Annotated in this window: 53 protein-coding genes (1 of these 53 only partly in view); 30 read left to right on the forward strand and 23 right to left on the reverse strand. The window is 67.1% G+C overall.

Annotation, left to right across the window (positions count from 1 at the left end; translation table 11 throughout):
• Window positions 1-919, reverse strand: the 5' portion of a protein-coding gene (locus ABD188_RS01310; RefSeq protein WP_344057774.1) for an ATP-binding protein. It extends 359 nt beyond the left edge of the window; the window shows 919 of its 1278 coding nt (coding positions 1-919); the start codon lies at window positions 917-919; its stop codon lies off the left edge, out of view.
• 331 nt (window positions 920-1250) lie between these two features.
• A complete protein-coding gene (locus tag ABD188_RS01315; protein ID WP_344057776.1) occupies window positions 1251-1829 on the reverse strand; it encodes an NADPH-dependent F420 reductase in 579 nt (192 codons plus the stop codon).
• A gap of 124 nt (window positions 1830-1953) precedes the next feature.
• Here ABD188_RS01315 and ABD188_RS01320 point away from each other — a divergent pair, with 124 nt between their 5' ends.
• Window positions 1954-2370: a MarR family winged helix-turn-helix transcriptional regulator gene (locus tag ABD188_RS01320; protein ID WP_344057778.1), complete on the forward strand. Its 417-nt coding sequence runs from the start codon at window positions 1954-1956 to the stop codon at window positions 2368-2370.
• Window positions 2367-3023, forward strand: coding sequence for a hypothetical protein (locus ABD188_RS01325; protein WP_344057779.1), 657 nt, complete (start codon window positions 2367-2369; stop codon window positions 3021-3023). Before ABD188_RS01320 ends, ABD188_RS01325 begins: the two co-directional genes overlap by 4 nt.
• Window positions 3024-3061: 38 nt before the next feature.
• Here the strand turns inward: ABD188_RS01325 and ABD188_RS01330 are convergent, their stop codons facing one another.
• The 7 genes from ABD188_RS01330 to ABD188_RS01360 all read right to left on the reverse strand — a co-directional run bounded on the left by ABD188_RS01330 (window position 3062) and on the right by ABD188_RS01360 (window position 10110).
• Window positions 3062-4162, reverse strand: coding sequence for a Gfo/Idh/MocA family protein (locus tag ABD188_RS01330; protein WP_344057780.1), 1101 nt, complete (start codon window positions 4160-4162; stop codon window positions 3062-3064).
• Window positions 4159-4959, reverse strand: coding sequence for a sugar phosphate isomerase/epimerase family protein (locus ABD188_RS01335; protein ID WP_344057782.1), 801 nt, complete (start codon window positions 4957-4959; stop codon window positions 4159-4161). Before ABD188_RS01335 ends, ABD188_RS01330 begins: the two co-directional genes overlap by 4 nt.
• Window positions 4960-5017: 58 nt before the next feature.
• A complete protein-coding gene (locus ABD188_RS01340; protein WP_344057784.1) occupies window positions 5018-5857 on the reverse strand; it encodes a carbohydrate ABC transporter permease in 840 nt (279 codons plus the stop codon).
• Window positions 5850-6827 carry a carbohydrate ABC transporter permease gene (locus ABD188_RS01345; protein ID WP_344057786.1) on the reverse strand — a complete coding sequence of 326 codons (978 nt, stop codon included), beginning with the start codon at window positions 6825-6827 and terminating at the stop codon, window positions 5850-5852. Before ABD188_RS01345 ends, ABD188_RS01340 begins: the two co-directional genes overlap by 8 nt.
• A 63-nt stretch (window positions 6828-6890) precedes the next feature.
• On the reverse strand, window positions 6891-8222 hold the full coding sequence (locus ABD188_RS01350) for an extracellular solute-binding protein (RefSeq protein ID WP_344057789.1): 1332 nt from the start codon (window positions 8220-8222) through the stop codon (window positions 6891-6893).
• 29 nt (window positions 8223-8251) lie between these two features.
• Window positions 8252-9364 (reverse strand): Gfo/Idh/MocA family protein, encoded by a 1113-nt coding sequence (locus tag ABD188_RS01355; RefSeq protein ID WP_344057791.1) that lies wholly within the window; start codon window positions 9362-9364, stop codon window positions 8252-8254.
• Window positions 9361-10110, reverse strand: coding sequence for a sugar phosphate isomerase/epimerase family protein (locus ABD188_RS01360; RefSeq protein WP_344057793.1), 750 nt, complete (start codon window positions 10108-10110; stop codon window positions 9361-9363). Before ABD188_RS01360 ends, ABD188_RS01355 begins: the two co-directional genes overlap by 4 nt.
• Window positions 10111-10359: 249 nt before the next feature.
• On the opposite strand from ABD188_RS01360, the gene ABD188_RS01365 reads away from it, so the two are divergent.
• Together ABD188_RS01365 and ABD188_RS01370 are read left to right on the forward strand one after the other, a co-directional pair.
• On the forward strand, window positions 10360-11127 hold the full coding sequence (locus tag ABD188_RS01365) for an SDR family oxidoreductase (RefSeq protein WP_344057795.1): 768 nt from the start codon (window positions 10360-10362) through the stop codon (window positions 11125-11127).
• 55 nt (window positions 11128-11182) lie between these two features.
• Window positions 11183-12217: a zinc-dependent alcohol dehydrogenase family protein gene (locus ABD188_RS01370; protein WP_344057797.1), complete on the forward strand. Its 1035-nt coding sequence runs from the start codon at window positions 11183-11185 to the stop codon at window positions 12215-12217.
• Window positions 12218-12235: 18 nt separating this feature from the next.
• Here the strand turns inward: ABD188_RS01370 and ABD188_RS01375 are convergent, their stop codons facing one another.
• Entirely contained in the window at window positions 12236-13141 is a 906-nt protein-coding gene (locus ABD188_RS01375; RefSeq protein ID WP_344057799.1) for a TolB family protein, read from the reverse strand.
• Window positions 13142-13170: 29 nt separating this feature from the next.
• Window positions 13171-14022 (reverse strand): 3-keto-disaccharide hydrolase, encoded by an 852-nt coding sequence (locus ABD188_RS01380; RefSeq protein WP_344057801.1) that lies wholly within the window; start codon window positions 14020-14022, stop codon window positions 13171-13173.
• A 184-nt stretch (window positions 14023-14206) separates the two neighbouring features.
• Between ABD188_RS01380 and ABD188_RS01385 the strand changes: the two genes are divergently transcribed.
• Together ABD188_RS01385 and ABD188_RS01390 are read left to right on the forward strand one after the other, a co-directional pair.
• Window positions 14207-14587: a nuclear transport factor 2 family protein gene (locus ABD188_RS01385; RefSeq protein WP_344057803.1), complete on the forward strand. Its 381-nt coding sequence runs from the start codon at window positions 14207-14209 to the stop codon at window positions 14585-14587.
• 116 nt (window positions 14588-14703) lie between these two features.
• Window positions 14704-16005, forward strand: coding sequence for an ROK family protein (locus ABD188_RS01390; RefSeq protein ID WP_344057805.1), 1302 nt, complete (start codon window positions 14704-14706; stop codon window positions 16003-16005).
• Window positions 16006-16012: 7 nt separating this feature from the next.
• Here ABD188_RS01390 and ABD188_RS01395 read toward each other — a convergent pair whose 3' ends face one another.
• A complete protein-coding gene (locus ABD188_RS01395) occupies window positions 16013-16993 on the reverse strand; it encodes a LacI family DNA-binding transcriptional regulator (protein ID WP_344057807.1) in 981 nt (326 codons plus the stop codon).
• Between the two features lie 105 nt (window positions 16994-17098).
• Here ABD188_RS01395 and ABD188_RS01400 point away from each other — a divergent pair, with 105 nt between their 5' ends.
• The gene (locus tag ABD188_RS01400; RefSeq protein WP_344057809.1) at window positions 17099-18142 is read left to right on the forward strand and encodes a sugar phosphate isomerase/epimerase family protein; all 1044 of its coding nucleotides are present in this window, start codon (window positions 17099-17101) and stop codon (window positions 18140-18142) included.
• 56 nt (window positions 18143-18198) lie between these two features.
• Here the strand turns inward: ABD188_RS01400 and ABD188_RS01405 are convergent, their stop codons facing one another.
• Complete coding sequence (locus tag ABD188_RS01405; protein ID WP_344057811.1) at window positions 18199-18879, reverse strand: flavodoxin; 681 nt, start codon at window positions 18877-18879, stop codon at window positions 18199-18201.
• A 121-nt stretch (window positions 18880-19000) separates the two neighbouring features.
• Here ABD188_RS01405 and ABD188_RS01410 point away from each other — a divergent pair, with 121 nt between their 5' ends.
• The 5 genes from ABD188_RS01410 to ABD188_RS01430 all read left to right on the forward strand — a co-directional run bounded on the left by ABD188_RS01410 (window position 19001) and on the right by ABD188_RS01430 (window position 23652).
• Window positions 19001-19852, forward strand: coding sequence for an aldo/keto reductase (locus ABD188_RS01410; protein WP_344057813.1), 852 nt, complete (start codon window positions 19001-19003; stop codon window positions 19850-19852).
• 49 nt (window positions 19853-19901) lie between these two features.
• The gene (locus tag ABD188_RS01415) at window positions 19902-20735 is read left to right on the forward strand and encodes an oxidoreductase (RefSeq protein WP_344057815.1); all 834 of its coding nucleotides are present in this window, start codon (window positions 19902-19904) and stop codon (window positions 20733-20735) included.
• 78 nt (window positions 20736-20813) lie between these two features.
• Window positions 20814-21137, forward strand: a complete 324-nt coding sequence (locus ABD188_RS01420) for a carboxymuconolactone decarboxylase family protein (protein ID WP_344057817.1) — start codon at window positions 20814-20816, stop codon at window positions 21135-21137.
• Between the two features lie 146 nt (window positions 21138-21283).
• Window positions 21284-22759 carry an APC family permease gene (locus tag ABD188_RS01425; RefSeq protein WP_344057819.1) on the forward strand — a complete coding sequence of 492 codons (1476 nt, stop codon included), beginning with the start codon at window positions 21284-21286 and terminating at the stop codon, window positions 22757-22759.
• Entirely contained in the window at window positions 22756-23652 is an 897-nt protein-coding gene (locus ABD188_RS01430; protein ID WP_344057821.1) for a universal stress protein, read from the forward strand. Before ABD188_RS01425 ends, ABD188_RS01430 begins: the two co-directional genes overlap by 4 nt.
• A gap of 83 nt (window positions 23653-23735) precedes the next feature.
• On the opposite strand, the gene ddaH is transcribed toward ABD188_RS01430, so the two are convergent.
• From ddaH to ABD188_RS01445, 3 genes are all read right to left on the reverse strand, one after another.
• The gene (gene ddaH / locus ABD188_RS01435; RefSeq protein WP_344057823.1) at window positions 23736-24497 is read right to left on the reverse strand and encodes a dimethylargininase; all 762 of its coding nucleotides are present in this window, start codon (window positions 24495-24497) and stop codon (window positions 23736-23738) included.
• An 81-nt stretch (window positions 24498-24578) separates the two neighbouring features.
• A complete protein-coding gene (locus tag ABD188_RS01440; protein ID WP_344057825.1) occupies window positions 24579-25628 on the reverse strand; it encodes a DUF4185 domain-containing protein in 1050 nt (349 codons plus the stop codon).
• A 161-nt stretch (window positions 25629-25789) separates the two neighbouring features.
• Window positions 25790-26272 (reverse strand): hypothetical protein, encoded by a 483-nt coding sequence (locus ABD188_RS01445; RefSeq protein ID WP_344057826.1) that lies wholly within the window; start codon window positions 26270-26272, stop codon window positions 25790-25792.
• Between the two features lie 236 nt (window positions 26273-26508).
• Between ABD188_RS01445 and ABD188_RS01450 the strand changes: the two genes are divergently transcribed.
• From ABD188_RS01450 to ABD188_RS01460, 3 genes are all read left to right on the forward strand, one after another.
• On the forward strand, window positions 26509-27171 hold the full coding sequence (locus ABD188_RS01450; RefSeq protein ID WP_344057827.1) for a hypothetical protein: 663 nt from the start codon (window positions 26509-26511) through the stop codon (window positions 27169-27171).
• Between the two features lie 100 nt (window positions 27172-27271).
• Window positions 27272-29017, forward strand: a complete 1746-nt coding sequence (locus ABD188_RS01455; protein WP_344057829.1) for a GAF domain-containing sensor histidine kinase — start codon at window positions 27272-27274, stop codon at window positions 29015-29017.
• The gene (locus ABD188_RS01460) at window positions 29014-29685 is read left to right on the forward strand and encodes a response regulator (protein WP_344057831.1); all 672 of its coding nucleotides are present in this window, start codon (window positions 29014-29016) and stop codon (window positions 29683-29685) included. The genes ABD188_RS01455 and ABD188_RS01460 overlap by 4 nt, the downstream gene beginning before the upstream one ends.
• A gap of 3 nt (window positions 29686-29688) precedes the next feature.
• Here the strand turns inward: ABD188_RS01460 and ABD188_RS01465 are convergent, their stop codons facing one another.
• The gene (locus tag ABD188_RS01465) at window positions 29689-30570 is read right to left on the reverse strand and encodes a universal stress protein (protein WP_344057833.1); all 882 of its coding nucleotides are present in this window, start codon (window positions 30568-30570) and stop codon (window positions 29689-29691) included.
• Window positions 30571-30757: 187 nt separating this feature from the next.
• On the opposite strand from ABD188_RS01465, the gene ABD188_RS01470 reads away from it, so the two are divergent.
• Complete coding sequence (locus tag ABD188_RS01470; protein WP_344057835.1) at window positions 30758-31510, forward strand: SDR family NAD(P)-dependent oxidoreductase; 753 nt, start codon at window positions 30758-30760, stop codon at window positions 31508-31510.
• 75 nt (window positions 31511-31585) lie between these two features.
• Here ABD188_RS01470 and ppsA read toward each other — a convergent pair whose 3' ends face one another.
• Window positions 31586-33967, reverse strand: a complete 2382-nt coding sequence (ppsA, locus tag ABD188_RS01475; RefSeq protein WP_344057837.1) for a phosphoenolpyruvate synthase — start codon at window positions 33965-33967, stop codon at window positions 31586-31588.
• 237 nt (window positions 33968-34204) lie between these two features.
• Here ppsA and ABD188_RS01480 point away from each other — a divergent pair, with 237 nt between their 5' ends.
• From ABD188_RS01480 to ABD188_RS01505, 6 genes are all read left to right on the forward strand, one after another.
• Window positions 34205-35017: a universal stress protein gene (locus tag ABD188_RS01480; RefSeq protein WP_344057838.1), complete on the forward strand. Its 813-nt coding sequence runs from the start codon at window positions 34205-34207 to the stop codon at window positions 35015-35017.
• 101 nt (window positions 35018-35118) lie between these two features.
• On the forward strand, window positions 35119-35643 hold the full coding sequence (locus ABD188_RS01485; RefSeq protein ID WP_344057841.1) for a flavodoxin family protein: 525 nt from the start codon (window positions 35119-35121) through the stop codon (window positions 35641-35643).
• Window positions 35644-35658: 15 nt separating this feature from the next.
• Window positions 35659-36147: a hypothetical protein gene (locus ABD188_RS01490; protein ID WP_344057843.1), complete on the forward strand. Its 489-nt coding sequence runs from the start codon at window positions 35659-35661 to the stop codon at window positions 36145-36147.
• Window positions 36148-36255: 108 nt separating this feature from the next.
• A complete protein-coding gene (locus ABD188_RS01495; protein WP_344057845.1) occupies window positions 36256-38214 on the forward strand; it encodes a heavy metal translocating P-type ATPase in 1959 nt (652 codons plus the stop codon).
• 58 nt (window positions 38215-38272) lie between these two features.
• Window positions 38273-41122 carry a cation-translocating P-type ATPase gene (locus tag ABD188_RS01500; protein WP_344057846.1) on the forward strand — a complete coding sequence of 950 codons (2850 nt, stop codon included), beginning with the start codon at window positions 38273-38275 and terminating at the stop codon, window positions 41120-41122.
• Window positions 41123-41182: 60 nt separating this feature from the next.
• On the forward strand, window positions 41183-41677 hold the full coding sequence (locus ABD188_RS01505) for a universal stress protein (protein WP_344057848.1): 495 nt from the start codon (window positions 41183-41185) through the stop codon (window positions 41675-41677).
• A gap of 56 nt (window positions 41678-41733) precedes the next feature.
• Here ABD188_RS01505 and ABD188_RS01510 read toward each other — a convergent pair whose 3' ends face one another.
• Window positions 41734-42684, reverse strand: coding sequence for a CPBP family intramembrane glutamic endopeptidase (locus ABD188_RS01510; protein WP_344057850.1), 951 nt, complete (start codon window positions 42682-42684; stop codon window positions 41734-41736).
• A gap of 180 nt (window positions 42685-42864) precedes the next feature.
• Here ABD188_RS01510 and ABD188_RS01515 point away from each other — a divergent pair, with 180 nt between their 5' ends.
• Window positions 42865-43317 (forward strand): pyridoxamine 5'-phosphate oxidase family protein, encoded by a 453-nt coding sequence (locus ABD188_RS01515; RefSeq protein WP_344057852.1) that lies wholly within the window; start codon window positions 42865-42867, stop codon window positions 43315-43317.
• A 16-nt stretch (window positions 43318-43333) separates the two neighbouring features.
• Here ABD188_RS01515 and ABD188_RS01520 read toward each other — a convergent pair whose 3' ends face one another.
• The gene (locus ABD188_RS01520; protein ID WP_344057853.1) at window positions 43334-44332 is read right to left on the reverse strand and encodes a glycoside hydrolase family 43 protein; all 999 of its coding nucleotides are present in this window, start codon (window positions 44330-44332) and stop codon (window positions 43334-43336) included.
• A gap of 217 nt (window positions 44333-44549) precedes the next feature.
• Entirely contained in the window at window positions 44550-46226 is a 1677-nt protein-coding gene (gene phoA / locus ABD188_RS01525) for an alkaline phosphatase (protein ID WP_344057855.1), read from the reverse strand.
• A gap of 225 nt (window positions 46227-46451) precedes the next feature.
• On the opposite strand from phoA, the gene ABD188_RS01530 reads away from it, so the two are divergent.
• From ABD188_RS01530 to ABD188_RS01540, 3 genes are read left to right on the forward strand one after another with little or no spacing between them, the layout of a single operon-like run.
• Window positions 46452-47096 (forward strand): hypothetical protein, encoded by a 645-nt coding sequence (locus ABD188_RS01530; RefSeq protein ID WP_344057857.1) that lies wholly within the window; start codon window positions 46452-46454, stop codon window positions 47094-47096.
• 8 nt (window positions 47097-47104) lie between these two features.
• A complete protein-coding gene (locus ABD188_RS01535; RefSeq protein WP_344057859.1) occupies window positions 47105-51037 on the forward strand; it encodes a Pls/PosA family non-ribosomal peptide synthetase in 3933 nt (1310 codons plus the stop codon).
• Window positions 51034-52389: a M1 family metallopeptidase gene (locus ABD188_RS01540; RefSeq protein ID WP_344057861.1), complete on the forward strand. Its 1356-nt coding sequence runs from the start codon at window positions 51034-51036 to the stop codon at window positions 52387-52389. The genes ABD188_RS01535 and ABD188_RS01540 overlap by 4 nt, the downstream gene beginning before the upstream one ends.
• Here the strand turns inward: ABD188_RS01540 and ABD188_RS01545 are convergent.
• On the reverse strand, window positions 52322-53026 hold the full coding sequence (locus ABD188_RS01545) for a 4'-phosphopantetheinyl transferase family protein (RefSeq protein ID WP_344057863.1): 705 nt from the start codon (window positions 53024-53026) through the stop codon (window positions 52322-52324). The two genes, ABD188_RS01540 and ABD188_RS01545, sit on opposite strands and share 68 nt — an antisense overlap.
• A 122-nt stretch (window positions 53027-53148) precedes the next feature.
• Between ABD188_RS01545 and ABD188_RS01550 the strand changes: the two genes are divergently transcribed.
• The 4 genes from ABD188_RS01550 to ABD188_RS01565 all read left to right on the forward strand — a co-directional run bounded on the left by ABD188_RS01550 (window position 53149) and on the right by ABD188_RS01565 (window position 55582).
• Window positions 53149-53355 (forward strand): three-helix bundle dimerization domain-containing protein, encoded by a 207-nt coding sequence (locus tag ABD188_RS01550; protein ID WP_344057865.1) that lies wholly within the window; start codon window positions 53149-53151, stop codon window positions 53353-53355.
• A gap of 100 nt (window positions 53356-53455) precedes the next feature.
• Window positions 53456-54346, forward strand: coding sequence for a metalloregulator ArsR/SmtB family transcription factor (locus ABD188_RS01555; protein ID WP_344057867.1), 891 nt, complete (start codon window positions 53456-53458; stop codon window positions 54344-54346).
• Window positions 54347-54395: 49 nt separating this feature from the next.
• The gene (locus ABD188_RS01560) at window positions 54396-54830 is read left to right on the forward strand and encodes an arsenate reductase ArsC (protein ID WP_344057869.1); all 435 of its coding nucleotides are present in this window, start codon (window positions 54396-54398) and stop codon (window positions 54828-54830) included.
• Entirely contained in the window at window positions 54827-55582 is a 756-nt protein-coding gene (locus ABD188_RS01565) for an aquaporin (protein WP_344057871.1), read from the forward strand. The genes ABD188_RS01560 and ABD188_RS01565 overlap by 4 nt, the downstream gene beginning before the upstream one ends.
• Window positions 55583-55592: 10 nt before the next feature.
• Here the strand turns inward: ABD188_RS01565 and ABD188_RS01570 are convergent, their stop codons facing one another.
• A complete protein-coding gene (locus ABD188_RS01570) occupies window positions 55593-56195 on the reverse strand; it encodes a TetR/AcrR family transcriptional regulator (RefSeq protein WP_344057873.1) in 603 nt (200 codons plus the stop codon).
• Between the last annotated feature and the right edge of the window lie 26 nt (window positions 56196-56221).

Consider the following 56221-nt stretch of genomic DNA (forward strand, 5'->3'; position numbering starts at 1 on the left):
GAATGAAGTTCGTCGCGCAGATCAGCAGCCGACCCGGCTGCTCGCGGAACGCCGGGATGATCTTCAGCAGCTCGTTGGTCACGCCCTGGGTGGGCGACGGCGGCTCACCCTGCCGGTGCGATGCGATCTCTTCGACTTCGTCGATGAAAACCACCGCGTGCTCGAGCTCCGAGATGGCGGTGAACGTCTGCCGCAGGGCGCCCGCGAGGCCATCGGGACTCGCCGCGAGCCGGGAAGGGAAGACCTCGACGAACGACCACTCGAGCCGGGACGCGATCGCCTTGGCGAACGTCGTCTTGCCCGTCCCGGGCGGTCCGAACAGCACGATGGCGCGCGGCGGCACGACGCCGAAGCGGTCGGCGAGCTCGGACTGTGCGAGCGGCATGACGACACGTCGCTCGAGGAGGGCCTTCTCGGCGTTCATACCGCCGACGGCATCCCAGAGGCCTCGGGGAAGCACGCGGCCGCCCAGTTCGGCCAGGATCTTCAGCTCTTCACGCTGCACCGGGATGTGCCGCTCGAAGTAGTGCAGGTCCTGCTTGAGGACGAATCCCTGATGGAGGAATGCTCCGACCCGCGTCTCCTCGGCGGGCATGAGCGCCGACAGCTTCGAGATGCCCTGCGGCGCCATGCGTGCTTCGAGCGCCGCCAGCAGCGACGAGCCGATCCCCTGACCGCGCAGATCGGACGCGGTCGCGAGGAATACGACCCACCCCTGTGCGTGGGCCGTCCGTCCGATCGCGGCGCCGACGACGTGCTCGCCCACGACCGCGACCACCGCGTGGTCCTTCGCGCACGAGGCCAGCACCTCGGCGAGGTTGTAGACCGGCTCGGCGTCGGCCGTGTTGACCTGCTCCCAGAGGCGGAGGATGCCGTCGACATCCTCCGAGTGGTAGTCCCGTATGCGCCAGCCGGTCATCACGCCTCCCGGGCCCAGCCTATGAGGTCGCGGAGTCGCCCAAGCCGAATGCTCCGAACGCGACTATCTCACCCGCGGCCTCCAGCTGAGGCTGCTCGGTCTCCGACGGCGACGGCGTCGACGACGGTTGCGGATTCTGGAGCTAGGCGACCGCCCCCTCGAAGGTGGCGATGGTGGCGGCATCCACTGTGCCCGTCGGCTCGACGCCCAGGCGGTCTGGAACTCCTGTACCGCCGCGGTCAACTCGGGCGTCCAGACCCTGCGGGGCCTCGACCGCTGCGACGGTCGCCGGCCCATGCACCCCGTCGACGCAGCGGTGTAGCAGCCCGCGTCAGTTCGCGACGTTGAATCCACCGGTCCACGCGAGCTTCTCGCCGATCGCGAGCGTGAGCTGCAGGAACCCGAGTGCTTCGAGCTCGTGGGCGCGCGCGAGCGCCCCTGCATCGATGGCGGCAAGCCCACCGGCCGTGACGGCGTCGGCGAGGGTGCGCTTTGCGTCCGCGTCATCGCCAGCGATCAAGACCGTCGCGGGAAGTCCGCCGACCTGTTTGCTCGCGAGGGTCGCGACCAAGTTCGTGTTGAACGCCTTCAGCACCTTGCTTTCCGGAAGCTTCGCCTGGATCTGCGCAGCTGCGGAGCTTCCGTCCGGCACAACCAGCGAGTCGAGGGTCGAGAAGTCGAGCGGGTTGCTGATGTCCACGACCGTCTTGCCGGCCAGCTGATCATGGTATGCGGCGACGACGTCATCGATTGCGGGGTAAGGGACGGCGAGGATGACGACATCCCCGACGATCGGAGCGCTGCCGACGTCTGCGTGCGCGACGTGGGTCACACCGTTCCCGCCTGCCGCGAAGAGGGCGCCGATCGCGTCTCCCATCTTGCCGGTGCCAATGATCGTGAAGTTCGTCATGACGTGCTCCTGTTCGTTTGTCGTCGTCCGGTGGTGGACGCGCGATACTGAGATAAACTAAGTGTCTAGGAACTATATTCCTAAGAATCTAATTCCTTCGACTGTAACGAATGGATGGACTCGAGTGGACTTCTTCGACACGTTGGTGCGGTTCGAGACCGCGCTCTGGAATACCGTCGAGCGCGAACTCGTCGACGATCGGCAGGTGGGCCTTGGCACGCTCACCGCCCTGCGCGTCCTGCATCGGCATGACGGGCGCGGTCGAGTACAGGACCTCAGCCGTGAACTTTCCCTCACCATCGGGGCGGCGAGCAAACTCGCCGACCGTCTCGAGAGAGATGGCCTCGCCCTCCGTCGCCCTCACCCCACCGACCGCCGCTCCTCGTTGGTGTCGCTCACCGAATCGGGCGAAACCGCACGAACGGCAGGCGAGGGAGTGCTCGCGCACGCTCTGGACGAGGTCCTCGGAACTGACGAAGACGTCGCGGTCGCGGCATCCGCCCTCAAGCGGCTGCAGGCACGACTGGACGCACGATCGTGACCGCCGAAAACCACGACCTCGCCGGGATCCCCGACGGTGCCGTGCTGCGATCCGTCACCGCAGGGCTCAGCAGCTTCGACCATCGCCGGGCGGTGCGGGTCTCACTCACCGACAAGGTCTCGCACGACGGCGTCGCGGGCGTCGACTATGTCGACCAGCCCACATTCGTCCAGATACCGACGACCTTCACATCCGGGCACATCAGTGTCGATATCGCGAGCCGGCTTCGTCCCGATGCGCCGGAAGAGGCCCGCGGGTTCGTCGGCATCGCCTATCGGATCGGGCGGGGTCAGAAGCCCTCGTTCGAAGCGGTCTACCTTCGCCCCGCCAATGGATGGCATACGGCTCCGACTGACGGACCGCGAAAGCTCCGCGCCATCCAGTACTTCGCCTACCCTGACTGGCCGTACAACAGACTTCGCGACGAACGCCCTGACGGTGGGTACGAAGCTGCCGCCGACATCCGGCTCGACACCTGGATCCGGCTAGGCATCACCGTCCACGCCAGGAGTCTCTCGGCCGACGTCGACGGAACGACCGTGCTCGAGGTGCCACATACCTTGGTCGAACCCACCGCTGGAGCGGTGGGACTCTTCGTCGACATCGGAACCGACGCGCACTTCTCGAACCTGACGATCAGCCACGCGGACTGACGGGATGCCGGGTGCACCGGCATCCCGCATCGCCTGATCTACAGCGTCGCCGCCACCGGGTCCCAGCTCTCGGGGAGCGGTTCCGGCTTCGGGACGGATGAGGTGACATCCACCGGCTGGCCGGCTTCCGCGGCATCCGACACCGCGATGAGCACATCGAGCACATGGGCCGCGAGCGCACCCGTGGCCCGCTCGGCTGTGCCACCGCGGATCGCCCGGGCCAGATCGAGCACGCCCGAACCGCGACCGAAAGTCGATCCCACCGCCGGGAGGGTCGTGGGCTCGTCCTGCCCGAACGTCCACAGCATCGAGTCGCCGTCGAACATGTTCGGGTCGGGGAGCACGAGCGTCCCCTCGGTGCCGCTGATCTCGACGAAACCGTTGCGGGGCATCGCATTCTGGAAGCTGAACGTCGACTGCGATGACTGGCCGCCCTCGAAGCTGATCAGTGCGGCGTGGTGCGTGGGCACCTCGACCGCGAACTCGGCGCCCGCGCGCGGGCCGCTGCCGATCGTGCGCACCTCGCGAGACTTCGACGACACGGCGCTGACCCGGCTGGCCGCCCCGAACGCGTGGACCAGCGTCGTGACGTAATACGGGCCGATGTCGAACAGCGGCCCGGCACCCACGGCGAACAGGAACTCCGGGTTCGGGTGCCAGGACTCCGGGCCGGGCACGTGGAAGAGCGTCGTCGCCGTGAGCGGTTCGCCGATGTCGCCGCGGGCGATGGCGCGCATCGCAGTCTGAATGCCGGCGCCGAGGACGGTGTCAGGTGCGCACGCCACGCGCACACCGGCGGCATCCGCCGCGGCGAGCAGCGCGGCGGAGGACTCGTGGTCGAGGGCGAGAGGCTTCTCGCTCCACACGTGCTTTCCGGCCGCGACGATCTGGTGGCCGATCTCGGTGTGCAGGACCGGGATCGTCAGGTTCACGACGATCTCGATCTCGTCGACCGCGAGCAGCTCCTCGGTGCTGCCGTACCCGGGCACGCCGTACTTCTCAGCCTGCGCGCGGGCACGGTCGGCGTCGATGTCGGCGACGAACAGCACCTTCAGGTCGGCGAACTGGGTCATGTTCTCGAGGTAGGTGCCACTGATGACGCCCGCCCCGATGACGCCAACCCCAACCGGGCCGCTCACTTGTCGTTCTCCGCGAGCCAGGCGAACGACTCGGCGATCCCGTCGAAGACGTCCTTCGCGTAGTCGTCGAACTCGACTACGCGCAGCGCGTGGGGCGCGGCGGCCAGGACGGCCTTCACATCGACGTCGCCCTGACCGGCGGGCGTCTGGTTCTTGAACGCCTTGGCGAGCTCCTCAGGCACCACGAGGGCGCTCTCGCTGCTCGGCAGCGCCGTGGCGATGTCGCCCGCCACCTTGCCGTCCTTGATGTGCAGGAATTGGACGCGATCGCCGAGCGAGCGGAGCAGGGCTGGGGTGTCCGCGCCTCCGACCGTGGACCAGAACGTGTCGATCTCGAGCACCACATCGGGTGAGAGACGCTCCAGGAACAGCTCGTAGACCGGGCGGCCGTCGACCTTGTTCGAGAACTCCCAGTTGTGGTTGTGGTACCCGAAACCCAGTCCGGATGCCGCGGCCAGCACCTGCAGCTCATTCACGCGGTCGGCGATCCAGTAGGCATCGTCGGCGGTCAGCCACCGGTCGGCCGGAATGAACGGGTCGATGACCGTTCCGATCCCGAGCTGCGCCGCGGCGTCGAACGCGCGAGCGGGATCATCCGAATCGATCACCGGCGCGTGCCCCGACGGCGCGGTGAGCCCGTTCGCCGCGAACGCGCGGGCGAACTCCTCCGCCCGCTCCACGAAGGCGTACGGCTCGACCTTGGTGAAGCCGATCTCGGCGACCCGGGCGACCGCACCCTGCAGATCTTCCGAGATCGCATCCCGGACGGTGTACAGCTGAACTGACGGTGACGACATGTTCTTCTCTTTCGTTTCGAAGCGTTCGATGGGCTGGCCCGAACTCACTTGACCGAACTCACTTGACCGCGCCGGCGGCAAGTCCCTGGACGATGTGCCGCTGCACCAGCAGGAATGCCAGCAGCACGGGGATGGAGATGACGACGGATGCCGACATAGCCTCATTCCATCGCACATCGACGTTCGTCGTGAAGGCCTGCATCCCGATTGAGAGCGTTCGCGTGTCCGCTGTTGTGAGAACCGAGGCGAAAAGCACCTCTCCCCACGCGTTCATGAAGGCGAAGACGCCGACGGCGACGATTCCCGGTCGGGCGATCGGAAGGATGATGCGGATGAAGGCGCCGAAGCGTGTCAAACCGTCGATCATCCCGGCCTCTTCGAGCTCCTCGGGCATGGCGGCGAAGAAGCCCATGAGCATCCAGATCGCGAACGGAAGCGCGAACGTCGTGTAGGTGATGATCATGCCGCCGTAGTTGCCGATCAGCTGCACTCCGAACACCCGCTGGATCTGCACGAAGATCAGGTAGAGCGGCAGCAGGAACAGGATGCCGGGGAACATCTGCGTCGACAGGACGATGAGGCTGAATGCCCGCTGCCCCTTCCAGCGCAGCCGCGTGAGGGCGAATGCGGCGAGGATGCCGAACGTGAGGGCCAGCGCCGTCGCCGACACGGAGATGACGACGCTGTTCACGAAGTAGTTCGCGAGCGGCACGGTCTCCCACATCGTGATGTACGGAGCGATGGTGAAGTTCTCGGGCCACCAGGTCCACTGACCCGAGACGTCCTTCAGCGGTTTGAACGACGAGATCAGGATGACGTACAGCGGCACGGCTACGAAGATGATGAGCCCGCCGAGGACGGCAACGCGGCTTACCTTGAATGAAAGTGATTCACGCACGAGAACTCTTCTCCTTCGGCATGACGAGGCGAACGTAGATGGCGGTCACGATGACCAGGAATACGAGCAGCAGAGTGCTCACCGCCGAACCGAGTCCGAAGTTCCAGGTGCCGAACGAGAACTGGTAGATCAGCGGAGAGATCAGCTGCGCCTCCTTCGGCGATGAGACCCCGAACAGGACGAATGGCACGTTGAACTGGTTGAAGGTCGCGAGGAACATCAGCAGCAGCAGTACGACATTCGAGGCGCGGATCATGGGCAGTGTCACTCCCCAGAAGGTGCGCCAGCGGCCGGCTCCGTCGATCGACGCGGCCTCGTGCACCTCGTGCGGGACGGTCTGCAGCGCGGCCAGCTGCAGCAGGAATGCGAACGGCCAGATGCCCCAGACCGACACGATGACCAGCACGAAGAACGACAGCGGACCCACGAGCCAGAACGGACCCTCCTGGAGGAGGTGAAGCTGGTCGACGAGAACGGTGTTGATCAGGCCGTCCTGCTGGTTGAACATGAAGGCCCACGCGATGATGCCGACGAAGGCGGGCACGGCGTAGGGCACCAGGAAGAACATCCGGATGACCGCCTGGCCACGGAAACGAGAGGTCAGGAAGTAGGCCGCCGCGGTGCCGAGTGACCATGAGAATCCGATCACGAGGACCGTGTAGATGATCGTCCGCAGCAGTGTCTCGAAGAACTCCGCGCCGATCGCGCCGGCCGGGTTGAGACCGTTGATGTAGTTGGCGAAGCCGACGAAGGGCGCCGCGAGCCAGTTGCGGATCGAGATCTGGTTCAGCTGTACGAAGCTGACGTAGACGCCCAGGGACATCGGGATGATGTGGATCAGGAGCTCGGCAATGGCTGCCGGCAGGATCAGGAGGTACGGAAGGAAGTTCCGTTTCGGCTTGCGTTGGGGGAAGAAGTCCTCCGGATCCTCGAGGGGGTTCAGCGGAGGCTGCACGGTCAATGTGGCCATTTCGACACCATCCAGTTCGGGGCCGGGGCGGCGCTGTCGTCGCCGCCCCGGCGGGTCGGATTGTTACTGCGAGGCTTCGAGCTGGCTGTTCGCCTCGTCGAGTGCGGCCTGGATGTCCGCCCGGCTCACCGTGCCCTGCGTGGCAGCCTGAGCGGCGAGACCCTTCAGTGCATCACCGATGAGGGTCTCCGCCTGCCCGGTGAGCAGGTTGTCGGGGAAGCCTGCGGCGGTGTTCGCGAGGATCTCGGTGTTGACCTTGAAGACCGGGTTGCTGGTGACCTCCGGGTCCGCGGCCGCGGCGGAGTTGGTCGGAATGATCCCGTTGATGTTCTTGGCCATGTCGAGCTGAGTGTCCTCGTTGACGAGGAACTTCATGAACTCCAGCGCCTGCTCCGGGTGATCCGTCTCGGCGAAGACCGCCATGTCGACGCCCGCGATGTGGGTGGTGACGGCCTCGCCCGGAAGCGGATCGTTCAGCACGATCTGTGCGGCTCCGTAGTCGGTGAACCCGGCGTCATCGAAGGAGATGTTGCTGCCAGAACCGAAGAGGATCGCGATCTCGCCGTTGATGAACTGCTGCTGCACATCGCTCATCTGCTGGAGCTCAGCGCTCGCCGGGTTCAGCACCTTCTCGGTTGTCATGAGCTGCAGGAACTGATCCGCCGCGTCCACCATCCCCTCGCCGTTGAGCGTGGGGTTGCCGTCCTCATCGAAGAAGGCTGTGCCGTTCTGCTCTCCGAAGGCGAACATGGTGTGCGACCACTCCTGCGCAAATCCTGCGGGATAGCCGAAGCCCCATTGGTCGATCTCGCCGTCGCCGTCCGTGTCGATGGTGAGCTTCTTGGCGTCTTCGACGAATTCCGGCCAAGTGGTCGGGGGGTCGGTGATGCCCGCCGCCTCGAACATCTTGGTGTTGTAGAACATCGTGGTCACGCCGGCGACCCAGGGGATCATCGACGTGCCGCCCTCGTTCTGTCCGCCGGCGGCGTCCCACGCAGTCTGGGTGAACTGCTCCGGGCCGCCGATCGCCTCGAGGTTCGCGTCGTCGAACTGCAGGAATCCGCCAGAGGGGGTCAAGGTGCTCACCCAGGTGGTACCCGAGGCCAGCACGTCGGGGCCTTCGCCGCTGCTGATCGCGCCGAGGATCTTGTTGTAGTAGTCGGACCACGCGTTCACCTGGGTCTCGACCTTGATCCCCGTCTCCTCGGTGAACTTGTCTGTCAGCGTCTTGTAGTAGGCCTCGTCCTGCGCGATCGTCGGCATCAGGTTGGGCGCCCACCACTGGAGGGTGACGTCCTCGTCCGATCCGCCTCCGCCGCCGCTGCAGCCGGCCAGCACTGTCGTGCCGGCGACGCCGATGGCGAGAAGCGCCACGAGCCGTGATTTGGTGTTCATTGCTGTCTCCTTTGAGAGTATTCCGTGATTCAGGTACGTGATCGAAGTGTTGATTGCGTGGGGTCCCACGAATCGGGCAGCACCGGAGTGGATGCGAAGGAGCTCTGAATTGCGACGGTCTGGCCGCTGTTCGACGACTCCTCGATGGCGCACATCACGTCGAGTACGTGAAGTGCCCGTTCCCCGCTGACGACCAGGGGCTCGTTGCCCCTGATGTGCCTGGCGAAGTTTGCGATGCCCGGCCCGATAGCGGGCGTGGTCTCGGAGTGCCCCAGGTCTTCCCATGAGTCCGAGCGAGCGGGCAGGAACAAGGCCGTGGTGTCGGCACCGTTCGGATCAGGTGTGCGCAGTGTGCCGTTGACACCGAAGACCTCGAGCCGGCCACCACGGTGCGATGCCGAGTCGAAGGTCAGCAGCATCTGGGCGGCGATCCCCGTCGCGAACTGCAGATTGGCCACGGTCAGCGAGGGAACCTCGACGGGGAACTGAGTTCCCTCATCCGGACCGCTCCCGATCGTCCGCGACTCCGACTTCTTCGTCCCGATCGCCGAGACCGACTCGATGACTCCGAGGGCGGCGACGAGGGCGGTGAGGTAATACGGCCCGATGTCGAAGAGCGGCCCGCCCCCCTGCGCATACAGGAACTGCGGACGCGGGTGCCAGCTCTCGGGTCCCGCAAGCACGGCCTCGCATCGCGCGAAGACGGCAGCCCCGATGAGACCGTCGGCGAGCAGGCGGAGGGCGTTCCGGAATGACCGTCCCATCGTGATGTCGGGTGCTGCTCCGACCGTCAGCGACTGCGCTGCGGCAGCCGCGAGGATCGCCTCGCCCTGCGACTTCGTCATGGCGAGAGGCTTCTCGTTGTAGAGGTGCTTTCCTGCCGCCAGAACGGCGGTCGAGACCTCGAAATGAGACCCGGGGGGCGTGAGGTTCACGATCGCCTCGACACCACTCGACGCGAGAAGCGCTTCAACGGATGACGCCCGGATCCCGAGCTGGGTGGCTCGCGCTTCTGCGCGATCGGGATGGCGATCGGCGATCGCACAGACCTCGACATCGGGGTAGGCGCTCATGCTGCTCATGTACAGGTCGACGACGGAGCCGGCACCGATGATGCCGAGCCGCAGTGGGCCCGCGCTCACCGCACACCTCGCTCATCGAGCCACGCACGACTGGTGGTGACCGCTCTGCCGACATCATCGCTCGATCCCGTGAACTGGTCGAGCGACAGGACGAGCAGTGTGTCTTCGGGCAGGACGGCGACCAGATGGTCGAGGTCGAGTTCACCCTCACCCAGCGCTCGCTGGTCGGTGTTGGCGCCCTTGAGAGGTCCGTCCTTGATGTGGACCGCGTTCAGACGACCCTCCAGTCGCGTCAGCACCGACAGCGGTTCCACCCTGGCTACCGCGGCCCAGTTCATGTCGTACTCGATCTGGACGTCATCGGTGAGCAGGGCGACAAGGCGGTCGATCGACGACTCTCCGTCCACCAGATGGCGCAGCTCGTAGTCGTGATGGTGGAAGCCGACCTCGATGGCGTAGTCCTCAGCCACTTGGGCTGCCGAGTTGAGCATCTCGGCGGTGGCCTCGATCGCGGCGCGGGTGCCCCAATGCGATTCATCGAAGTGCGGGTGGAAGACAGTGCGAACCCCGAGCGCCGCCGCGTTCGCCAATGTCAGCTCGATCGTTTCGTCATCGAGGAAGCCGTGCGCAGTCGGCACCGAGAGTTCGTTGGCCTCGACCGCCGGACGCAGGAGGTCGAATGTGCGATCGATGGCGAACGGCTCGACGTTCCGGAAGCCGGCTTCGGCGACCTTCTCGATCGCGCGGTCCCAGCCGTGCTCATCGATCGAGAGCCGCAAGCTCCAGAGCTGAATCGAGGACTGCATCGCCACTCCATCTGTGATCCGCGGCCGTTGCCGGGTGGTCTGAAGCTATGTCGACGACTGCGGCTCTTCAACGCACGAATTTCGTCGTTTCACTGCAGAAGATCGCCGCGCCTCTCGCGCAGCGGACGGCCATCCGAAACACTGGCCAATACGTCCGATCCGGGCCGTATTCGGGCATTGCGACTGCTGCTTCGCCCGGTGACACTCGATTCACGCAGGCGCGGAAGACGCAGCAGGGAAGGCCACGCAATGAACTCGATCACCTTCGGCTTCGATGGGCGGGTGGCGCTGGTCACCGGTGCAGGGAGCGGGATCGGACGAGCGATCGCGCTGGAGCTCGCGCGGTCGGGCGCCGCGGTCGGCTGCGTGGATCTCGCCGCCGGCGAGATCGGCGCGACCTCATCGATGATCGCGGCCGGCGGTGGCCGCGCGCTCGCCGTCGTCGCGGACGTCACTGATCCGGGCCAGCTCGACCAGGCGGTCGCCTCCATCGAGCGCGAGCTCGGTCCCCTGACGCTCGCCGCGAATGCCGCGGGAATCGCCAATGCGGCTCCCGCCGAGGACATGCCACACGCGCAATGGCAGAAGGTGATCGACGTGGACCTGACGGGCGTCTTCCTCTCGTCGCAAGCCGAGGCCCGCGCCATGATCCGCAACGGCGGGGGCGCCATCGTCAACATCGCCTCGATGTCCGCGACCATCGCCAACCGTGGGCTCCACCAGGCGCACTACAACGCGGCGAAGGCGGGCGTCGTGCAGCTGGGCCGCAGTCTCGCGTGGGAGTGGGCGCCCCACGGCATCCGGGTCAACAGCCTCAGCCCCGGCTATACATATACGCCCCTCACGGAGCGGCCCGAGCAGGCGAGCGCGATGGCGGGGTACGCCGCCGACACCCCGCTCGGACGCAACGCCCAGCCCGAAGACATCGCACCGCCCGTCGCCTTCCTGCTGAGTGAAGCGGCCGGCTACATCACCGGAGTAGACCTGTTGGTGGACGGCGGCCACGTCATCTGGTGACGGACCGGGCCGACCTCGCCCACATCCGCCCGTAGACGCGATAACAAGGAGAACCATGCGCGCGCTCGTCTTCAGCTCGGAAGGGACCCTGTCGCTCGAGGAGCGTCCGACGCCCGTGCCCGGATACAAGGAGGTCCTCGTCGAGACCGCCGCGGTCGGGATCTGCGGCACCGACGTCCACGTGCTCGACGGCGAGTTCGAGGGTACGGAATTCCCGCTCGTGCCCGGTCACGAAGCCACCGGCACGATTCGCGCTGTCGGCGATGGCGTCAACGAGGGAGTGTTCGATTTCCACGTCGGCGATCGAGTCGCAATCAACCCCAGCAAGACCTGCGGCGAGTGCGAATTCTGCGTCAACGGGCACCAGAACCTGTGCCGTTTCTGGGACGGCCTCGGGGTCGTGTCGTCCGACGGAGCGGCCCAGCAGCTCTTCGTCGCCCCGGCGGGCAATGTGTACAAGCTGAAGCCCGAGACCGACCTCTTCGAGGCGGCCCTCATCGAACCGCTCGCCTGCGCCATCCGCGGGTGGGACATCCTGCCCCGTCGACTGGGTGACCACGTGCTCGTCTACGGATCGGGAACCATGGGCCTACTGATGGCGCAGCTCGGACGGCGGGCGGGTGCGGCCACGGTGACGATCGTCGATCTCAACGAGGACCGCCTTCAGACCGCGGCTGAGTGCGGAATCGATCTGCGCTACACCACGCCGGACGATGCGGCCCGAGACAAGTGGGATGTCGTCATCGACTGCACGGGCAACATCCGCGCGATCGAAGATGCGCTCACCCGGGTGAAGCCGGCGGGATACTTCCAGGACTTCGGGGTGGCCCCCTCGGATCGCACGGCGCAGTTCTCGCCGTTCCGGGTCTACCGCGACGAACTGACCATCGTCGGAAGCATGGCCGTGCACAACTCGTTCGGTCGTGCCGTCGAACTCTTCGAGGCCGGCGCCATCAACGCGCGCGCCATGATCAGCCACTCGTTCACGCTGGACGACTATGCCGATGCGCTGGCGATGTTCCGCGCGGGGCACGGGCGAAAGCTTCAGGTCCGGCCGAACGACACCGAGTCCCGGGTTCTGATCGGATGATCCCTCACCCGGGCCAGATCACTCGTCGAGACCGGCGACCGGGTAGCTGATGTAGGCGAACCGCTGACTCTCGGGAGCCCAGCTGTTCACGTTCACGGTGCCCTGGCCGCCGTGCAGTCGCTCCACTGTTCGAGGCTGCAACCACCTGCCATCGGTGACGAGCTTGACCTCGACCCACTTGTTCTCGGGATGCCCCTCGGTACCCGGCGGGAAGGCGATGTACACCGCGCTCCTGCCGTCTGGTGCGATGTGCGGGAACCAGTTGACCTGCCCGTCGAACGTCAGCTGCTCGACGTCGGCGCCGTCGGCCTTCATCCGTGCGATCTGTGCGTGACCGGGCGTCGTCTCGAATGCTTCGGTGTTGAAGTAGATGAACTCGCCGTCGGGCGAGTACTCCGAGCCATCGGCGGGCCGCGAGTCGAAGGTCAGCTGGACGTCCTGGCCGCCCGTCGCCGGGACGGTGTAGACGTTCCCGCTCGCCCAGACATCGTCGCCGCCGGCGTCCAACCCGATGTAGGCGAGCGTTCGGCCGTCGGGGCTCACCCCATGCAAGAAGTGGAGGCGTGCCGGATCATTGTCGCTCGTGATCCGGCGGACGGGGCCGCCCTGCAGACTCGCTTCATAGATGTGCCAGTCATTCGCCGACACGAAGATGTGTTCGCCGTCGGGCGCGAGCACATGATCGTTGTTCAGCGGAGGCACGCCCTCGAGGGGAATCAGCTGCAGCTCGCCTCCCGGTTCGGGGGTGATCGACCACAGCAGTCCGTCGCCGTTCACGATCAGCCGCGTGCCATCGAGGGTCCAATTGGGTGCTTCGATGAGGATTCGGTCGGTCTCGAAGACGACGGTCGGCTCACGGCCGTCGGCATAGCCGATGTGGATGCGGCTGACCTGCCCGGGCAGCAGCTTGCGTGTGTAGTCCATTCGTCTCCCTCAGCGTGTTTCGGCCGCGATCACAGTTCGCGAATGCGGATGTTGCGCCACCGACATGCCGACGTCGGCGCCCACCGCTTCTCGCCGACCAGCGGGTCGTTGTCGTGCACTTCGAGCGCGATGTGACCGCGGGTCCCCAGCAGCTCGAGAGCCGCATCCGCATCGTAGTGGGGATACTCGAGGGTCGCAGCGTCCAGCGTGGCCACCGGCACCCCGTTGACCCACGTCGAGATGCGGGGCTTGGCTCCCGTCATCCGCACGCGGAGCTCGTTCCAGTCATCCCACTTCCATGCCGCCAGAAACTCTGCGGCGGAACCCGCCTCGACCAGGAGGTCGCGCTTGTCCTCGGTGAAGGGCTCGACGCTGGTCGCCGGATCATCCTCGATCAGGCCGATCGGTTCGCCCGAGTCGTCTCTCTCGACGTTGAGCGCGAAGGGAACCGCGTGGAACGGTGCGATGCCGTGGCCGAAGAAGCCACCGATCGACCCCGACTCGCGGTGGTCGACCAGCACCTGGTACCCGGCCCAGCTGTCACTGCTGCGGCGCAGCATCACACCCGTGTCGGCCGGCCAGTCGGGTCTCATCTCGAGGATCAGCTCGAAGTCTCCGTAGGTCTGATCCGTGACCAGGTAGCCTCCGAATCCCCGCTTGCGCGGGTCCTGGCGTCCTTCGATCGCACCGTCGACGACCGCCCAGACCGCTTCGAACTCGACCGCATCGTCGAAGTATCCGTCAGCGAGAGGCAGCACCTCGCCCACTTCGGGACCGCCCGGCCAGAGAGTGCCATACGTCCGCGGAGCAGTGTGCCACCCGGCCAGGCTCTCGCCGTCGAAGAGCGACACGAGGCCCTCGTCGAGCCGCCCAGCATCCATCGATCTCCCTCTCGCTTCGTTCCGCCGAGTGTACGAATCGCTCGGCCCGGGCCAATAGGCCGGATTTGCGCCGCGTGAACGCCCAATTGCGACGTTTTACACGCTCCGCGCGCGGGCGACAATCGCTGACACGTCGCTCGGCGGACACGCCCGGTCGAGCTCAGGGCGCGACTCGGAGGCAGAGATGGATCTCGAACAGGTGGGTACGGCGAATGCGCGGACAGTTGAGCGCTTCTACCAGAGCGAGCGAGATCGCGACCTCTCGCTCTGGGTCACCTTCTGGCATCCGGATGGCCGGCAGACCTTTCCGACGCTCGGCCCGCACGCGACCGTAGCCGGCATCGCGAACCTGGAGGCGATCACGAGGGAGAAGTTCGAGGTGCGGCCGCCCTACGGCATCGACGCCGTCGTCGATCCGCTCGCGGACCCCCTCAAGGTCCTCGCGCGACTCGCCCTCGACTTCCCGGAGCAGCCGCCGATCCACCTGTGGTGCCTCTTCCATTTCGACACCGAAGGTCTCGTCGTCGAGGTCGAGGAGATCTTCGACCGTGGCACAGCCGGCTGATCGAGCGTCGATATCGATCCGTTGCCCATCCGGGGCTTGCGTGTGAAGGGCAGTGCGTGGCACACTTTTAGCACGTGCTAATTAGCTCGTGCTAAGACCTGAACGACGGAGTTCCGATGTTGCCGCACCTTCGACTCGAAGTACCCCCGCTGTCCGCGCGCGTGAGTCCCGCGACGATCGCCTCGACGCTCGCCCGTCTCATCGCCAGCGGAAGCGCGACAACCAAGGCGGATCTCGTCCGCACCACCGGTCTCGCACGCACGACCGTCGACACCGGGCTGCGCGCCCTGTTCGAACTGGGTGCCGTCAGACTGCAGGGCTTCAGAGCGTCGATCGGTCGCGGCCGGCCCGCCGAAGTCATCGAGATCGACCCGAGCTTCGGCGTGATCGTCGTGCTGGACTTCACCGCTCACAACGTCCGCATCTCGATCGCCGACCTGGGCCAGCAGATCCACGCGCAGAGTGACGTGCCGGTGAGCTTCTGCGACGGACCGGCCGCGGTGCTCGATGGGATCCTGGCCCAGACCGATCAGATGCTCGAGGCCGCGGGACTCGAAGAGCGCTACCGCATGACTGTGGTGGGGATGCCTGGGCCCGTCGCCTCGCGAGAAGGCAGCGTCGTGCGACCGCCCATCATGCCGGGCTGGGACGGGTTCCCGATCGCCGAGCGCGTGAGAGAGGTACTGGGCGGCGGCGTTCTGCTCGTCAACGATGTCAATCTTCGAGCGCTCGGCGAAGCCCGCGCCATCGCGGCCGCCGGCTCGATGATCTACGTCAAGGTCGGCACCGGGATCGGCGCGGGAATCATCGACGCTGATGGCCGCCTGGTCAACGGCGCGGACGGAGCCGCCGGTGACATCGGGCACATCCGCAAGCAGGGGTCGACCGAGATCTGCGGATGCGGCAGCGAAGGATGTCTCGAGGCCGCGGCATCCGTGACCGCGCTCGTTGCGCGCGCGAAGCCGTTCGTGGGCGACGGACCCGACGCGACAGCCCGGTTCCTGATGCTTCTTCATGACCGCGACCCGCGCTGCGTCGAACTCGTCGGCGAGAGCGCCGCCGGAATCGGCGAGGTGCTGTCGATGCTGGTCCATGTGGTGAATCCGGCTCGCATCGTGGTCGGCGGTGCACTCGACGAAGTCAGTGACGACCTCTTGGCGGGCATCCGCCAGGTGGTCTATTCGCGAGCACTCCCCCTCGCCACGAGGAATCTGACCATCTCGCATGCGGCCCTCGGCCGCGAGGCGGGTACCGCCGGCGGCCTGGTGCTGGGTATCGAGCACGCCTTCGACGCAGATCGGCTTGACGAGCTGCTCGAGCGTCGCGCACGCGCACTCCGACTCGCATCCCACCACCCGACGGCGATCCGCGACGTCCGTCCGATCATGGCGCAGCGCGACCTCGTCGCAAGTCGATAGGACCCGATCAGGCGGCGGAGCGCACCGGCCCCGTCGAACTGCGCTCGATGAGACGCGCAGGAGTCAGGATGAGCACTCGTGGGCTGGAGGGATCAGCCATCCGGTGCAGGACGGCATCCAGCGCCGCATCGGCAGTCGCATCCAGATCCTGCCGCACGGACGTGAACCGGTGGTACGACAGCCGTGCGACATAGCTGTCGTCCCAGCCCACGACCGAGACATCGCCCGGGATGGCGACTCCTTCGGCTGTGAACACCGCGACCAGCCCAGCGGCGGATTGATCGCCACCGCAGATCACAGCGGTGGGCAGCGCCGGGCGCGCCAGAAACCCCCGCGCGGCGGCGGCGCCGTCCTCTTCGCCCCACCCGGCACCCACCACATCGATCCCATCGGCGAGTCCGCTCAGGCGCATCGCCAGCCGGTACCCCTCGGCGCGCGCTTCGCCCGCCGAGCCCTCACCGCGCACGTGGGCGATGTGCTCATGACCGAGTGAGCGCAGGTGCGCGACCGCCACCCTCATCCCTTCGTCATCGTCGATGTGGACGTTGTCGTGGGGTTCCGGTGCCGGACCGCCGAGCCACACCGTCGGAACCGTCGCACCGATCCGCTCGACGTAGGCGTTCCACTCCGGGGGTCCGAATCCGACCACCGCTTCAACGCGCTGCTCCATGAGCTCATCGATGACCTGCTCCACGGTGCGACCTGCGGTCACCGGACCCAGCACCACCCCGAAGTCGCGGCCCGCCGCCCTCGCGAAGAGCTGCTCCACGAGCTGCGATTCGAACGGGTTCCGCATCGCGTACACGGCGCCGATCAGCCGGGTGCGCTTCTGACGCAGCAGCCGAGCGGATGCGTTCGCGCGATAACCCAGCTGGGCCGCAGCTGCGAGTATCCTCTCCCGGGCGGCCGGACTCGGACCCGGGACGTCTCGCAGCACGAGCGAGACCAACTGGCGTGAGACGCCGACGTGATCGGCGACATCTTGCATCGTTGGATGCTTCAGGGTCTGGGGAGCGTCCACTCGGTGATTTTGTCACGCCGATGCAGCGGTGACCCGATCCGATTTGCGCCCGATCCGGGCCGAAGTGGAGCGATGAAGGCCACCCCGGGCGGTGTCAGGCTGGGAGCGACGAGAGAAGCGGGGACCACGACGATGCCGAACCAGCAGCGCTACGGCGCCGGAATCTGGCACTTCGCGACGTACGTCGACAGGTATGCGACGGACGGCTACGGCGACCCCCGGTCGATCCTCGACGCCATCGATCTCGCCGGCCAGGTCCGCGATCTCTCCGTCGTCGACCTCAACTATCCGTTCTTCGGCGGGGAGTTCAGCAATGAGCAGGTCGGCGAGGCGCTCGAGCGCAACGGCTTGAGCGTGATCGGAATCACGCCTGAGATCTACACGCGCACATTCGCGAAGGGCTCCTTCACGAATCCGGATGCGGGTGTGCGCCGCCTCGCACACGAACTCATCACCGAAGCGGCCGGTGTCGTACGGCACTTCGGCGCAGACTATGTGAAGCTCTGGCCCGGTCAGGACGGCTGGGATTACCCATTTCAGGTCGATCACCACTCGCTGTGGAAGGCGTCGCTCGATGGAGTCGCGGAGCTGGCGTCCGACAACCCCGACCTCAAATTCGTGATCGAGTACAAGCCACGCGAGCCGCGCGTGCACATGAGCTTCGACTCGGTCTCGCGCACGCTGCTCGGCATCGAGAGGATCGGTCTTCCGAATGTGGGCATCCTGCTCGACTTCGGGCACTCGCTCTTCGGCGGAGAGTCTCCGGCGGATGCGGCGCAGCTCGCGATCGACTATGGGCGACTCTTCGGCATGGACGTCAACGACAATCTCCGCGGCTGGGACGACGACCTGGTCGCAGGCACGATCCACCCCATCGAGCTCTTCGAGTTCTTCTACACGCTCGACAAGAACGATTGGCACGGGGTCTGGCAGCTCGACCAGTTCCCCTTCCGCGAAGACAGCGTCGAGGCCGCGAATACGGCGATCGACTTCTTGAAGCTCATCCAGCGTGCGCTCGGAAAGCTGGATGTCGATGGCATCCGCGAAGCCCAGTCGAACCATGACGCACTTACGGCGCTCAAGCTGGCACAGAAGGCCCTGTTCAGTTCGTACTGAGAGAAGGAGTCGCACTCGAGGCTGCGGCCGCGAAGGGGTCCCGCGCGGGACGGGTGTCAGGCGCCCAGCAGGCCCAATTGCCGCAGCCAGGCATCCACATTCGGTCTCGCCTGCGACGCCACTTCGCCTTGCACCGCCAGTCCCTCGGTGACGGTGACACCAGGGAGAAGCTGCGCGTAGTCGGTGCGAACTCGGCCCATGCCGCTCACCGCGTACGTGGCGAACGGATGCACGGTCTTGCCGGCGAGGTCGACGTTCTCGACGAAAGTACGCATGATCATCGGAGTCTGCACGTTCCAGACCGGCGACCCCAACAGGACGATCGCGTAGTCCGACAGGTCAGGGAGAGGACTTGCGATCTCCGGACGCGCGTCGTCGTTCTCCTCCTGAACGTTTCGCTGCACGGTCTGCTCGTAGTCGTCCGGGTACGGGTCGGCCGCCTCGATACGGAACACGTCGACCGTGATGGCATCGGCGATCATCTCTGCCACGACCTGAGTGTTGCCAACCTCGAGGTCGATCCGGTCTCCGTAGTGGTAGTTCTCGCCCGGACGCGAGAAGTATGCCAGCATCACCCGGCTGCCGGGGCTCGGTGCGGGCGAGGAATCCGGTGCGGGGGTGCTGCTGGGCATGGTCTCTCTCGATGGGGTGGGTGTGCAGGCGACCGCGCCGAGGACTGTGGCAGTCAGCAGCAGGCCGGAGCGTACGAAGGCGCGGCGGTTGATCACGTCGTCCATCTGCACACGGTAAGCGGAGGCGGCTCCCTGAGGGAGGACCTGTCAGTACATGGAACACCAGCCCCTTCCTTGTCTTCTCGGACCGGAGTGGAATGGCAGTACGCAACGAAAGGAAGGTCTCATGCAGACCGTCACCCTCAACAACGGGATCGAAATGCCCATCCTCGGCTTCGGCGTCTATCAGGTCGGGCCCGAAGAGACCGAGGCTGCGGTCACCGCCGCCCTCGCCGCCGGCTACCGGTCGATCGACACCGCCGCCGCGTATCAGAACGAGGAAGCGGTCGGCGCCGCGATCGCCAAGTCCGGCATCCCGCGGGACGAGCTGTTCATCACCACCAAGCTCTGGGTGCAGGCCGCGCCCGCCGAGGAGAACACCGCGAAAGCCTTCGACGACTCGCTCCGCAAGCTCGGGCTCGACTACGTCGACCTGTACCTGATCCACCAGCCGTTCGGCGACTACTACGGCCAGTGGCGGGCCATGGAGAAGGTCAACCGCGACGGCCGTACCCGCGCGATCGGCGTGTCGAACTTCCCTGCCGACCGGATCATCGACCTCATCCTCAACAACGAGATCAAGCCCGCCGTCAACCAGATCGAGACGAATCCGTTCCACCAGCGCGTCGACTATCAGGACATCCTCACGACCGAGGGTGTGCAGATCGAGTCGTGGGGGCCGTTCGCAGAGGGCAAGAACGGGCTGTTCACGAACCAGCTGCTCGCCGGCATCGGCGAGAAGTACGGCAAGTCCATCGCGCAGGTGGTGCTCCGCTGGATGATCCAGCGAAACGTCGTCGTCATCCCCAAGTCGGTCAATCCCGACCGCATGGCGCAGAACCTCGACGTGTTCGACTTCGCGCTCACCGACGACGACATGGCCCAGATCGCCACCCTCGACGAAGGCAGTTCTCAGTTCTTCGACCACCGCGATCCCGACATGGTCCGCTGGCTCGCCGCGCGCAGGCTCGGCAGCTGAAATTGCGCGACCATTCAGCACGCACCACGACTCGGCAGGACGAACCGCTATGACGACATGGCTCATCACAGGATGCTCCACGGGACTCGGACGAGCCCTCGCCTCGGCGGTACTCGCCCACGGCGATAGCGCGGTCGTCACCGCGCGGGATGTGGCGAAGGTCCAGGACCTCGCCGACGCGTACCCGGACACCGCACTCGCGCTCCCCCTCGACGTCACCGACGCGGCAGAGATCGCAGTCGCTGTGGATGCCGGCACCGAACGGTTCGGCGCGATCGACGTGCTCGTCAACAACGCGGGCTACGGCTACCGCGCAGCCGTCGAGGAGGGCGACGAGGCGGAGGTGCGCGAACTGTTCGACACGCATTTCTTCGGGTCGGTCGCCACCGTCAAGGCTGTGCTTCCGCAGATGCGCGCCCGTCGTTCGGGCACGATCGTCAACCTGTCGTCCATCGGCGCTCGACTCACTCCTGCAGGCTCGGGCTACTACGCGGCCGTGAAGTCAGCGATCGAAGGACTGACAGGATCGCTGCGAAAGGAGCTCGAGCCACTCGGCATCACCGTGCTCGTGATCGAACCCGGTGGGTTCCGCACCGATTTCGCGGGACGCTCGCTCACCCAGACGGCAACCGTCATCCCGGACTACGCCGACACGGCCGGCCGCAGGCGGAAAGAGAACGACCCGACCCACGGCACGCAGCCGGGCGACCCCGAAAAGGCCGCGCAGGTCATCCTCCAGGTCGTCGAATCGGGTCGCGCACCGGAGGTGCTCGTGCTCGGCAAGGACGCGGTCAGTGCATACCGCAGCGCGTTGGAGGCGCATCTCACCTCGTTGGAAGAGTGGCGCGACCTCACGGAGAACACCACCTTCGACGGGCACTGACCAACCCGTACGGCTCGCGGCTCATCGCCCGTCGACTCGTGGCCAGGGCATCCCCGGCACAACCGAAAGGATCTGAACATGTCCGAACCCACACCCGCGCAACGCGCGATCGGCGACTTCGCCCCGAAACTCGTCGAACTCACCGACGAGGTCCTCTTCGGCGACATCTGGGCGCGCGCCGGACTCGCTCCCCGCGACCGCAGTCTCATCACTGTCGCGACCCTCATCGCGAATGGCTCCACCGAGCAGCTCGTCAGCCATCTCAGGCTCGCTCGCACGAACGGACTCACCGAGGACGAGCTCAAGGAAGTCATCATCCACCTCGCCTTCTATGCCGGGTGGCCGCGTGCGATGAGTGCGATCACCGTCGCCAAGAAGGTCTTCGCCGAAGACGTCGCCTGACCCGTTCGCCATTCGAAGGAGATACCACACCGACTGTCGACAACTCGCGGGTGGCGTCGATTTGACCCTTGCCATGCGGCGGAGCGCGCACCAGACTTGGGCAACCCCGTGTCCGTGGAGCGCGGAACGACCCCTTGGAGTCTGATATGACCGATCTCGGAAAGCAGCTGCTCCGTCGTAAGCCCATCATCTTCCAGCACAAGCATCATCCGGGCGAGGAACTCAAACGGAACCTGGGCACCTTCCAGCTCATGATGTTCGGGGTCGGCGCCACCATCGGCACCGGCATCTTCTTCGTGCTGAGCGAGTCGATACCGCTCGCCGGGCCGGCCGTCATCATCTCGTTCCTCCTCGCAGCCGTCGCCGCCGGGCTGGCAGCGCTGTGCTACGCGGAGCTCTCCTCATCGATCCCGGTGAGCGGCTCGAGCTACTCGTTCACGTACCACGCACTCGGCGAGGGCGCGGCGATCCTCGTCGGCGGATGCGTGCTGCTCGAGTACGGCGTGGCCGTTTCGGCGGTCGCCGTCGGGTGGAGCGGATACTTCAACGAGCTGCTGGACCACCTGTTCGGATGGCAGTTGCCGCAGGAGCTCTCCGCCTCTTTCGTTCCCGGCGACGACGGCGCGGCGACCGGTGGCATCATCAACCTGCCTGCGGTCGTGCTGGTGCTGCTGTGCATGCTGCTCCTCATCCGAGGCGCCTCGGAGTCCGCCACGATCAACGCGGTCATGGTGTGCATCAAGCTCGGCGTGCTGGCGATGTTCATCGTCATCGGGTTCTCCGCGTTCAACGCCGACCACTTCTCGAACTTCTTCGCGCAGGCATCCGGCATCAGCGGGGCGGCCGGAGTCATCTTCTTCTCCTATATAGGTCTGGATGCGGTCGCAACGGCGAGCGAGGAGGTGCGGAACCCGCAGAAGGCGATTCCCCGCGCGATCATCGGGGCGCTGCTCATCGTCACGGTCTTCTACGTGCTGGTGGCCGTCGCGGGGCTCGCGGCGCAGCCCGTGGAGTGGTTCTCCACCCCCGAGGCGGGTGAGGCCGGCCTCGCCAAGATCATGGAGCTCGTGACCGGCACTCCGATCTGGGCGACGATCCTCGCCGCCGGCGCGGTCATCTCGGTCTTCTCCGTGACCCTCGTGACGCTGTACGGCCAGACCCGCATCCTGTTCTCGATCGCCCGCGACGGCATGGTCTCCAAGAAGTTCCTCACCGTCAGCTTGAAGACCGGCACCCCGGTCTTCAACACCGTGGTCGTCTCGATCCTCGTGGCGATCATCGCGGGCTTCGTACCCTCCGACTATCTCTGGGACAGCGTCTCCTTCGGAACGCTGGTCGCGTTCAGCGTCGTCGCCATCTCGCTGATGGTGCTGCGGCGCCGACGCCCTGATCTGGAGCGTCCGTTCAGAGTTCCGCTGTACCCGGTGGTGCCGATCCTGACGGTCCTCGTGTGCGTCTACGTGCTCGTGAGCCTGCGGCCGATCACCTGGGTCATCTGCGTGAGCTGGCTCGCCATCGTCTTCGTCTTCTATCTGTTCTACGGGCGCAAGAACGCCACGCTCAGTCACTACACCTCTGACGAAGAGATCTCGGAGCCGATCCACCCGGAGGCGGAGGTATGACATACGTCGTGGGGTACGGCCCGCACAAGCACGATCGCGGTGCCATAGAGCTCGCCTGCCAACTGGCGACCTCCCTCCCCGAACCGGTGGTCGCCGTGTCGGTCGTGCCCCGAGGCTGGGGAACGCCTGTGGCAGCGGGCACCGATCGGGAATTCGAGCAATGGGCCGCCGGAGAGGGCGAGGACAGCGCGGCGCTCGCCACGGCGGACCTCGCGCAGCATCCCGATGTCGAGAGTTCCGCGATCTGGGTGGCCGGCCGGTCGGTGCCGCAGACGCTCCTCGAACAGACAGTCGCGAGGGATGCCTCGATCCTGGTGGTGGGATCGGGTGGCGACGCCGAACCCGGCCGCATCCGCCTCACATCGAAGACGGAACGGCTGGTTCATTCGTCGACCGTGCCCGTGGCCATCGCCCCGTGGGGATACCGCACCTCGGGTGGGGTGACGCGGATCACCGTCGCCTTCCGAGACGACGATGCGAGCTGGTCGCTCCTCACCCGTGTCGCCGAGATTAGCCGGAACGCGTCAGCGAAGCTGCGCGTTGTCACGTTTCTCGTGAGCCCTTCGAAGCGCCCTGTCACCAGCACCGTCACCCACGCGGAGACCCAGGTCATCGACTTGTGGGCGGTGCAGGCCGCCTCCGCACAGGCCGAAGCCGCCGACCACCTGAAGTCCATGGGCCTCACCGGCGACAGCGTTCACCTGCACATCGCGGAGGGAGCGGACTGGGGTGCTGCGATCGGCTCGGTCGACTGGTCCGAGGGCGACGTGCTGGTGCTGGGCTCGTCGTCGACGCATCGGCTGGCACAGGTCTTCCTCGGTTCGAGCGCGTCGAAGATCGTCCGGCACGCGCCGGTGCCGGTCGTGATCGTTCCGGGCACCGCGATCGCGTAACGCCGGCGCGCGGCATCCCCAGGCGGCCCCAAGGCGGCGACCCGGTGCAGCGAACTCTGCGCGATGAACGAAGTGGAGCGAACTCAGTCGCGGACTCGGACCGACAGGCAGGTCACGCAGCCCTCGAGCTTCTCGAACTCGGTGATCGGCGTCGTCACGACCTCGAGGCCGCGATCGCGGTACAGCGCTGCGGTCTGCGGAGCGTCGGCAGACATGAGCACGGTGCCGGGGTCGAGCACCACGCCTGCCGTGCCGTGCTCTTCAGGCACCGGCAGGAACACCGGGTACGCCGCGGTGTCGTCCACCAGCGGCTCGTACCCGACGACAGTGCCGTCGGGCAGGGCCGTCACCCCGCTCTTGAGGTGCAGCACTTTGGTGATCGGCACCGTCACGACATCCCATCCTCGCGGAGCCAGGAGCGCGCTCAGCTGATCGATGCCGGCTTCGTTGGTCCGCAGGGTCGCCCCCACGTACACGGTGCGCCCGACCTTGAGCACGTCGCCGCCGTCGAGTGTGCCGGGCGCCTCGATCGACAGGAACGGGAGGCCGGCCCGCTCGAGCGCCGCCCGTGTCGAATCGATCTCGCCACGCCGCGAATCCGCACCGGGGCGAGTGAGCACCGCGACGTCGCCGAACATGACGACGGTGTCCTCGACGAACACTCCGTCCGCGTAGTCGTCGGCTGGATCGACCGGGATCACCTCCCAGCCGCGCAGCCGGAAGACGTCCACATACGCCTCCCATTGACGAAGCGCGAGGTCGGCGTCGGGGACGACCCGCTCGATGTGGGTGATCTCGCCATCGGCGAGGCGGGGCGACGGGCGGCGGACGAGAAGGCGCGGCATGCCGTTCAGGCTAACGCGCCGGGTGTGACGAAGAGGTGCGAGCACGGCGCCGTGAGGTCGCGATCATGCGAGTCAGGCGGCTCAGGCGAAAGCGATCTCGATCAGGTGCGGCTTATAGACGGTGGAGTCGATGAAGGTCATGTAGGTGACCTTCCCGCCCTCGCGGGCGAATTCCGGATGCTCCTTGCCGGCGTTGAAGAGAGCCTCATCCGACGTGCGCTCGGGGCGGAAAACCACCTCGGGCTCGCTCCACGGGCCCGTCAGATCGGGCGCGGTGCGGATCACGAGGATGTTGTCACGCTGGTAGGTGGTGAGCGAGATGAAGCACCCCAGGTACGGGTTCCACGACGAGGACATCTCGTTGGGGACATGGGAGAACAGACAGGCGGTCGGGGTGAACCTCTCGGACCATCGCACCGGCGCGTCGGGCTCGGCCAGGGTCGGCGCCTGAACCAGGTACTCGTAGGCGGACAGATCCTCGATCCGGTCGGGCAGCACCCGCGCCAGGTACATGTCGCCCGCCGACTTCGACTCCGGCTGAATGGACCCCCACAGATACAGGTGGTCGCCGTGCGGCTGCACCCAGACTCCGAAACCGGGCTCGTCGCCCTTCCACCACTCGTGACTGCCGTCGGGCGCGGTCAGCCGCTCGAACCGATAGTCGGCGTCGGCGCGGGCGATTCCCATGCCGTCGAGGGTGAAGGTCTCGAAGACGTCGAGCGTGGGGTCCATGGTGATGCGGTGGTAGTACAGGTACAGATGGCCGCCGGTGTGGACGCCGTGGATCGCCCACAACCGCTGGGTCGATCTGTGCTCGGGTGCGACGAAGCCGATCAGCTGGCGCGCTCGCGCGCCACTCGGCTCTGCCAGGTAGCGAAACGTCTTCACGCCGTGCGAGATGTCCTGCAGCGGCACGATCGCTCCCGTGTTCGAGAGGACCTCGGTCAGCTCGAAGCCACGGATCGTGTCGAAGGGGCCCTCGACGGTGTCCCCGAAGATCCAGAACGTCTCGTCTCCAGGAAGCACGACGGATGTGACAGCATCCTGCCCGGTGATGTCGAGGTCGTTGTCGCTGAATTGCACGCCCAGATCGCGAACCGATGCGACCAGGGGGCTGGGTCGTAGCGTCATCGCGGAGCCTCCTCGTTGAGATACCTCAGGCTATCGGCTCTGATCCTGGCCGCTGCTGCGGTGACGCCGCGCCTCATGCGTCAGCCTCGTGGACCGACACACCTGCCAACTCCATATGCGGTGTCATATAGTCCGGAGCCGATCCTGGCGACCGGCCACGGCTAGAGATCGTCGGCTGCCTCAGGGGTGAAGGTCGCCCCGGCCGGCTCCACGAAGGTCACCGGCAGCGCGGACATGGCAAGGAGCTCGCTCGGCGTCGGATCCCGGAGAGACCCGATCACGAGACTGCCGATCGAAGGCTCCAGCCTCGCGAGGAGCGATTCCAGGGTGCCGATGTGCAGCCGGTCGGTGATGACCAGGTGAGGATCGTTCGCGCGACATCGGGCCCGCAGATTCGCCAGCTGCACGCGGGCTTCCCCGGATTTCAGCGCCAGTTCATGGGCCTGGTGGAGACGGGTGTCATCGACGTAGCGCATCAGGCACAGCCGACCCCCACTGCGTGCGGCCATCTGCGCGGCGACAGTGATCGCGTGATCCAGCGGCTCTTCCTCGCCCAGGATCATCCCGACATCTCGGCAGACGCGCACCCCATCGGGGTCGCGGCGGCCCTGGCCCGATTCAGACTCGAAGACCGAGACATCCATCGTGCGACTCCTTATCGTCGGTTCGATCTCAGGATGCGCCGGCCACGCCGATTCGTGCGGGCACAAGGTCCCGCCGGCATCCGTGCCGCAGGACGTTCGGCCCACGCAGCACACGCCTCCCGCGGTTCGCTGGGCAGACGGCAGACGGCAGACGGCAGACGGCCGACGGCCGACGGCCGACGGAACATCATGATCGAGGGGGCTCCCATCGTGTCGACGCAGAACGCTGGCAGAGCGTGAGCCTCACTCCAGCTCGAACCACCGCCGCTCCGCTGGCCTGGATCGGATCCTGCGCAGCGGCGGAAGCCATCGGAATGACCGCGTCCGCCATTGCGGCGCGAGTCGCCGACGACATCCCTGCGTCGATCGGTCTCATCATCATCGTCATCGGGGGTCTGGTTGAAGGCGTTGCTCTCGGCCTGCTGCAGTCCGCCTGGCTGGCCAGGCGGTTTCCGGGTCTCTCGCGCCTGTGGTGGACGCTGATCACAACCGCAGTCGCAGGCGTGGGATGGGCGCTCGCTTCCGCGCCCGCTGCGCTCGGCGACGACTCCGGCGCTCCTCCACCCGTGTTCGTGATCCTCTTGGCGTCGGCCGGCCTTGGCGCCGCGATGGGAGCGCTGATGGGCGTCGCTCAGGCGGCAGTTCTCGTCCGCGCGGTGCCTCACCCGTGGCGGTGGATTCCGATCAGCACCCTCGCGTGGATGCCGACCATGGTCGTCATCTTCGCCGGGGCGACGCTGCCCGACGCGTCCTGGAGCACGCCGAGCGTGGTCGTGACCGCGGCGATGACCGGTCTGATCGCGGGAGCTGCGCTCGGCGGGGTGAGCATCCTGTTCATGGCCGGCCTCACGGACGCCAAGGCGCCTGGGCGCGAGCGCTCCGACGGGCGTGCACCCTGACCTCGACCCATCCCGCGGCGGAGCGTTCGGTTCACGACGCGCTGGCGCATGCGGCGCCGCGGTCCTAGATTTGCCTCAACGGCTGTGACGGAGGACCACCGTGGCCGAACCCGGCTCGCTCTCGTTTCCCGACGGACCGCGCTCGGACCTCGAAGAGGCGATCGCTTCTCTGCTCACGCAGAGCGAGCGAGTGCTTCGCGCTCAGGGCCGACTGCGCGCGCTGTTGCGCGCCACCCAAGCGGTCGTCGAGCAGAGCGACCTCGGTCTCGTGCTTCGCAGCATCGTCGAGGGCGCGACCGAGCTGGTCGGCGCACAGTACGGGGCGATGGGAGTCATCAATCCCGAACGCGACGCGCTGGAGCAGTTCATCTACGTGGGCCTGGGCGAGCAGGAGGCGGCCGCGATCGGGCATCTGCCCGAGGGGCGGGGTCTCCTGGGCGCGCTCATCACCGATCCCCACCCGATTCGACTCGCTCGGATTGCGGATGATCCTCGCACGTCCGGCTTTCCGCCGCATCATCCTCCGATGGAATCGTTTCTCGGAGTCCCCGTCCGGGTGCGCGGTGAGGTGTTCGGCAACCTGTATCTCACGAATCACCGCAACGGCACCTTCAGCGATGAGGACGTGCAGCTCGTGGAGGCCCTTGCGGCCACGGCCGGGTTCGCGATCGAGAACGCGCGCCTGCTGACCGACGCAGAAACGGGCGCGCGGTGGGTGACCGCCGCCGCAGAGCTGTCCGCCGCCATCACCTCCAACTCCACGGACACGGCACTGGATCTCCTCGTCACCAGAGTCCGCGACGTCGCCCACGCAGACCAGCTTGCGGTCCTCCTGCTGAACCCGCACGATGGGCAGTTCCGCGTGGCTGCCGCCACCGGCAGAGCAGAGTCGACCCTGCGCGGAACGACCCTGGACCCGGCCGCCGTGTTCGCCGGAGCCGTGCTCGAGGATGCAGGGCCGCACTCGCAGCCGAAGAAGCCCTACTCCGCGCACGATCCCCTGCTCATCTCTCGCAACGGCGTGAGCGGTCCCGTCATGGCCGTTCCGCTGCGGACGCGTGCACAGTTCTGGGGCGTCCTCTGCATCGCACGCGACCCCGACGCGCTGCGGTTCTCCTCCGCAGAGATCGACGGCGCGGCTGACCTCGCCTCACGTGCGAGCATCGCGCTCGAGCTTGCGCGCGCGGGTGAAGAGGCCCGGCGAGCCATGCTCGCGGATGATCGGCGTCGCATCGCGCGTGACCTGCACGATCACGTCATCCAACAGCTCTTCGGAGCAGGGCTCGGCCTGCAGGCGCTTGCCGGTCGGCTCGGACCGGGACCGGACGCAGACAGCCTGGGCGAGACCATCGATCAGCTCGACGACGCCATCGCGCAGATCCGGACCGTGATCTTCGCGCTCTCCCATCGTGACGAGGCCTCGGTGCGCCACCGTCTGCTCGACGTCATCAGCGAGACGTCGGGTGTCACCCGTCGACCGCCGGCGATACGGTTCAGCGGACCCGTCGACCTCACGGTTCGCGATGACCTCGCCACCGACGTCGTCGCGGTGGCACGCGAGCTCCTGAGCAACGCCGCCCGACACGGCCACGCCGACCACATCTCCCTCGAGGTGGGAGTCTCGGACGGAGCCGTCTCGGTCGAGGTCCAGGACGACGGCGTGGGAATCGCGCCCGACTCACCCAGAAGCGGATTGAACAACCTCCGCGACCGCGCGACGAACCGACACGGCTCGTTCATCGTCGAGTCGACAGACGGCGGCACGACTGCTCGCTGGACGGCAATGGTCGCCTCATCCGACCCGCCGGTGTCTTCATCGGAAACCGTCTCGGAGGAGAAGGCATGATCAGAGTGTTCCTCGTCGACGATCATGAGATCGTCCGTCGCGGTCTCGCCGGGCTTGTGAGCGCGCAGCCCGATATGGATGTGGTGGGTGAAGCCGCCACCGCGAGGCAGTCCTTGGGCCGCATCGAAGCGACCCGTCCAGACGTCGCGGTGCTGGATGTGCGACTGCCTGACGGCAGCGGCATAGACGTGTGCCGGGACGTGCGCTCACGCGTGCCCTCCGTCGCCTGTCTGATCCTGACGGCGTATGACGACGACACTGCCGTGTCCTCGGCCGTGCTCGCGGGTGCCGCGGGCTACGTGCTGAAGGACATCGGCGGGTCGCGCCTGGTGGATGCGATCCGGGCGGTCGCAAACGGGCACACCATCCTTGATGCAAGCGCTGTGCGCCAGGCGAGGGCGCGCATGCATGATCGCGCGGCCGAGGATCCGCGACTGGGTTCGCTCGGCCTGCGGGAACGCCAGATCCTCAAGCTGATCGCAGACGGGCTGACCAATCGCCAGATCGGGGTGCAGCTCGGCATCGCCGAGAAGACCGTGAAGAACTACGTCTCTTCGCTGCTCAACAAGCTCGGGCTGGAGCGCAGGACGCAGGCTGCGATCTTTCAGCTCGAACACTCCAGCCCGGAGCGGTCGACGTCGCCGCTCCGTGAAGATGACGTGGGCTAATCCTCATTCTCCTGAGTCCACCGAGACCGGCGAAGCTGCCGAGACTCCCACGGAAGCGATGCGTGTCCGCTCGGTTGGGACGACGCAGATCGGACACTCTGCGCGCCAGAGGATCTCTTGCGCGACCGATCCGAGCAGGCTGCCGATCAGCGCTCCTCTGCGATGGGTGCCCATCACGAGCAACGACGATCTCGATACGAAGCGCAGGAGCGCGGCCGAACGGCTGTCGCGGATCAGTTCGCTCTGGATGAGCTGGGTCGGCACTTCCTCGCGAACCAATTGAACGGCCGCATCGAGTCTGTGCCGGTGATCGTCGATCACGGCCTCCGGGCGCAGCGTGAGTGCGGCGGGAGTGTCGAAGGTCGGGCCGGGCATCAGCCACGAATGGACAAGACGCAGGCCGGTCGCCATCGACGTCGCTTCGGCGACTGCGAATCTCAGCGCAGCATCCGAAGAATAGTCATCTGCGATCCCCACCGTGACAGGGTCGTTCCCTTCGGTCCACCCGACCGGGATCATGCAGACCGGTGCAGCGGCAAGGGTGCTCAACCCCAGCGGGATCCAACCCGTTGCGGCGGCCCGAATGGGGTGGCCCGGGTTTATCCCGACCACGACGAGATCCGCGTTGTTCGCAGCTCGCGCGATCGACTCGGTGACCTCTCCGTCGAGGCGGTGCAACCCGACCTCCAGCCCAGGCAGCCGATCCCGAAGCACTACCTCCGGATCGATGAAACGCTCCGTTCCCGGAACGCGATCCTTCGTCCATGGGGGGATGTCGACGACCACATCCACGCTGGTCGGTCCGCGCGTTGCTCGGGTCGCGGTCCAGCTCAGGGCGGACACCGCGGCGGGGCTTCCGTCGTAGGCGAGGACAATGCGTTCCATCGCCGCCCCTCCTTTGCGTGGTGGGCAAAAGACGCCTCTCACAGACCGTAAGCACGGCCGCGAGCGGTGGCTGGGTCGAAGGTCCCGCGTCCGATTCGCAGGCCCGGGCGCGCGGGACCAAAGCCCCGTCGCGGCAGCGCGGACGGCGATGGACTTGCCGCACAGAAGAGAAGAAAAGGGGCACCCAATGTCTTTCGTCGCACACCGTTTTGCCGGATGTACTGTGATCGTCACCGGCGGTGGCGCGGGAATCGGACGAGCCACGGTCGAGCGCCTCGTGGCGGAGGGTGCCCGCGTGATCGCGGTCGACGTGTTCTCCGAGAGACTGGCGCTGCTGACCGATGAAGTGCAGGGCGATATCACGGCGGTCGTCGCCGATATCACCGAGCCTGCCTCGACGGATCGAATCCTCGAGGCAGCCGGGCCGAGAATCGACGGCCTGGCGAACGTCGCCGGGATCATGGACGGGTTCGAACCGACCGCGGAGATCGCCGATGAGACGTGGGACCGCGTGCTCGCGGTAAATCTCACGGCGATGATGCGACTGACTCGAGCGGTGCTCCCGAGCATGCTCGACCGGGGAGCCGGCAGCATCGTCAACGTCGGCTCTGAGGCCGGTCAGCGCGGCTCCGCCGCCGGCACGCCGTACACGACGTCGAAGCACGCCGTGAACGGCTTCACGACCAGCACAGCCTTCTTCTACACGCCGAAAGGCGTCCGATGCAACGCCGTCGCCCCAGGGCCGGTGGCGACCAGCATCGAGGCGCCGTTCCGGTCCGAATGGGCGGGGCAGCGCCTCGGTCCTCTCTTCCAGACCAACATCCCGCCGGTCGCGCGCCCCGAGGAGCTCGCAGCGGCGATCACGTGGCTGCTCAGCGACGACGCGTCCAACGTCTCAGGCGCGATCCTCGCGGTCGACGGTGGCTGGGCCTCGATCTGACGTCCGCACCGCAGTCCCGAAAGCCCGGCCCGCTGGGCCGGGCTTTCCGCACAGACCGAGAGCCGGTCGCCTTCGCTAGACCTTCTCGGCGATCGCACCCAGGCGCAGCCAGGTCGCGACGAGAGCGTCGGCGTTCAGCGACATCGACTCGATGCCGCGCTTGAGAAGCCACTCGGCGAGATCCGGGTGATCCGACGGACCCTGCCCGCAGATGCCGATGTACTTGCCCCTTCGCGTGCACGCCTCGATGGCCTGCTCGAGAAGGGCGAGCACGGCGGGATCGCGTTCGTCGAACGATCCGGCCACCAGCGACGAGTCCCGGTCCACACCCAGCGTCAACTGGGTGAGATCGTTGGAGCCGATGGAGAATCCGTCGAAGTGATCGAGGAACGCATCCGCCAGCAGCGCGTTGGAAGGGATCTCGCACATCATGATCACCTCGAGGCCGTTCTCGCCTCGGCGGAGGCCGTTCTCGCCCAGCAGTGCGACGGCGGCAGCGGCCTCGGAGACCGTCCGGACGAACGGAACCATGACCTTGAGGTTCGTGAGGCCCATCCCATCGCGGACGTGCCGCAGCGCTTCGCATTCCATGTCGAAGCATGCTCGGAAGCTCGGCGTCGTGTACCGCGAGGCACCGCGCCATCCGAGCATGGGATTCTCTTCGTGCGGTTCGAAGAGGTCGCCGCCCAGCAGACCGGCGTACTCGTTCGTCTTGAAGTCGCTCATTCGAACGATGACCGGCTTCGGTGCGAATGCTGCGGCGATCGTCGAGACCCCCTCAGCGACGCGCTGGACGAAGAACTCGCGGGGCGAGGGATAGGCGGCGGTTCGACGCGCGACTTCGGACTTGAGCGGCTCGGGCAGCGTGTCGAACTCCGCGAGCGCGCGGGGATGGATGCCGATCGCCCGATTGATGATGAATTCCAGGCGGGCGAGGCCGACGCCCTGATTCGGCAGCTGAGAGAGCGTGAACGCCTGGTCGGGGACGGCCACGTTGAGCATCAGGGCAACGGGAATCTCCGGCAGACTGCCCAGCGGCGTCTCGTCGATCGCATAGTCGAGGATGCCGCGGTACACGAGCCCGTCCTCACCCTCCGCGCATGAGATCGTCACGCTGGTCCCGTCGGCCAGGTCTTGCGTGCCGGTACCGGTTCCCACGACGGCGGGGATGCCCAGTTCGCGCGCGACGATCGCGGCGTGGCAGGTTCGTCCCCCGCTGTCGGTCACGATGGCGGAGGCCTTCTTCATGATCGGCTCCCAGTCGGGGTCCGTCCGATCCGCCACCAGCACGTCGCCCGGCTGGAAGAGATGCATCAGCGTGAGATCGTGCATCACGCGCACTGGTCCGGCCCCGATCTTCTCGCCGACTGCCCGACCGGAGGCAAGCACGTCACCCCGTGCCCGCAGCACGAATCGGCGGAGCACGCTCTTGTCTCGGCGGGTCACCACCGTCTCCGGGCGAGCTTGCACGATGTAGAGCTTGCCGTCGAGTCCATCACGAGCCCACTCGATGTCCATCGGCCGCAGATAGTGCGCCTCGATCGCGACGGCGCACCGTGCGAGTTCCTCGACCTCGCCATCGGTGATGCTGAAACGTTCACGGTCCCGCGCATCGACATCGGTGAGCACGGTGCTGTCACCGATGCGCGTGCCCGTCGCGTATCGGAGGGCCACGGCCTTGGTGCCCAGCTCGCGCTTGAGGATCGCGGGTCGACCCGCACGCAGCGCAGGCTTGTAGACATAGAACTCGTCAGGATTCACCGAGCCCTGGACCACGGTTTCTCCGAGGCCATAGGCACTCGTGATGAAGACGACCTGGTCGAAACCCGATTCGGTGTCGATCGTGAACATCACGCCGGACGCACCGATGTCGGATCGGACCATGAGCTGCACGCCCGCCGAGATTGCGATGTCGTCGACGTCGAACCCTCGCTGCGCTCGATACACGAGGGCGCGGTCGGTGTACAGCGACGCGAATACGCCTCGGATGGCCTCCAGCACATTGTCGATGCCGGCGATGTTGAGGAACGTCTCCTGTTGACCCGCGAACGAAGCGTCGGGCAGGTCCTCCGCAGTCGCTGACGATCGCACCGCCCACGTCACCTGGTCGGGATGATCCTGCTCTGCCACCAGCGTCTCGTACGCGGAGCGGATGTCGTCGTGGAGGCCACCGGGGAACGGCTGACCCTCGATCCAGGTCCGGATGCGGGCGGCGACGTCAGCGAGGTTGCGGACATCGCCGGTGTCGAGCTCCGCCAGCTCGCCTCTGATCCGTGCCGCGAGGTCTCCGTGAGAGAGGAAGGCGCGATACGCATCCGCGGTGGTGGCGAAGCCGCCGGGAACGCGGACCCCGACACCATGCACCCGTGAGACCATCTCGCCGAGCGAGGCGTTCTTACCCCCGACTTGCGGAAGGTCGGACATGGTGATGTCGCGGAACCACAGCAGATTTGGCATCTCGATCGTCTCTTTCCATCAGGAGCGCGAACAGCGCCTTTGATGAGGCAATGCTCCGCGTCGAACTCGACGCGTGCAGGGCCGAAGGTCCCACGCATCGTCTGGTCTCACGGATGACAGCCGGCGCGCCGCAGGCGGTCGAGCGCGCGGGACCTTGGACCCGGCTGCGATGCCGCAATCCGCCTATGTTCGGGAAGCGCACGTTCACCGCAGCGTTGCCGACCCGAGGAGTGTCGCATGGAGCACATCGTGTTGGGGTTCGACGGAACCGAACCCTCGTTGGTCGCCCTGGACTGGGTCGCAGAACGAGCGGCGCGCGGCGCATGCCGCATCGAGATCGTGACCATCGGAGATCACGTTCCCGACATGGTCATCCGCGACGCCGAGCAGCGGATCACCGATCGCGCCGCGGATGCCGACGTGATCTGGAGGCGGCTGTCAGGTCGCATGCCGGACTCCCTCCTTCGGGCCGCCGAAGACGCGGACCTGCTGGTCATCGGGGCGCGGCGTCGGCGGCCGGTCAGATCCGCGCTGACCGGATGGCTGCCCGTGCGCACGGTCTCACGCTCGCACGTTCCCACCGTCGTGGTGCCGAACGAGTGGACGGTCAACGACGGGCCGGTCGTCGTGGGCGTCGATGACGACCACTCGTCGTCGGCGGCGGTGCCTTTCGCCGCAATCGAAGCTGAGGCATCGGGCGGTTCGCTGAGCCTCCTGCACGCCTGGCAGATGCCCATTCCGACGACGGAGGGTGCGGGCGCCCTGTTGGCCTCGCCGACCCACGTCAAGGATGCGCACCGAGAGGTGCTCGATCGGGCGGGCGAGGCGATCGCCGACGAGCATCCTGCCCTGACCCTCGAGAAGAGTCTCGTGCAAGACAGCCCCTCGTCGGCACTCGTCGCGCGATCCGCGCGCTCATCGCTGATCGTCTTGGGCACTCATCAACGCGGACTCCTCGAGTCGGCGATCTTGGGATCCGTGTGCCAGGACGTGCTGGCGAGCTCCCTCAGCCCGGTATGCGTCGTGCCCGCGACGTCGTCCGGAAGTTGACGCGCGGCGGTCAGGGCTGCGAGATCCGGTAGGACGTTCGGCCCATCCGCCAGGCAGACGGCGGACAAGACTCGTCGACATCAGCTCGGAAGGAGCACATGATGAACGCACTGATCGTGTACGAGTCCATGTTCGGCAACACCCGCAGCATCGCCGAGGCAATCGCCGAAGCGCTGGAGTCCGCAGGCACCAGCACCACCCTTGCACCGGCGGCGGCGGCCCCGTCCGACCTCAGCGACTTCTCGCTCATCGTCGTCGGGGCGCCCACCCACGCGCACGGCCTGCCGCGGCCGGAATCACGGGTCGACGCCGCCGAGTGGGCAGCGGATCCTGCGGCGGACCTGGTGCTCGAGCCCACCGCCGGCGACTCCGGCGTGAGGGAGTGGCTCGACGGCATCAAGCTGGCCGGGAGCCCTCGGTTCGCCGTCTTCTCGACACGGGCGGCGATCCCGCGCATCTTCGCGGGCGACGCCGGTACGGCCATCGCCAAGCGACTCCGGCGGCACGGCGCGCACGTCGATGCCCACGAGGCGTTCCTCGTCGACCTGCACAACCACCTCGTCGACGATGAGGTGGCGCGCGCACGCGAGTGGGCCGCCGGCCTGGTCCCCGTCCCGACCTCCTAGCGCAAAGGACACGCAGTGGACGTCTCTTTCCCGGGTACGCGAGCCACCGGAGCGCAACATCGACACCGCGCCACGACGGCGCGGTCGACTCGCGTCGGGCTGCTCATCCTCGAGGGGCTCGTCGCCGTCACCGCCGTCGCGGGCGGAGTCGCCCTCATCCTCGGATCGCTCAGGCCAGAGCTCGCGACGGTGCTGAATCCTCCCGCCGACTATCTCGCAGGCACCCCGTTCTCGAGCTACCTCGTGCCGGGTCTGATCCTCGCCGTCGTCGTCGGCGGTGTCCACGCGCTGGCATTCGTGCTCGCCCTGCGGCAGAGTGAGTGGATTCTCATGGGTGCTGGGGTTGCCGGCACTGCGCTGCTCATCTGGGTGTTCGTGCAGATGGTCTTCATCCCCTTCAGCTTCCTTCAAGTGCTGTACTTCGGGTTCGGTCTGGCTGAGGTGGCGGTCGTCATGCTCGCCTTGGGCATCCTGCGAGTCGCTCCACCCGTGCGACCGCACTGAGCGAGCTGACACTGCGATGGGACCGTCAGTGCTGCGTGCGCCCCGCGCCGCGGATGCGTCCACACCGTTCGCCGTAAGCCTTCGCCGAACGTCCTGGCCTCGCGCATCATGACCGGCGACGCACGCGAAAGGGCCGGAGTGGATGCCGACGGCGCCCTTGCCGCCAAGTCCGAACAGCCTGCCGGCTCACCGCAGCCGCTCAGGGCGTCGAACACGATCGGTCGCATCGGCACGACGTGGGCGTGGGCGACATCACTGATCCGGCGGTTCCCCTGGGTGGCGGGCACGATCGCCGTGGCAGCGGTGGCGGGCGCGGTCGCCGTCACTCCCTGGGGGGCGACGGGCGAGGTGCTGCTCATCGCCTACGTCGTCATGATGGCGGGACGTTCCGCCTGGGCGATGGTGCGCGAATTGCGCAACGGCACCTTCGGAGTGGACGTCATCGCGGTGACCGCGATCGTCGCGGCGGTGCTCGTCGGGGAAGTCTGGGCGGCGCTGGTGATCGTGCTGATGCTCACCACCGGGCAGGCGCTCGAAGAGTACGCAGCCCATCGCGCACAGCGCGATCTCTCCCTCCTGCTTGCGCGCAACCCGCAGACCGCGCATCTCGTGCAACCCGACGGGACCATGCGGGACGTCGACGTCAGCGCTGTCGTACCGGGCGAACACGTCCTCGTTCGTGCCAACGAAGTCGTGCCCGTCGACGGAGCGCTCGTCGATGAGGCCGGCCTCTTCGACGAGTCGTCGCTGACCGGTGAGAGCCTGCCCGTGGAGAAGATCGCAGGCGACGCCGTGCTGAGCGGCAGCATCAACGGCTCGGACGCCGTGGTGCTCGAAGCCACCCGCGCGGCGAAGGACAGTCAGTACCAGCAGATCGTTGCGCTGGTCGAAAGCGCAGCGGCGAGCAAGGCGCCCATAGTGCGCCTCGCCGATCGATTCGCGCTGCCGTTCGCACTCGCCGCTTACGGGATCGCCGGCCTCGCGTGGTGGCTGTCGGGAGACCCGGCCCGTTTCGCAGAGGTGCTGGTCGTGGCGACACCCTGTCCGCTCATCATCGCCGCGCCGGTGGCGTTCATGGCCGGGATGAGCCGGGCCGCTCGAGACGGAATCATCATCCGCAGCAGCGCGACCCTTGAAAAGCTGCATCGTGTCCGCGCGATCGCGTTCGACAAGACGGGAACACTCACGCGTGGAGAGCCGGCGCTCGTCGGCGTCCACGGTCACGGTGGAATCGGCTCGGACACGCTCCTCCAGCTCGTCGCCTCCGTCGAGTCGAACTCGACCCACACGCTGGCGAGGGCGGCTGTCCGAGGTGCCAGCGAGCGCGGCATCGCTCTCGACGAGTCCGACGACGCGACGGAGGTTGCCGGGAGCGGCATGGTCGCGCGGGTGAGCGGGCATGTCGTCGCCGTGGGCAAACGCACGTACATCGCGCAGCTCACCGGTCGGGAGACAGAACGGGCATCGCTGCTGCGCGGCGAGATGGCGGTTTACGCTGCGATCGACGGCGCCTTCGCCGGCGTCCTCGTGTTCCGAGACGAAGTGCGGCCCAATGCCGCCGCGACGCTCGCGGGTCTGCGTCGGCACGGTGTCGCGTCCATGACGATGCTCACCGGCGACGACCGCGCGACCGCTGAACATGTCGCGGAGGCGGTGGGGATCGAGGACGTGCATGCGAACTGCCTGCCGATCGACAAGGTCGAGTTCATCTCGCGATCGATCACGCACCCGATCGCAATGGTCGGAGACGGCATCAACGACGCACCCGTGCTCGCGGCCGCCGACATCGGGATCGCGATGGGCGCACGGGGCGCGACCGCGGCGAGCGAGGCAGCCGACATCGTGATCCTCCCCGACGACATCGCCCGCGTTGCGCATGCGGTCACCATCGGTCGCAGCACTGTCGACATCGCGTTGCAGGCCATTTGGATCGGCATCGGGCTCAGCGTGGTGCTCATGATCCTGGCCGCGTTCGGTCTGGTTCCGGCGATCGTGGGCGCTTGGCTGCAGGAGGCGATCGACGTGATCGCGATCCTCTGGGCGCTGCGCGCAAGCCGGAGTCGATGAGCGGATGCGGGAGACGGATCCAAGTGTGCACACGCGAGGGCATCGCAACGAGGTGACCGTGCCGAAGAACAGACCGCGCGAGAGCCTGCGCAGCGACGACGAGGCGCAGCCGACAGACGCCTATCTGCTCAGCGAGGACGGGGCGCTCGCGCGATTCGCCACTCGCCGTGACGGCCTCACCACCGAGGAGGTCGACCGGCACCGCGCGACCTACGGCGACAATGTGATCGTCCAGGTGCACAGCGCGCCTCTCGTGCTGCGGTACCTTCGCCAGTTCAAGGACTGGATGATCGTCCTGCTTCTGGTCTGTGCGGCGATCACCGCCTACCTCGGCGACGCGCTGACGTCGGGCGTGCTGGTGTTGCTCGTGCTGATCAACACGTCGATCGGATTCCTGCAGGAGTATCGGTCCGGCAAGACCATGGACGCGTTGCAGCATCTGTCCCTCTCGCTCACTCAGGTCATGCGCGACGGCCGGCTCACGGAACTGGATTCGACGGAGCTGGTCGTCGGGGATGTCGTCCGCCTCACCGAAGGCGCAGCGGTGCCGGCCGACATCCGCTTGATCGAGACGAGCGCCTTCTCGACCAACGAGTTCGCGCTCACCGGCGAAAGCGACCCCACCAAGAAGTACTCCCACGCCATCGTGACCGAAGTGATCGTCGCAGAGCGGCACAACACCGCGCACGCGGGCACGACGGTGGCGACGGGTGAGGCGATGGGCGTCGTGGTTGCGACGGGCACCGCAACTGAATTGGGTCGCATCGCACAGCTCGCCGATTCCGCACCGCCGACAACGAGTCCGCTGCAACGCGAGATGGGGCACATCGGCAGAATCATCACGTACGCGGCCATCGTCCTCGCACTCGTACTTCTCGTTCTGGCCGTATGGGCCGACCTGCCGTTGCACGCGGCGGTGCTCTTCGCCATCGGGTTCGCCAGCGCGGTGATACCGCAGGGCCTTCCCGCAGAGGTCAACACCGCCCTGGCGCAGGCTGCGGCCGCCCTCGCCAAGCGCAAAGCCCTGGTCAAGCGCCTCAGCGCCGTCGAGACACTGGGCTCCACGCAGGTGATCTGCACCGACAAGACCGGCACACTCACGAAGAATGAGATGACCGTCACCCAACTCGTCATGGGCGGCCGGAACTATGTCGTGCGCGGCACCGGCTATGAGCCCACCGGTGAGATCGACCGGATGCCCTCGGGCTCGGCCGTCGACAGGACAGGTGACCTCGAGCGCCTCCGCCGATTTCTGCGCGTCGGTGCGCTCGCCAGCAACGCCCGCCTTCTTCCCCCTGACGAGAGTCATCCCGGCTGGCACATTCTGGGAGACCCCACCGAGGGCGCGCTCCTGACGGTCGCCGCGAAGTGCGGCGTCGATCTGACGCGGGAGCGGACAGACGAGAGCAAAGTGCGGGAGTTCCCCTTCGACTCAGCCCGAAAACTCATGACCACGATCCGAGAGCGAGCCGACGGGACGTTGACTGCCTACGTGAAGGGCGCGCCGGAGTCGGTCGTCGCGAAGGCACGTCGCATCGACGACGACGGGGTGGTGCGTCCGATCACGGACGCGGACCGTGCGGCGTTCCTCGGGGTTCACCTTGCCAGGTCCGATCTCGGACTGCGCAACCTCGCCTACGCCGCGCGTGCCGCGTCGGCCGAGGATGTGGCCGCCACCGATCCGAACACGGTCGAGAGGGATCTGGTCCTTCTCGGTCTGGTGTCGATGGTCGATCCGATTCGAGACGAAGTGCCGGACGCGATGCGCCGAGCGCTGGGTGCACGAGTAAAGGTCAACATCATCACGGGCGACTTCTCACGCACGGCCGAAGTGATCGCACGGCAGGCAGGGCTGGATGACGACAACGGACTCACGGTCGTCACCGAGGCGGAGCTGCGCGCCATGAGCGACGACGACGTCGTTGCTCATGCACTGGCCGGCGGCACCGTGTTCAGCCGTGTCGATCCGACCGACAAGACGCGCATCGTCGACCTCGTCAAGCGAGCCGGCATGGTCGTCGCGGTCACGGGCGACGGCATCAACGACGCGCCCGCGCTCCGGCACGCCGACATCGGCGTGGCGATGGGCGTTTCGGGTACCGACGTCGCAAAGGAGGCAGCGGAGATCGTCCTGCTCGACGACAGCTTCTCGACACTGGTGCGCGCCGTCGAACAGGGCCGCGTGATCTACGCGAACATCAGCAAGGGCGTGGTCAGCTGCCTGACGTCCAACGCCGCCGAGCTCGTCGTGAACATCGCGAGTCTGATTCTCGCGACCTTCGCCGGACTGCCACTCGCCATCAACGTGATGCAGATTCTCGCGATCGACCTGCTCGGCGAGCTGCTGCCCATCGCCGCCCTCGGCAGAGACCCGGAAGAGGGCCGCGTGATGAGACAGGCACCGCGCGACCCGAAATCACGCATCGTCAACGTCCGCAGCATCCGCGACCTGCTCTATGCCGGCGCGATCATCGGGGTGCTGGCTATCGCCAACTTCCTGCTGCTCTTCGATCGTTCGGGCTCCGACCCTTTCGCAGGGCCGGTCGACCCCGCGCTGATCGCACAGGCGACGACGATCACGTACGTCACGGTGCTGGTCTGCCAGTTGTTCAACATCACCCAGCGCCGGAGCGCGCGGGGGCTGTTCACCCGCTATATCTTCACCAATCCGACATACTGGCTCGCGTGCGCGGTGGGCGTGACGATCATGCTCGTCATCGTCTACGTCCCCGTGGTGCAGGCGATGTTCAAGACCGCTCCCCTCGGACCCCTCGACTGGGCGTTCGTGCTCTTGGCTGCGGTCATCTTCGTCGCGTTCCGCGAGATCGGCCGCCTCACCCGCAACAGCGCCCGACGCGTCGCATCGCGCCCACGGTCAGGCGAACCAGCGGGACTTTCGACTCTGTGACGCCACTACCTGCAGTGATGGCATGGGAGCGGGGCCAGCCACAACGAAAGGACACCAATCATGGACAACAGTGCGAACCAGCGTCCGATCGTCGTCGGCGTCGACGGGTCGCGCTCGTCGATCGATGCGCTGCGCAAGGCCGCCGAGCTCGCAGACGTCTTCAACGCGCCGATCGAAGCCATCACCGCCTGGCAGTTCCCCATCACCTACGATCAGACGCTGCCGACGGGGATCTGGTCTCCCGAGGGCGAGGCTGCCGACACGCTCTCCCGCGCGATCCATGAGGCCTTCCCCTCGGGTAAGCCGGAGAATCTCACGACGCAGATCGCCGCCGGTCCCCCCGCGGCTGTGCTCATCAAGAAGAGCGAGACCGCGTCGATGCTGGTGCTCGGCAGTCGCGGCCGGGGCGGCTTCGCGGGATTGCTGCTGGGATCTGTGAGCACCGCCTGTACGCAGCATGCTCACTGCCCGGTGCTGGTCATGCATTCGATGAAGTCGCAGGAAGACGCCTCCGACACCGAACGCCTCGATTCGGAGCTCACTCCCACCGCGTGACCGCCGATCTCCCCGGTCCTCGCTTGGGCGGCGGACCTGCCTCCGGCGTCGGGCGGTCACGCCGCCAGAGCGACTGCGATGAAGACGAAGATGACGATGTCGCTGAGGAAGTGGATCCACCACGCCCAGAACAGGCCACGCGTCTCCAGCATCGCCTTGCCGAGGATCCACCCCATGCAGATCGACAGAACGCCGCCCAGCAATCCTCCCGGGGTGCCGAAGTAGTGGGCGACGCCGAAGAGGACTGCTGACTGCCACAGCGCATGGCTGCTCCCCACCGCGGGCTCGAGAGTCGCGAGCATCGGCGCCCGGTACGTCATCTCCTCGGTGAAGGCGTTGACGGCGGCGTAGAAGATGATCGACGGGACCATCGGGAGGATGACGGCGAAGTCCGCTGCGGTCGGTCGCACGACGAAGTACTGGACGATGCCGAGCGCGGCGGTGATCCCGAAGCCCCAGATCAGTCCGAAGCGACGCCAGGAGTCGGCGTGGGGAAAGCCGAGCACGGGGACCGGCCGGATCGGAGCGGTCAGCATCCCGAGGCGCAGGAAGAAGTCCTTCGGCTTCAGACCCAGCAGGAGAAGCGCGGCGACCATCAGCAGCGCTGCGAGGAGCTTGACGGTCTGCTCGGCCTGCATGCGCTGATCGAATGCGGTGGCTCCGAACAGCCCTTGAACCCATGGCATGCTGAGGTCCACAGCGGGCATGGCGGCGATCAGGACGAGCAGCAGGCACATCACCACGCTGAATCGCCAGAGCGGGCGCATCCGGCGAGAGACGAGCGTGACGACGAACAGAACTGCGGGGACCGTGATCTGAGCAACCGTCAGCCATGCCGGCGCGGGCCCGATGAGCTCCGTCCAGAAGATGACCGGCACGGTGCTGACGAGCAGGGTCGTCAGCCACGCCGCCCCGATCACCCACGGCGTGGATGCCGGAGCCGGCGTCCACGTGGCCGCGGGCGGAGGAGCGGCCGCGGTGCCGAGGCCGCCCGTGCCATGTCTCATCGCCGCCTCCTCGTCGTCGCGACCGGAAACCAGGGTCCGGCATCCGACCAGCACGACAGAAGGTCGAAGGTCCCGTGCTCTTCGGTGCGACGGGACCTTCGGCCTCACTCCGACGACAGCGAGGAGTTTCACTGGAGCCGGAGCCGTGGTACGGCCAACGACACGAAAGGAGCTGACGTCATGTATGGGACCGGTGACGCAGTCGTCTCAATGCTCGGCGAAGAGGAATGCTGGAACCTGCTGGCGCGCCACGAATTGGGCCGCCTTGCGCTGAGCCCCGATGGGACGCCTGACATCTTCCCGGTGAATTATGTGGTCGACGGTCCGCGAGTGCTGTTCCGCACGGCGCCTGGCTCGAAGCTCGCAGAACTCACCGTCAACCCGCAGGTCGCGTTCGAAGTCGACGAGTACGACGACTCGTTCGCGGCGAGCGTGGTGCTGAAGGGGATCGCCAAGCGTCTGGAGTTGCAGCGCGACATCGACGCCGCCGACACACTCCCGCTCGTCCCGTGGATTCCGACCCTCAAGTACCGCTGGGTGCAGATCACCCCGACCGCGATCACGGGAGTCAGGTTCGAACGCGGTGCGGAGCCCGACCGGTACGCTGCATCTGCGAACGACGCGTGGACGTGACGGGACGGCTCGCCGATCACGCGTACAGGTCCGAGCGATCCTCGATCACTCGGAGCCCGGCCGACTCGTCCTCCACAACCTCGAACAACTGGGCTCGAACGTGCGGCGTCCCCATACCGCGATGCAGCACGAGCATGAGCGCTCCGTCGAACGTGGTGAAGAGCATCCCGTGGCCGGCATTTCCGTCAACGAGCACATCGAGCTGCTCCCAGGGTCCCTCGATCGAACCGCCACGCGAGATCGCCATCGTCTCGACGTACTCCGCCGTGGCTCCGGTGCGTCGGTAGGTCGCCCAGAGCATCAGCAGTCCCCCACCAGCCAGACGTCGCAGCTGCGGACCGTCTGTGACGTACGGCACCGGCGACAGCGCGCTCGGGGTGCGTTCACGAAGGTGCTTGGCCTCCGATCCACGGAAGAGGTGGATGGGACTTCCGACCGACCGGACGAGGCCGGCATCCAGTCGGATCGCCTCGATCGTGCCATCGAACAGCTGCACCCACTCGTGCGCGTAGACCATCCACGGCTGACCTGACCCGTCGACGTACAGGGTTCCGTCGAGCGTCATGAACTCCCGCGGAGCGACCGGTCCGACGTGGTCCAGCAGCTCGAACGGGCCGAGCGGGGAAGACGCGACGCCGATCACCGTGCCCCGCGTGACAGGTGCGTACACCTGTCCATCGCGATGTCGTGCAGACAGCTCTGATGTGCCATCCGATGCCACCGGCAGAGCGCGTGTGGAGTCGTGCAGCGTCGTGAAGAGGTAGAAGCGCCCCTCGAACTCGTGCACCTCGGGCGCCCAGGGCGATTCGGCGGGGTTCGCCCACGTTCCCTCGGGGATGGTGAACACGGTGGTGGGGCCGACCCATTTTCGGAGGTCGGCACTCCGGTACACCGTGACGACCGGAGCATCCGGAGAAGACGTGTAGAGGTAGTACGTCCGATCCGGCCCGTTGGCGAGAATGAACGGATCATGCGCCCAGAAGTCCGCGAGGACGGATGTGTCGGCAAAGGTCACGGGCTACTCCGGGTCGGCGAGAACAGGGGGTTCGATGCAGAGGATCGGGGTCTCCCATCCTCGCTCGCCCATCATCGCCCTGCTGCGGAGCTGGGGGCTGGATGCCGCGCTGAGCCGTCCGATACGCCGGGACTCCAGCCCCGATACCGAACCGAAGGCGGCGAGCGTGGCACCCGCCGCCTTCGGGATGTGCGGCTTCGCTACTTCTTCTTGACGGCTATTTCCTCACCCCGACGACCGAGTTCTTGCGAACCCCGCTCTGCACGCCCGAGACGTCGACCTTCACGGTCGTGGTCCTCTTGGGCGCGGTGAACGACGCGGTGACCGTGCCGTCGATGACGTCCACCGTCTTCGTCTCGCTGCCGAACGAGACGGCGACCTGGCGGTCGCCGTACCAGCCGGAGCCGGAGATGGTGACCTTCTGGCCACCGCGCACCAGCTGGGGGTTGCTGATCTTCGCCTTCCTGCTCAGCGCTCGCGTATCGGGGTTCAGCCCGAGCACTTCCGACAGGGTGAAGAACGTGTCGGTCTGGTCCGTGAGCCCGACGATGTTGGCCGCGCCAGGGCCGAATCCGGCGATCCGCACCTGGGTTCCGGTGTGCTGCTGCGATCCACCGGCGGCGGCCGTTCCGTAGGAGATCTTCATGACGGTTCCGTCCGCGGTGGTCACTGCGGTGGACAGCGAGGTCGGCGGTGTGACGTCGACGATCTGGCTGGAGTGCCCGTGGTCGGCCGTCACGAGGACAAGGGTGTTGCCATCCGCCGCCGCGAACTCGAGCGCCGCCTGCACCGCCTCATCGAGGTCGATCGTCTCGCCGATCTGCCCGCAGGCATCCGCCGCATGGTCGCGCTTGTCGATGCTCGCACCCTCGACCTGCAGGAAGAATCCCTTGCCGCTCTTTGCGGAACTGAGCAGGTCGATCGCCTTCGTGGTGAGCGCGGCGAGTGAGAGGGACGAGTCCAGCCGCTCAGGATTCTCGGCACAGGTGACCGGCGTGTCCGCCCCGCCGATCGCGGCTGTCGTCGAGAGGTAGCGGGTGGGGAAATTGCCCGGTGTGAACAGACCGAGCACCGGTCGGGTCTGCGAGGCCTTCGTAACGCCGGCCAGCCCTGCCGCATCGGTCACGACCTGGTAGCCGCGCGACTGGGCCTGCGCAAGAAGGGTCTGGCCATCCCACGGACCGGCTTTCGCGGTCTGCTGGAAGCTCGCCAGACCGCCGCCGAGCACGACATCCGCGCGCGTGCCGAGGAGCTGCTCCGAGATGGAGCCGAGTCCTCCGCTGGCCAGCGCATCGGCACCGCACGTCGTGCTGTCGGGCCCGTAGCAGGAGCGGGCGGCGACGTGGGCGACCTGCACTGCCGGGGTGGCATCCTGAATCTCGGCCGTCGAGACATCCCCGGTGCGGTACCCGTTGGCTTTCGCGATCTCGAGAATGGTGGGGAGCGCTTGACCGTCGATGTCGACCGAGATCGCGTTGTCGTAGGTCTTCGAGCCGGTCGCCCACGCGGTGCCGGTGGCCGCCGAATCCGGGACATAGTCGGGCTTGCCCTTGTCGGCGCCATCCTTGTACACCGAGTACGTGGTGTACGAGCCGGTCAGCGGCAGCGCGTCGATGCCGGGCAGCTCGCCGGCCGCGCCGTACGCGTAGTTGCGCGCGATCGTGATCTCGGAATCGCCCATCCCATCCCCGATGAGAAGGATGACGTTCTTGGCCTTGGCGTCCTCGATCGCCGTGCGGACGGCCTGAGTGTTGTCGCCGGGCTCGCGCTGCCATTGCCCGGCAGCAGAGACGGCAACGGCAGCGGCGGATCCGGCCAGGCTCGCGGCGACGATCGCGGCGCCCGTCGCGATCGCGATCGTGCGCAGCCGCGGCTTGGTGTGAACGGGTTGCATGAGGGACATCCCTGCTTTCGTCGGAGTGGTGTGAACCCCTTCAGCAGACTCCGCCCTGGCAACATCTGCGTGAACGCCGAGGGAAGAATGGGCGACATGCGGATCGCGAATCGACCGCATCCTGAGGCAGTCGTTCGTGATCCGCTCCTGTTGCACCTGTACCCTTTCCCCGCAGGGAGCGAGCACATCTCGTGCGCTTCGGGACTGCTGATCGGAAGGTCCACGATGACGAAGACCAAGAAGGCGACACGGGCAGCCCAAGCGGCTCTGGAGGCAGCTGCGGAAGCCGCGAAGGATGCCAAGCGGCTGAGCAAGACGCTTCCGAAGAAGGACGCGAAGAAGCTGCGGTCGCTGGCAGACGAGACGAAAGACGCATCACGGGTTTCCAAGAAGCGCGTGGCGCGGAATCCCAGGAAGGTGGAGAAGAAGGCGGTCGCCGCCATCGCCCGGGTCGAGAAGGCTGCAGACAAGGCCGAAGCCAAGCTCGCGGCAGCGAAGGCGGCGGCGATCAAGAAGCAGAAGGATGCCGCGAAGAAGCATACGAAGATGGCCGCGAAGAAGCGCCGGACCACCGCGGGGACGACCGGGAGCAACGCCGCAGCCGAGCCGACCCCCGCTGGAGCGAAGGACACGACGGTCGACTCGTCGGAATCGGCGGCGGTGCTTCCGCTCGATGACACCGTCGTCGAGCCGCCGCTGAACGACACCCCCGCGCCCGAGCCGGCCCACACCGCGGCTGCCCCGGAGACCCCGTCGGAGGACCTCTCGTCGCTCACCGTGGTGCAGCTGCGGGATCGCGCACGAGCTGCCGGGCATACCGGATTCTCCCGCTTCACCAAGGCGCAGCTGATCGCGCTGCTCTCATCCTGAGGACGTCGATGCAGGATCATCTCGATCGGTCGTCTGCGGCCCCCGCGCCTCGCACGCTGATCGACATCCTGCGCGAGACGGGTGCCCGCTACCCGGAGGCGTCCGCCTTGGAGGATGCGGACGGGGCACTCAGCTACGCCGAGCTCGTCGCGCACGCGGGGCGTACGGCGGCGCGGCTCAACGCTCACGGAGTGCGGCGAGGCGACCGGGTCGGCGTGCGGATGGCATCCGGGAGCCGTGACCTCTACATGGCGATCCTCGGGATCATGATGGCCGGGGCCGCGTACGTTCCGGTGGATGCCGACGATCCGCCCGAGCGCGCCGAGCTGGTGTTCGGCGAGGCGGGGGTGAAGGGGGTGATCACCGGCGCCGGGGTCTTCGAGCCCACCGATCCTGCGATCGCGCCGTCCGCCGCGGCCGACCTGTTCGTCGGAGCTGCGCCGCATCCGAGTTCCCGCGTGCTCCTCACTGTTCCCGCGCCCACCGTCGACGACGATGCGTGGATCATCTTCACCTCGGGGTCCACGGGCGTCCCGAAGGGCGTCGCGGTGAGCCATCGGTCGGCTGCCGCGTTCGTGGATGCCGAGGCGCGCCTGTTCCTCCAGTCCGCGCCCCTCGCGCCCGGCGACCGCGTTCTCGCCGGCCTCTCGGTCGCGTTCGACGCGTCGTGCGAGGAGATGTGGCTCGCGTGGCGGCACGGTGCGTGTCTCGTACCCGCGCCGCGAGCGCTGGTGAGATCCGGTGAAGACCTCGGCCCGTGGCTGGTCGGACACGGCATCACCGTGGTCTCCACGGTGCCGACCCTCGCGGCGCTCTGGCCCCAGGATGCGATCGAGAATGTGCGGCTGCTCATCTTCGGCGGCGAGGCGTGTCCGCCGGAGTTGGTGGCGCGTCTGGTCGGCGAGGGCCGGGAGCTGTGGAACACGTACGGACCCACCGAGGCCACCGTGGTGGCCTGTGCCGCCCTGCTCGACGGGGAGGGTCCGGTCCGGATCGGGCTGCCGCTGCAGGGCTGGGCGCTCGCGGTCGTCGACGCCGAGGGAGCCCCGGTCGCAGAGGGTGACGTCGGGGAGCTCATCATCGGCGGAGTCGGGCTTGCGAGATACCTCGACCCGGCGAAAGACGCCGAGAAGTACGCGCCCATGCCCGCTCTCGGCTGGGACCGTGCCTACCGCTCCGGCGACCTGGTCCGCCTCGATCGGGCGGGTCTGCTGTTCCAGGGCCGCGCCGACGACCAGGTCAAGGTCGGCGGGCGGCGGATCGAACTGGGCGAGGTGGAAGCCGCCCTGCAATCCCTGTCTGCGGTGTCCGCGGCCACCGTCGTGGTGCAGCGCTCCGAAGGCGGGGTGCCGCTTCTCGTCGGATACGTCGTGCCGGCCGAGGGGTTCGACCGGCAGACCGCCCGCGCGGAACTCGCGCAGACCCTGCCTGCGCCGCTGATACCCCTGCTGGCATCGGTCGACGACCTGCCGGTGCGCACCTCCGGCAAGGTCGACAAGGCGGCGCTGCCGTGGCCGCTGCCCGATACGGATGCCGCGGACTCGCCGCTCTCGGGGACCGCAGGGTGGCTGGCGGAGCAATGGCTCGCGGTCCTCGGCATCCGTCCCGGCGCCGACGACGCCGACTTCTTCCAGCTCGGCGGAGGGTCGCTCGCAGCCGCACAGCTGGTCTCCCGCATCCGTGCTCGCGCGCCGGAGTTCACCATGGCCGACGTCTATGATCTGCCGCGCCTGCGTCAGATGGCGGACGCGGTCGAGTCGGAGTCGGCGGACCCCGCCGGTGTGCCGAACACGTTCAGCGTGCCGAGGCCGACGCCCCGCGTCATGCAGTGGGTGCAGACCGCCGCCGGTGTGCCCCTGTTCATCCTCGCGGGTGTGCGGTGGACATTCTGGCTGCTCACCGCGAGCTGGATCCTCCATCTGCTGCCCGGATTCGACTTCCTGCCCGCGGCGCCGCTCTGGCTGATCGTCAGCGGGCTCGTCCTCTTCGTCACACCGTTCGGAAGAATGGCCACCTCAGCGGTCGCCGCCCGACTGCTCCTGAGCGGGGTGAGACCGGGCGACTATCCCCGTGGCGGAGGCGTGCACCTCAGACTGTGGCTGGCCGAGCAGGTCGCCCACCAGGTCGACCCGGTGGGGCTGGCCGGGGCGCCCTGGGTCAGCTACTACGCGCGAGCGCTCGGCGCGAAACTCGGGACGAACGTGGACCTGCACTCGCTCCCGCCGGTCACGGGAATGCTCGAGATCGCGGACGGAGCCGCGATCGAACCCGAAGTAGACCTGTCGGGGTACTGGATCGACGGGGATACCGTCCGGATCGGCGGGATCGCCATCGGGGCCGGTGCCACGATCGGGACCCGCAGCACACTCGCGCCCGGCACTCGGATCGGCCGCAACGCCGAGATCGCACCGGGATCCGCCGTGTTCGGCCGCGTGCGTGCCGGGCAGCGATGGGCGGGCTCCCCCGCAGTCCGTGTCGGTGGCACCTCCAGTCCTCTCGCGCCCGAGCGTCCCCCTGCCCCGAAGCGCTGGCTGTGGGCGTATGGGACGTCGTCGGCCGTGCTCGGCCTGCTCCCGTTTCTCGCATTCGCGGTCGGCGGTGCGCTGCTGGCCGCCGCAGTCCAAGGGGCGACATCGATCGCCGCCGCCATCCCCGGAGTGATCGCCTGGCTCGTTCCCGCGACCCTGGCTGCCGGCATCGTGTTCGCCGCCGCTGTCGTCATCCTGGTGCGGCTGCTGTCGATCGGGCTCGTCGAAGGAGTTCATGCGGTGCGCAGCAGGGTCGCCTGGCAGGCATGGACGATCGAGCGCCTGCTGGACTCCGCCCGCACCTTCCTGTTCCCGTTGTACTCCAGCCTGTTCACGCCGGTCTGGCTGCGGATGCTGGGCGCACAGGTCGGGCGGGATGTCGAAGCGTCGACCGTCCTCCTCATCCCGTCGCTCACCACGATCGACGACGGCGCGTTCCTGGCCGACGACACGATGGTCGCCACGTACGAGCTCAAGGGCGGCTACATGCGCCTGGATCATGCCCGCATCGGCAAACGGGCGTTCCTCGGCAACTCGGGCATGGCCGGGGCCGGCCACCGGGTTCCTCGCGACGGGCTCGTCGCCGTGCTCTCCGTCGCACCCGAGAAGTCCAAGCCCGGGTCGTCCTGGCTCGGATCTCCCGCCGTCCGACTCCGCCGAGTCGTGAACGACGCCGATCTGGAGCGGACCTACCGACCGCGACGGAGCTTGCGGGTCGCGCGAGCGCTCTGGGAGCTGTGCCGCATCATCCCGGTGATCGTCTCGTCGGCGATCGCACTCGCCGTTCTGCTCACGCTGGCGTGGTTGACCGAAACGTGGGGCCTCGCCATCGCGATCCTCGCATCCGGGATCGTCCTGCTGCTCGCCGGTGCCGTCGCGGCGACGATCACCACGATCGCGAAATGGCTGTTCGTCGGACCGATCCGCGCCGGCGAACACCCGCTGTGGTCAAGCTTCGTGTGGCGCACGGAGGTGTCTGACGCGTTCACCGAGATGGTCGCCGCACCATGGTTCGCCAACGCCGCCGCCGGCACTCCGGCGCTCGCCATCTGGCTGCGCTCGCTCGGAGCAAGGGTCGGCCGGGGTGTCTGGACCGACAGCTATTGGCTTCCCGAACCCGACCTCGTGACCCTCGGCGATGGCGCGACGGTCAACCGCGGATGTGTGGTTCAGACGCATCTGTTCCATGATCGGGTGATGAGCATCGACACGGTCACCATCGAGGCGGGTGCGACGCTCGGTCCGCACAGCGTGATCCTGCCCGCTGCGAACATCGGCGCGAACGCCACCGTCGGTCCCGCATCCCTGGTCATGCGCGGCGAGACCGTCCCGATCGGCACGCGGTGGAGCGGCAACCCGATCGGGCCCTGGCGAGCGGTGAAGGTGCGGGCATACCAGTCCGCAGACTCATGAGCGGTGATCCGTACACGCCGCAGAGCGGCGACCCGGGCATCCGCGTCGACCATTACGACCTCGCACTGGATTACAAGGTCACAACCAACCGGTTGAACGCCACGGCGGTCATTCACGGTCACGTGACGACCGGGACGAAGAACCTCTCGTTCGACCTGGTGGGTCTCCGCGCCACGAAGATCACGGCGGCCGGTGCCCGTATCGCGAACCATCGCCAGAGCGACCGAAAGCTGCGCATCACCCTTTCGTCCCCGCTCGCCGCCGGTGCCGGGTTCGAGCTCACCGTGGCGTACTCGGGGGCTCCGCGACCTCGCCGCTCCCGCTGGGGGACGATCGGCTGGGAAGAACTCGAAGACGGCGCGCTGATCGCATCTCAGCCCACCGGAGCGCCCACGTGGTTTCCCTGCAACGACGTGCCTTCCGACAAGGCGACGTACCGGCTGATGATCACGACAGACCAGGCCTACACCGTCGTCGCGAGCGGGCGCCGCACCGGGCGCACGACGCGAGGCGGAAAGGCCACGTGGACCTTCGATCAGGATGTGCCGACGACGACGTACCTGATGACCGTGCATGTCGGCCGCTACCTGGAGGAGACGATCTCGCTCGGGCGTTCCACCGGGCGGCTGTTCTATCCCGCTCCACTCACCACGAGAGTGCGAGCCGACTTCGCCGACCTGCCGAGGATGGTCGCCGTGTTCGAGGAGCTGTTCGGGCCGTATCCGCTCGACGAGTACGCCGTCGTCGTCACCGCCGACGACCTCGAGATCCCCCTCGAGGCACAGGGAATCGGCACGTTCGGCGCAAACCACATCGACGGTGCGGGCGGGCTGGAACGCCTGGTCGCGCACGAGCTCGCTCATCAGTGGTTCGGAAACAGCGTGGGCGTCGCGAAGTGGCAGGACATCTGGCTCAACGAGGGTTTCGCCTGCTACTCCGAGTGGCTCTGGTCGGAGCACTCCGGTGGACCGACGGCACACCAGAAGGCCGTGTCGCACCACGCCCGTCTCGCGTCGCTGCCGCAGGACCTCGTCATCAGCGACCCCGGCGCCGACCTGATGTTCGACGACCGGGTGTACAAGCGCGGCGCGCTGACCCTGCACAGTCTCCGTCTGACGCTCGGCGACGAGGTCTTCTTCAGCGTTCTGCGCGAGTGGACGCGGACGTACCGCGCCGCCACGGCATCCACAGCCGACTTCGTGGCCCTCGCCGAAGAGGTGTCGCAGGTGCCCCTCGCGAATCTGATCCACGCCTGGTTGGATGTCCCACGCCTGCCCCGCCTCCCTATGACGGGGCGCGGCGGTGTTGTCCCGCCCACGAAGCCGCTCGCGCCGGAGCAATCGCTGCGCTGAGGATGAAACCGCGCGGACCGGCAATGACCGCGGCATCGATCACGTCACCTCGGCCCGGGATTCGCACGGCTCTCGACTCAGGTGACTCGCCGGTGCCTGCGTCACCGATGCGTACTGCTGCGGGGTCGATCGTGAGCCCACGACCATCGGCCTTGACCGCTGCTTCCAGCAGGGTCCAGCCCTCGATGTCGGGCGGTTCTGCGGGAGCGAACAGGGGTTCGAGGTCGTGCAGCCGACGATGACGACCCGCGACCGGCTCCGGTTCGATGTCCACGCCCACCGCTGATGCGTCCGCCGTCCTGACAGCGGCCACAGCGACCACTCTTCCGGCGTAGCTGACGCTCACTGCCACGGGAGCACGAGTCAGTCGTGGCCTTCCATGGGATGCCCCGCATCGCTCGCAGATCGTCGTCAGTGTCAGGTCCGCCGCGTCTGCGAGTTCGGGGACCAGTTCCGCGAGCAGCCACCTCCCGGTGACGAACCGCCGCGCGTGGATATCGCTCAGTGCCCGGTAGCGGTCGAGCTGCTCCTCGCCGAGGGGTGACAGCACCTCCATCGGCTGAAGGTCCAACGCCGATGCATCGGTCCATGCGACGAGGGCCGGGCCGAACACACCTCTCCCGACGTTGCGGCTCATTCACTCATTCTCCTGCGATTCGTTCTGCTGGGCCGGACCGCGACCACTCCAGAAGAAGTCGGTTTCGCGCTCGCCTTCGCCGGTAGTGTGAGCCGCAACGCTTTCGCCCCGGAGATCCACTCATGACCCACGAACCACCCGACGCGGATACGACGATCACCGAGATCGTCGAACGACTAGGCGTCAGATTCCCCGCCTACCCGACGTCCACCATCCGCGATGTCGTGACGGAGTCGTACAACGAGCTGAACGATGCGCACGTCCGCGATTTCGTGGAGGTGCTCGTCGAGAAGCAGGCGAAGAAGCGCCTGAAGCACCTCGACGCCTGATCGAGTTGCCCGCGTGCGCGGTCGTCGTGTGACTGACCCGGAACTCGCCGACGCGGCAGCGCCGACGCACTCGACACGACGCTGAGATAGACTGCCGTCTATGGATTCGGTACTGGATGCACCGGCACTGGCGGTGCTCGGCGATCCCACCCGAGCCCGCATCATCCAGCTGATCCGGGATGCCGAGGACGGCCGCGCGCTCGTCGGCCGCCTGGCAGATCAGCTCGGACTCCGGCAGCCCACGGTCAGCCACCACATGGCCGTGTTGCACGCCGAGGGCATTGTGATCCGCGAGCCGGAAGGGCGCCGAGTCTGGTATTCGATCAGCCCGGACGAGGACGACCGCGTGACCGCCCTGCTCGGCGTCCCGCCGGCCACCGCTGAGGAGCCCGCCTGGAACCGAGTGGTCGACGATCTCGCGGCCCGGTACCGAGGAGTCTTCAATCGGGAGACGGTCGCACGGTACCTCACCGACTCCCGCGAGCTGCTGGCCGCCCGGGGGCCCGCGCCGCTGCTCGGTTCCCGCGCCGCGGCATTCACGGCAGCTCGTCTCGATGACCTCGACCGCGCCCAGCGCCGTGCGGGGGCGCCGACAGTGCTGTTCGTCTGTGTCCAGAACGCCGGCCGCTCCCAACTGGCCGCAGGGATCCTCCGCCAGCTCGCCGGGGACAAGGTGGTCGTCCGCACGGCCGGCTCCGCACCCGCAGCCGAGGTCCGGTCCGCGATCGTCACCGCGCTGGATGAGATCGGCGTCACCCTCGGCGGAGAGTTTCCGAAACCGCTCACCGAGGAGGCGGTGAAGGCAGCGGACGTTGTGGTCACGATGGGCTGCGGCGACGCCTGCCCCGTCTATCCAGGCCGCCGCTATCTCGACTGGGACCTCGACGACCCCGTCGGCAAACCCCTCAGCACGATCCGGGCGATCCGTGACGACATCGACCAGCGCGTCCGCACTCTCCTTCCCGAACTGATCTCAACCGACGTTCCCTAACCTATAGACAGTGGTCTATGCTTTCTGGTGAGAGAAGCGAGATCCTGTGATGAGCCAGAAGCCCACTGTCCTGTTCGTCTGCGTCCACAACGCGGGCCGATCGCAGATGGCCGCCGGCTACCTGCAGTCGTTTGCCGCCGATCGGATCGAGGTGCTGTCGGCCGGGTCCGAGCCGAAGGACCGGATCAACCCTGTCGCCGTGAGCGCGATGGCCGAGGAGGGGATCGACATCGCGGGGAACACTCCGCGGCTGCTGACGGTCGACGCTGTGCGCGAGTCGGACGTGGTGATCACGATGGGCTGCGGCGACGCCTGCCCGATCTTCCCCGGGAAACGCTATGAGGACTGGCAGCTGGACGACCCCGCGGGTCAAGACGCAGACACGGTCCGCCGCATCCGTGACGAGATCCGCTCACGCGTCCAGGCCCTCGTCGCGCAGCTGCTTCCTGACACGACCCCGGATCTGACGGCCCCCAGAACGTGACCGACCTCGACAGCGCACCCCCGACGCTCTGGCGCTCGGCTCTGGCGGAGCTGCTCGGCACCGGACTGCTGGTCACCGTCGTGATCGGCTCCGGCATCGCCGCGCAGCGCCTCTCGACCGACACCGGGCTTCAGCTGCTCGAGAACGCGATCGCCACCGCGCTGGGTCTCGGGGTGCTCATCCTGCTGCTCTCCCCGGTCTCGGGTGCGCACTTCAATCCTGTCGTCTCCCTCGCCGACGCTCTCCTCGGCCGCCGCGCCGGCGGCGGACCACGCGGCCGGGCGCTCGGCGTCTATCTGCCCGCCCAGGTGGTCGGCGGGATCGGCGGCGCGGTGCTCGCCAACGCCATGTTCGCCACCCCGACCGCGATCTCCACCACCCACCGTGCAACCCCTGCGACCTTCCTCGCCGAGATCGTCGCGACCGCGGGACTGGTGCTCCTGATCGCAGGACTCACCCGCACCGGCCGGCCCGTCCCCGTCATCGCCGCCGCGGTAGGCGCCTACATCGGTGCCGCCTACTGGTTCACCAGCTCAACGGCGTTCGCCAACCCGGCCGTCACCATCGGCCGCATCTTCACCGACACCTTCGCGGGGATCGCACCCGCATCCGCCCTGTGGTTCCTCGCCGCCCAAGCGGTCGGAGCCGGCATAGCGATCGCGCTGACCGTCCTGCTCTTCCCCAGGGCGCGGCGACTCGCCACCACCCCCGCCGCCCTTCCCACCGGTCGCAGCTCTCGTAGCAGTCGCTGAGTTTCCGAACCTACGCCGGGTGGACACCGCTCTCTGGCCACGACGAACGGCGAAGCAGCTCCCACACGCGAGTCAGCCGTGCCACCATGTCGATCGTCGGATCGTGCAGCCACTCCACCTGCAGTCCGTCCGAAGCCGCCACGATGAGATCCGCAGCTTCCGCGATATCCACCTCCGGGCCCATCTCGCCCTCCTCCTGCGCACGCTCGATCGCCGCAGCGATCAGGCCACGCACCCACGCGTAGCGCTCGACGAAGTAGTCGTGCGCAGGGTGGCCGGCGATGCTCGCTTCCGCGGCGTACTCGGCATAGAGCTGCACGAGTCCTGCCACTTGGGTGTTGTGGCGGATCACCTCCAGGAAGCCCTCGAACCGAGGATTCGGCGCAAAGAACTCGTCGAGGTCATGAAGGTCGCGGGCCCGGAGCACCTCTTGGAAGAGCTCCTCGCGCGAGCCGAAGTGGTGCATGAGGCCGGGCTGGGTGAGCCCGACGCGCTCTGCGATCTCGCGCGTGGTCGCCTTGCGGCAACCGTTCTTCGCCACCACGTCGAGCGCCACGGCGAGGATCTCCTCGCGCTTGGCGAGGCCCTTCGCGTATGCACCGCGACGACCCATCGCTGTCAGCTCCCCAGGCGAGGGAT

The organism is Microbacterium pumilum (assembly GCF_039530225.1).
Lineage (GTDB): Bacteria > Actinomycetota > Actinomycetes > Actinomycetales > Microbacteriaceae > Microbacterium > Microbacterium pumilum.

What these genes read in the sequence shown, in the direction of transcription:
- ABD188_RS01315 (WP_344057776.1), bottom strand. Translation starts at nt 1,829, where the DNA reads ATGACGAACTTCACGATCATTGGCACCGGCAAGATGGGAGACGCGATC.
- ABD188_RS01335 (WP_344057782.1), bottom strand. Translation starts at nt 4,959, where the DNA reads ATGTCGTCACCGTCAGTTCAGCTGTACACCGTCCGGGATGCGATCTCG.
- ABD188_RS01345 (WP_344057786.1), bottom strand. Translation starts at nt 6,827, where the DNA reads ATGGCCACATTGACCGTGCAGCCTCCGCTGAACCCCCTCGAGGATCCG.
- ABD188_RS01350 (WP_344057789.1), bottom strand. Translation starts at nt 8,222, where the DNA reads ATGAACACCAAATCACGGCTCGTGGCGCTTCTCGCCATCGGCGTCGCC.
- ABD188_RS01360 (WP_344057793.1), bottom strand. Translation starts at nt 10,110, where the DNA reads ATGCAGTCCTCGATTCAGCTCTGGAGCTTGCGGCTCTCGATCGATGAG.
- ABD188_RS01365 (WP_344057795.1), top strand. Translation starts at nt 10,360, where the DNA reads ATGAACTCGATCACCTTCGGCTTCGATGGGCGGGTGGCGCTGGTCACC.
- ABD188_RS01370 (WP_344057797.1), top strand. Translation starts at nt 11,183, where the DNA reads ATGCGCGCGCTCGTCTTCAGCTCGGAAGGGACCCTGTCGCTCGAGGAG.
- ABD188_RS01375 (WP_344057799.1), bottom strand. Translation starts at nt 13,141, where the DNA reads ATGGACTACACACGCAAGCTGCTGCCCGGGCAGGTCAGCCGCATCCAC.
- ABD188_RS01380 (WP_344057801.1), bottom strand. Translation starts at nt 14,022, where the DNA reads ATGGATGCTGGGCGGCTCGACGAGGGCCTCGTGTCGCTCTTCGACGGC.
- ABD188_RS01385 (WP_344057803.1), top strand. Translation starts at nt 14,207, where the DNA reads ATGGATCTCGAACAGGTGGGTACGGCGAATGCGCGGACAGTTGAGCGC.
- ABD188_RS01390 (WP_344057805.1), top strand. Translation starts at nt 14,704, where the DNA reads ATGTTGCCGCACCTTCGACTCGAAGTACCCCCGCTGTCCGCGCGCGTG.
- ABD188_RS01395 (WP_344057807.1), bottom strand. Translation starts at nt 16,993, where the DNA reads ATGCAAGATGTCGCCGATCACGTCGGCGTCTCACGCCAGTTGGTCTCG.
- ABD188_RS01400 (WP_344057809.1), top strand. Translation starts at nt 17,099, where the DNA reads ATGAAGGCCACCCCGGGCGGTGTCAGGCTGGGAGCGACGAGAGAAGCG.
- ABD188_RS01405 (WP_344057811.1), bottom strand. Translation starts at nt 18,879, where the DNA reads ATGGACGACGTGATCAACCGCCGCGCCTTCGTACGCTCCGGCCTGCTG.
- ABD188_RS01410 (WP_344057813.1), top strand. Translation starts at nt 19,001, where the DNA reads ATGCAGACCGTCACCCTCAACAACGGGATCGAAATGCCCATCCTCGGC.
- ABD188_RS01415 (WP_344057815.1), top strand. Translation starts at nt 19,902, where the DNA reads ATGACGACATGGCTCATCACAGGATGCTCCACGGGACTCGGACGAGCC.
- ABD188_RS01420 (WP_344057817.1), top strand. Translation starts at nt 20,814, where the DNA reads ATGTCCGAACCCACACCCGCGCAACGCGCGATCGGCGACTTCGCCCCG.
- ABD188_RS01425 (WP_344057819.1), top strand. Translation starts at nt 21,284, where the DNA reads ATGACCGATCTCGGAAAGCAGCTGCTCCGTCGTAAGCCCATCATCTTC.
- ABD188_RS01430 (WP_344057821.1), top strand. Translation starts at nt 22,756, where the DNA reads ATGACATACGTCGTGGGGTACGGCCCGCACAAGCACGATCGCGGTGCC.
- ddaH (WP_344057823.1), bottom strand. Translation starts at nt 24,497, where the DNA reads ATGCCGCGCCTTCTCGTCCGCCGCCCGTCGCCCCGCCTCGCCGATGGC.
- ABD188_RS01440 (WP_344057825.1), bottom strand. Translation starts at nt 25,628, where the DNA reads ATGACGCTACGACCCAGCCCCCTGGTCGCATCGGTTCGCGATCTGGGC.
- ABD188_RS01445 (WP_344057826.1), bottom strand. Translation starts at nt 26,272, where the DNA reads ATGGATGTCTCGGTCTTCGAGTCTGAATCGGGCCAGGGCCGCCGCGAC.
- ABD188_RS01460 (WP_344057831.1), top strand. Translation starts at nt 29,014, where the DNA reads ATGATCAGAGTGTTCCTCGTCGACGATCATGAGATCGTCCGTCGCGGT.
- ABD188_RS01465 (WP_344057833.1), bottom strand. Translation starts at nt 30,570, where the DNA reads ATGGAACGCATTGTCCTCGCCTACGACGGAAGCCCCGCCGCGGTGTCC.
- ABD188_RS01470 (WP_344057835.1), top strand. Translation starts at nt 30,758, where the DNA reads ATGTCTTTCGTCGCACACCGTTTTGCCGGATGTACTGTGATCGTCACC.
- ppsA (WP_344057837.1), bottom strand. Translation starts at nt 33,967, where the DNA reads ATGCCAAATCTGCTGTGGTTCCGCGACATCACCATGTCCGACCTTCCG.
- ABD188_RS01480 (WP_344057838.1), top strand. Translation starts at nt 34,205, where the DNA reads ATGGAGCACATCGTGTTGGGGTTCGACGGAACCGAACCCTCGTTGGTC.
- ABD188_RS01485 (WP_344057841.1), top strand. Translation starts at nt 35,119, where the DNA reads ATGAACGCACTGATCGTGTACGAGTCCATGTTCGGCAACACCCGCAGC.
- ABD188_RS01495 (WP_344057845.1), top strand. Translation starts at nt 36,256, where the DNA reads ATGACCGGCGACGCACGCGAAAGGGCCGGAGTGGATGCCGACGGCGCC.
- ABD188_RS01505 (WP_344057848.1), top strand. Translation starts at nt 41,183, where the DNA reads ATGGACAACAGTGCGAACCAGCGTCCGATCGTCGTCGGCGTCGACGGG.
- ABD188_RS01510 (WP_344057850.1), bottom strand. Translation starts at nt 42,684, where the DNA reads ATGAGACATGGCACGGGCGGCCTCGGCACCGCGGCCGCTCCTCCGCCC.
- ABD188_RS01515 (WP_344057852.1), top strand. Translation starts at nt 42,865, where the DNA reads ATGTATGGGACCGGTGACGCAGTCGTCTCAATGCTCGGCGAAGAGGAA.
- phoA (WP_344057855.1), bottom strand. Translation starts at nt 46,226, where the DNA reads ATGCAACCCGTTCACACCAAGCCGCGGCTGCGCACGATCGCGATCGCG.
- ABD188_RS01530 (WP_344057857.1), top strand. Translation starts at nt 46,452, where the DNA reads ATGACGAAGACCAAGAAGGCGACACGGGCAGCCCAAGCGGCTCTGGAG.
- ABD188_RS01535 (WP_344057859.1), top strand. Translation starts at nt 47,105, where the DNA reads ATGCAGGATCATCTCGATCGGTCGTCTGCGGCCCCCGCGCCTCGCACG.
- ABD188_RS01540 (WP_344057861.1), top strand. Translation starts at nt 51,034, where the DNA reads ATGAGCGGTGATCCGTACACGCCGCAGAGCGGCGACCCGGGCATCCGC.
- ABD188_RS01545 (WP_344057863.1), bottom strand. Translation starts at nt 53,026, where the DNA reads ATGAGCCGCAACGTCGGGAGAGGTGTGTTCGGCCCGGCCCTCGTCGCA.
- ABD188_RS01550 (WP_344057865.1), top strand. Translation starts at nt 53,149, where the DNA reads ATGACCCACGAACCACCCGACGCGGATACGACGATCACCGAGATCGTC.
- ABD188_RS01555 (WP_344057867.1), top strand. Translation starts at nt 53,456, where the DNA reads ATGGATTCGGTACTGGATGCACCGGCACTGGCGGTGCTCGGCGATCCC.
- ABD188_RS01560 (WP_344057869.1), top strand. Translation starts at nt 54,396, where the DNA reads ATGAGCCAGAAGCCCACTGTCCTGTTCGTCTGCGTCCACAACGCGGGC.
- ABD188_RS01570 (WP_344057873.1), bottom strand. Translation starts at nt 56,195, where the DNA reads ATGGGTCGTCGCGGTGCATACGCGAAGGGCCTCGCCAAGCGCGAGGAG.